Here is a 57237-nt window from a genome sequence, read left to right on the forward strand (position 1 = left end):
CCGAGACGGCGGCTGCATCATCCCCGGCTGCACCTGCCCACCGCAATGGACCGAAGTCCACCATGTGACACCGTGGCAAAACGGCGGCCCGACCAACGTGAGCAACGGGGTGCTGCTGTGTTGGTATCACCACCACAACATCGACACCTCCGGATGGCACATCCGCATGGTCCTGGGCATGCCCGAAGTCAAAGCCCCACACTGGATCGACCCCACCGCCACCTGGCGAAAACCACCCCAACACCGCGCCCACGACCCCAAAACCCGACGGCCACCCCACACTGAATGACTGGGGCACCCGGGCGGTGAGGACTGACTCTGCAGCCGACCCTGCCGCTGTCGCTGCCGCGACTTTGCCAGAATGGTGTCGGGCACGGTCCATCTGGGCGCCGGAACCTGGATCGAAGGAGTCAACATGTCGCAGGTAACAATGTCTGAGCCGGTCATTGCCGTTGTCGGCGCCGGGGCCGTGGGCGGCCTGCTCGCCGCGCTGCTGGACCGCGCCGGCGTCGAGGTCGTTGCCGTCGCCAGACCGGAGACCGCTCGAGCGATCGCGGCGGAGGGACTCACCATCCACAGCCCGCACTTCGGCGACGGTGTCTCGAGGATCACCGCGGTCACCGAGATACCCGACGGTGCCAACGTCATCCTCGCCACCAAGGCTTTCGCACTCCCCGCCGTGATCGGCTCGCTCGCTCAGGCGCGGCCCGCTGAGGTGGTATCCCTGCTCAACGGCATCGAACACCTGGCGATCCTCCGCGACCACGCACCGGGAGCCCTCGTCGCCGGAGCCTCGGTGGCGGTCGAATCGACGAGGCTCAGCCCCACCGTGATCGAGCATCGCAGCCCGTTCCTTCGGCTCACCGTTCCGGCCAACGCCGCCGACTCCGGCATCACCGCGGCGTGGCGGAAGGCCGGACTCGACGTCACGGTGGCCGGCACCGACCAAGAGGTGCTCTGGGCCAAATTTCGCTTTCTGGCCCCGATGGCCTTGCTCACCTCGTACTGGCGGTTGCCCATCGGCGCCGCCCTCGAACGCGACGCCGCACTGACGACCGCGGTGCTGACCGACGTGGCTCGGGTCGCCAGCCGTGACGGCGTGCCCACGGACGCCGGGCAGCTGGCCACGGCCCTCGCCGCGTTGCCGGCGTCTATGCGCTCGTCGCTGCAGAACGACCTGGAGGCGGGGCAGCGAAGCGAGCTGGATGCCATCGGGGGAGCCCTCGCCCGCCGCGGTCGCAGTCTCGGTGCGGACACCGCCGCCGTGGATGGGCTGTTGGCGGACCTCACTGCGAGATGACTTTCGGAACGGCTACATCGCTGGGATGACTTCCCGGGGACGCCGGGATGATCTGGTGGCCGGAACCCGGACGCGGCGCTGGGGGAGCCCTACGCTGTAACCATGCCGGTTCCAGGGTTTCTCACGCGTGCCGCCCCGCACCGCTGGGCACTTGAACCCGCGCTCGGTCTGGCTGTGGCCCTGGTGTGGGGGATCCCGGCCCTCTGGGCGGGCCAATCGGCGGCACTGCTGGCGGTCTGGATGTTCGCGATCGCGGTGGGCCTGTCCCGCTTCGCCCCTCTGCTGGGGCTGACCATCGGCGCTGTCGCGACACTGGCCGTGGTCACCGCCGGAACCGGCTACTTGAGCGGGCCGGGCGCCGTACCGCTGCTGCTCACCTCCGGCTGCCTGGCGGTCTGGGGCGCCGGACTCCACGGGCGGCGCTGGGTCAGGTTCGTCGGCCTGGCCGCGGGGCTCCTCCTCGGCATGCTCGTCACAGTCTTCCTCCTGCTGCCTCTGTCGATGCAGGGGGCGCAGGACCTGGACGGGACGCTCCGGTTCTTCGGCGACCTCGGATTTCGGCTCACCGGCGGTTTCCTGGCCGCCGTCGCTCTCGTAGGCGGCTGGGCGCTGGCGCTGGTGGTTCGGGGCCGGGCCGATCGCCGTGGCGCCGCAGGGCCGGTCGAGGCAGATGTCCTCACCCTGGAGACCTGGCTGATGCTGCCGCAGGGCGCACCGACGGGCACGGTGACAATGGGCGTCCCGATCCGAGGCCCCCTCAGCGCTCTGCTCGGTGACCGCACCGGCGGCCGGCTCGTCTTCCGCCCGGTCTCACGGCGCACCGTCACCGTCGACGTCGGAATCGCGGTCACCTTCTCCCTCTTCTGCCTCATCATCGATGCCGGCAATGGCATCGTGTCGTTCCTCGTGCTGGTCGGTTTCACGGCCGCCCTGGCCGTGCGCCGGCTGTCACCGGGCCTGGCCCTGACGATCGCCTGGGTTAGCGCCCTCGCCCAGATGCTGGCCGGGCTGCCGGTGCTGACCGGCAACTTCGCGGTGTTGGCCGTTCTGTACGCCACGGCGGCCTACGGCGACAGGATGCTGCGCTGGGTCGGCCTGGTTTCCGTGGGGATCGGCGCCGTGCTCGCCGCCGGCTATATCGCGGTTATCCAACAGGGCGCGCTCTCCATCGGCGAGGCACTCGCGCAAGGCAACGCGGCCGGCCTGGTCTGGTCCTTCGTGGCCACCCTGATCGCGAGCGTCGCGGTGCTCGGTCTCTCCTGGACCCTCGGACTACTCATGCGAACCTGGCAGACCGCCAGGGCGGGCCGGCTCAGCCAGCATCGAGCGGTGGAGGAACAGCGCGTCGCGCAGCGCAGCGTGGTCGTCGAGCAGGAACGCAACCGCATCGCCCGCGACATGCACGACGTTGTCGCCCACTCCCTGGCCGTGGTCATCGCCCAGGCCGACGGGGCCCGGTACGCGCGTGCCGCGAACCCCGAGGCCGTCGACGAGGCGTTGACTACCATCTCGACCACGGCCAGGGACGCGCTGGGCGACGTGCGCATCCTGCTCACCCGTCTGCGCCAGGACGCGGCCGACGGACCGCAACCCGTGCTCGCCGACCTCGACCGCCTGGTGGCGCAGATGCGGAGCACCGGGCTCGACATCGAGTGGACCACCACGGGCACACCCACCACCCTGGGCTCCGGCGCCCAGCTGGCCGTCTACCGCATCGTGCAGGAGGCCCTCACCAACGCCCTCCGGCACGGTGACGCTGGTCGGGCGGTATATTTGAGCCTCGCCTGGACGGACGGATGGGTTGCGGTGACGATAGACAACGCGGTGCGACCGAGCCCGGCCGCTGACGCATCCGGTGTACTCGGCCACGGACTACCCGGCATGCGCGAACGGGCGCTCCTCGCCGGCGGCTCGTTGACCGCGGAGCCCATCGGCGGCCGGTTCATCGTGGCCGCGCGCCTGCCGGCCATCACCACCAGTGCCCTGGTACGGCCCACCGTGCTGACCCCGGCCCCGCCCCGACCAACGGAGAACGCCCATGAGTGACGTCCACCCGGCGGATGCTCCGCGCATCCGGGTCGCCCTCGTCGACGACCAGGCCCTCTTCAGGGCCGGGATCCGCATGCTGGTCTCCTCCCAGGACGATCTGGAGTTCGTCGGAGAGGCCGGCAACGGCGCCGCCGGCGTCACCATGGCCGCCGCTGTCTTCCCCGACGTGATCCTGATGGACATCCGCATGCCCGTGATGGACGGCATCGACGCCACTGCGGCCATCATCGCCGCCGCCACCCTGGCCGGAACGACCCCGCCGCGGATCATTGTGCTCACCACCTTCGAACTCGACGAGAGCGCCAGCCGGGCCATCCGCGGCGGGGCGAGCGGCTTCCTGCTCAAGGACGCCGATCCGGAGTTCCTGCTCGCCGCCATCCGCACCGTGCACGCCGGCAGCGCCGTCATCGCCGCCTCCGCCACCCGCGCGCTCTTTGCCCACTTCGACGCTCCGGCCCCGGAGCAGGAGGTGCCGGTGGCGTACACCACCCTGACCAGCCGGGAACGGGACATCTTCGCCCTCGCCGCCCTCGGCCTGAGCAACGCCGAGATCGCCGCAGGTGAGTTCCTGAGCGAGGCCACCGTCAAGACCCACATCAGCCGCATCCTGGCCAAGCTCTCGCTGCGCGACAGGGTGCAGCTCGTGGTCTTCGCCTTTCAGCACCGCCTCACCCAGTAGCTCTGCTCCGCCCGGTAACCGCCCAGCGGATGACCCGGCACCGCCGGCACTCATCCGTCCGGCCCCGCTGATTACACCCGGGGCCCGATGCGGCCGCTGGCACCGGATTCGTACCGTGGAAACATGGAAAATTCACCGTCAGAACTCGGCCTCGCGGCCAGAGTCACCTCCCTGCGCAAGATCTACGGCTCCGCCACCACGTCGGTGACGGCCCTCGACGACGTGTCCATCGGCATCCGTCGGGGCCAGTTCACCGCCATCATGGGCCCGAGCGGCTCGGGCAAGTCCACCCTGATGCACATCATGGCGGGGTTGGACACGGCGAGCGCCGGCCAGGCCTGGCTCGGTGACACCGAGATCAGCGCCCTGGATGACGCCGCACTGACGGTCCTCCGCCGGCGGCGGATCGGCTTCATCTTCCAGGCCTTCAACCTCGTACCCACGCTGGACGTGCGAGGCAACATCCTGCTGCCCTTCGCGCTGGACGGCCGGAAGCCGAGCACCACCGAGAACAACTGGATCGAGCAGCTCATCGACTCGCTCGGCCTGGCCGACAGGCTCACGCACCGGCCGCACGAGCTCTCCGGCGGACAGCAGCAGCGCGTCGCCATCGCCAGGGCCCTGGCCACCCGGCCTGAACTGGTGTTCGCCGACGAACCCACCGGCAACCTCGACTCACGGAGCGGTCGGGAGGTGCTGGCCCTACTCAAGGCGGCGAGCACCGGCTACGGCCAGAGCATCGCCATGGTCACCCACGACCCCATTGCGGCCAGCTTCGCCGACCGGATCCTCTTCCTCGCCGACGGCCGCCTGGTCGAAGACCGGGAACGGTCCTCGGCCGAAGACATCTCCCGCATCATGCTCGGCATGGAGCAGCGCGCATGAGCGGCCGCGGTGCAAGCCTGCTCGTAGCCGGCCTCGCCTCGGCCTTCGGCGTGGTGCTGCTGCAGGTCACCAGCGTGCTCGCCACGGTGATCAGTGGTGACGACGTTTCCGACATCGGGGCGGTGCGCTCGGCACTGTCAATCGTGGCGGTCCTGTTCATCACCATCGCCGTGTACGTCAGTTCGATCGTCACCACGAACACCGTCGCGACGATCATCGCCGGCCGCACCCGCACCATCGCCCTGATGCGCCTGATCGGCTCCAGCGCCCGTGATCAGCGCCGCGCGGTGGCCAAGGAAGGCCTTCTCGTCGGTGCCGTCGGCGCCGTCCTCGGCGCGGTCGTGGGAACGGTGCTTCTCAGCATCGGACTGTGGATAGCCGTGGCCGCCGGCACGCTGCCTGACCTGCGGTACAGCCTGATCGAGCCGCTCCTGGCGCTTCCCGTCCTCGTTGTGGTGCTCTCCACCTGGTGCGCGGCCTGGGTGGGCTCGCGCCGGGTGCTCTCGGTCAGTCCGATGCAGGCCGTCGGCGCCGCCCAGGAACGCTCGCTCGAGGAAACGGTCCGACGTCCGGCCCGCAACATCGTCGCCGTGCTGCTGATCGTGGCCGGGGTCCTGTTCCTCGCCGGCGGTGTCGTCGTGGGCCAGATCAGTGAGTACGGTGTCCTGCTGGGCCTGGTAGGCGGGCTGCTGTCCTTCAGCGGGCTCGTGCTGGGCTCGCACCTGATCATGCCGCCCGTCCTGGGCCTCGTGGGTCGTCTGCTGGGTTCGAACGCACCGTCCAGGCTCGCGGCCGCCAACGCGCAGCAGCATCCGGAGCGGAGCTCCAGGGCCACCATCGGCCTGGTCATCGGCGTGACGCTGATCACCATGTTCGCCGTCGCCGGGGCCACCTTCGAGAAGATGATGGCGCTGGCCATGGAGGACCCGTCGGTGCGCAGAGCGATCAGTGAGATGGTCGGCATCAGCCTGGCGGTGATCTCGGTGCTGGTGGGCTTCAGTGCCCTCATCGCGGCGGTGGGCATGGTGAACAACCTGGCCCTGAGCGTGCTCCAGCGGTCCAGGGAGATCGGGTTGCTGCGGGCGCTCGGCTTCACCGGCGGACAGGTGCGCAGGATGATCCTGACCGAGAGCCTGCAGATGACCGTGGCTGCGGTCGCCCTCGGGCTGGCCCTCGGCGTCGTCTACGGCTGGGCTGCCGCGCAGTCGCTGTTCGGCACGGTGGCCAACATCGGGTTCGTCACACCGGCGGTGCCCTGGTTGCTCGTGGTGCTCAGCGTGACCGGGACCGCCGTCCTGGCCGTCGCTGCGACCATCGTGCCCGCCCGGCGCGCGGTGTCCGTCGCCCCGGTGACCGCCCTGGCCGCCGGCTGAGCGGATGCTGAGGAACTCTTCGGCAATCGGTGTTACCCTCTTTGTGTGCTGTTCGGTCTGCTCCTCCTTAGCTGCCGCGACGAGTCCTAATCTGAGGCCTCACTCGTCGCGGAGTTTGTCGTCGGCTGACCACCACTCGCGAGGAGAGATTAGACCATGAAGAACAATCAGGCCGCATCGACTATGCCGGTACACAAGTACCGCCCGTATCAGGACCAGTTCAGCGTCGACCTGCCGGACCGCACCTGGCCGGCCAACCGCATCACCGTCGCACCGCGCTGGTGCGCCGTCGACCTGCGAGACGGCAACCAGGCTCTCATCGACCCGATGAGCCCCGAACGCAAGCGCATCATGTTCGACCTTCTGGTGCGGATGGGCTACAAGGAGATCGAGGTCGGCTTCCCGTCGGCCAGCCAGACCGACTTCGACTTCGTCCGCAGTCTCATCGACGACGGCGCGATCCCCGACGACGTGACCATCCAGGTGCTCACCCAGGCTCGTGAGCACCTGATCCGTCGCACCTACGAGTCCATCGTCGGCGCCAAACAGGCCATCGTGCACCTGTACAACTCCACCAGTGTTCTGCAGCGCGATGTCGTGTTCCGGGAGGACAAGCAGGGCATCATCGACCTGGCCCTGTTCGGCGCCCGGACCTGCCGGGCCCTCGAGGCCACGGTTCCCGGCACCGCCGTGTACTACGAGTACTCGCCGGAGAGCTTCACAGGCACCGAGCTGGAGTTCGCCGTGGACATCTCCAACCAGGTGATCGAGATCTTCGAGCCCACCCCGGAGCGCAAGGTCATCATCAACCTGCCGGCCACCGTCGAGATGGCCACGCCCAACGTCTACGCCGACTCCATCGAGTGGATGAGCCGGCACCTGGCCCACCGCGAGAACGTCATCCTGTCGCTGCACCCGCACAACGACCGCGGCACCGCGATCGCGGCTGCGGAGCTGGGTTACCTGGCCGGCGCCGACCGTATCGAGGGCTGCCTGTTCGGCAACGGCGAACGCACCGGCAACGTCGACCTCGTCGCCCTGGGCATCAACCTGTTCACCCAGGGCATCGACCCGCAGATCGACTTCGGCAACATCGACGAGGTCAAGCGCACCGCGGAGTACTGCAACCAGCTGCCCGTTCCCGAACGCAGCCCCTGGGCGGGCGACCTGGTCTTCACCGCCTTCAGCGGCTCCCACCAGGACGCCATCAAGAAGGGCTTCGAGGCCATGGCCGCCGAAGCGGCCGAGACCGGGGCCAGCGTCGACGACCTGGTCTGGGCCGTACCGTACCTGCCGATCGACCCCAAGGACCTCGGCCGCAGCTACGAAGCGGTCATCAGGGTCAACTCGCAGTCCGGCAAGGGCGGCGTCGCCTACCTGCTCAAGACGGACCACCACCTGGACCTGCCGCGGAAGCTGCAGATCGAGTTCTCCGGCGTCGTGCAGGCCAAGACCGACACCGACGGCGGCGAGGTCACCAGTGATCAGATCTGGGACATCTTCAACGACGAGTACCTGCCCGCCAACCACACCAACCCGGATGCGAAGTGGGGCCGGTTCGAGTTGTTCTCCACCCGCACCTCCAGCGACCTGGCCGGCGCGGTAGACCTCACCGTCGACCTGCGCGATTCGGACGCCGTCGCCCCGGCCACGGCGACAGGCAACGGCCCGATCGCCGCGTTCCTGGGCATCATGGCGGACCGTGGCGTCACGATCACCCTGTACGACTACGTTGAGCACGCCATGGCCGCCGGCGGGGACGCCTCGGCCGCGGCGTACGTCGAGCTCGACGTGAACGGCAAGCGGTTCTGGGGCGTCGGCATCGACCCCGACATCTCGACGGCATCACTGAAGGCCGTCGTGTCGGCGGTCAACCGCGGCATCCGGGCCGAAGCGGGCGATCGGGAATTGGCGACCGTCTGACCTGCACGTGAATGGCCCCGGCTGCGACTCTCGTCGCGGCCGGGGCCATCCTGCGTATTGCGCCGTCCTGTGTACGGCTCAGACCCGCATGGCCCGTCGGGCCTGGCTGGGTGTGAGCGGCTGAGGAACCGGCACTGGTTCGCCGTCCGGCTTGCCCAGCACCGCCGTGCAGTCATCGATCGCCTGGGCCAACAGTGCGTAGAGACGCTCATCGGTGTCGGGAATGCACGCCTCGGCGATGCCCTGCACCGTGATGCGGATGATCGACTCCGCGGTGCGGTCGGTGAACCGGGTACGAGACCACGACCCGACCGAACCCATGAACTCGCGCGCCCAGCGTTCGGTTTGCGGCGCCTTGTCGAATGCCGCACGTACCTGCTCTGACACATCGATCGGGGTTCCCTCCGACGACCGCGCCAGGTGACGCTGACAGTTGAGGATGCCCACGGCCAGGGCCCGCTGGTGATCGGCGCTGACCACCGGCAGACCGGCCGTCGCGGCCCGCAGGGCCACGACAAGACGGACCCGCTGGTCGTCGCCGCGCAGTCCGATCACGGACGGGATCAGCATCATCAGGCGGGATCTGGCGTCATCGGAGGTGCAGTCGTTGACCATGCGTGCCAGCGAGGCCAAGACCGGATGTGTGCACGCTGGATGGTCGCTCCACGCCTCACCGGACAGGTGCGACGCGAATTCCATGAAGCACGCTCCGCTGCGTGGGGACTTGTGTTTGCCCCGGGAAAGGACAGGCAACAGCTCGGGCGCAGTGCCCTCGTATCGTTTCATGGAGTACCTCCCTGCGACGTGGTTGTGCCTCAATACTGACCCCAGATTGGGGGAAAGGCGAGGCCAAAACCGGTCCGGATGACAAATGCTCAGAAAACGCTCCGGAACGCGTCAGCGGTCAGCCGTGACGGTGGGCTCGGGGTGCGCCTGGGTGCGGCGCCGTGGCCAGAACCGCAACGGCTGGATCGAACCCCGCCGGCGCCAGTGCGGCCAGCTGCCGATGGCCCGTTGCTGCGGCAGGGTCCAGCCGAATCGGGCTGCGAGGACCCGGATGACCGTGGTCGTGACCACGCAGATCATTGCCGCCGCGGTGATCGGCACCTCGAGCACCACAAGAGTGACCAGGAGCCCGCAGCCCATCAGAGCGGCGACGGCGTACAGCGAGCCGACGTGCATCACGGCGATGGGCACGTTCAGCATCATGTCTCGCAGCACGGACCCGCCCACAGCGGAGACCACCCCGACGAACAGGGCGGGAATCTCCGGCAGGCCGGCGGCGAGCGCCTTGGTGGTGCCGATCACGCCGAACAGGCCGATGGTCACGGCGTCCAGGGTGATGATCAGCGGGCCGAGCCGGTTGAACAGGCTCTGCAACAGCATGCCCAGCAGCGCGAACACCGCCGCGACGGGCAGGTACCAGTTGCTCAGCAGCGCGGCCGGCACCCCGCCGAGCAGGATGTCGCGCAGCAGGCCGCCGCCCAGGCCCACCGTGATGCCGATGATCGAGATGCCCAGCAGATCCATCCGGCGGTCGGTGAACCGGCCCGCGAACATCGCCCCCTGGATCGCGCCGATGGCGACGGCGACGAGGTCGATCCAGAGCGGAATGGCGAAGAGGGGAGTGGGCACCGTCAATATCTACCACGGCCCGCATGACCTCCGGCGCGGGCGTCGGCATCCGTCCGCCGGAGTGGGAGAATTGACCGTGCCCGTTTACCGTGATGAAGCCGTCGTGCTGCGTACCCACAAGCTGGGCGAAGCCGACCGCATCATCACCCTGCTCACCCGCCAGCACGGCAAGGTGCGTGCTGTCGCCAAGGGCGTGCGCCGTACGGCGTCGAAATTCGGTGCCAGGCTCGAGCCGTTCATGGTCGTCGACGTGCAGCTCTATATCGGTCGCAGCCTCGACATTGTCAACCAGGCCGAATCGATCGGCTCGTATGGGGCCGTCATCACCGCCGATTACGGCAGCTACACCGCCGCGAGCGCCATGGTCGAAACCGCGGATAAGCTCACCGAATCCGAGGGATCGCTGCAGCAATACCTGCTTCTGGTGGGGGCGCTGCGGTCTTTGTCCAGGCACGAGCACGGCTCCGGCGCCACCCTCAACTCCTACCTGCTCCGGTCACTGTCCATGGCCGGCTGGGCGCCCAGCTTCCACGACTGCGCCCGCTGCGGCGCGCCGGGCCCGCATTCGGCTTTCGTGGCGCAGGTCGGCGGCATCGTCTGCGACAACTGCGCCGCCCCGGGTTCGCCCCGCCTCGACCCCGACACCATCGCCCTGCTCAGCGCCCTGCTCACCGGAGACTGGGCCTTCACAGCCGATGCCTCTGACACCACCCACGCCCAGGCCACCGGGGTCGTCGCCGCATACACGCAGTGGCACCTCGGCCGCGGCCTCCGATCACTGGAGCACGTGCGCCCATGACGCCGAATCCCTTCCGTTCCTCCTCGAGCACCCCCTTCACCCACAAGGACGCGGTGCCGTTCAAGCCCGTCGACTGGACCGGGCTCTACCCGCCGGCGCTGCCCGCCAAGGCCGTGCCGGAACACGTGGCCGTGGTGATGGACGGCAACGGCCGCTGGGCCAACGCCAGGGGCCTGTCCAGGGTCGAGGGCCACAAGGCCGGTGAAGCATCACTGCTCGACGTGGTCGCCGGAGCCATCCAGATCGGCGTCAAGCACCTCAGCGTGTACGCGTTCTCCACCGAGAACTGGAAGCGCTCACCCGACGAGGTGCGCTTTCTGATGGGCTTCAACCGGGATGTCCTGCACCGCCGTCGCGACCAGCTCAACGACTGGGGCGTGCGGGTGCGCTGGGCCGGCCGGAAGCCCAAGCTGTGGGCCTCGGTGATCAACGAGCTGCAGTTCGCCGAGAAGCTCACCGCCGGCAACGACGTGTTGACCCTGACCATGTGCGTCAACTACGGCGGCCGCACCGAGATCGCGGATGCCGTGCGGGCCCTGGCCGAGGACGTCGCCGCGGGCCGGCTGAAGCCGTCCGGCATCACCGAGAAGTCCATCCAGCGGCACCTGTACACCGCCGACCTGCCCGACGTCGACCTGTTCGTACGCAGTTCCGGTGAGCAGCGCACCAGCAACTTCCTGCTCTGGCAGAGCGCCTACGCCGAGATGGTGTTCCTGGACACCCTCTGGCCCGACTTCACCCGCGTCGACCTCTGGCACGCCATCGAGCTGTACGCCGCCCGCAACCGCCGCTACGGCGGCGCCGTGGACACGCCCACCGCCTGACCGTTCCGGGTACGCGGGAATAACTGGAGGGTCCGCTCGAGTTAGCCTCCACGTGAGCGAAACCATCAAAGTAGACATCTGGTCCGACGTGCAGTGCCCCTGGTGCTACATCGGCAAACGCAAGTTCGAGGCCGGCGTGGCCGCATTCGGCGACGACGTCGAGGTGGAGTACCACTCCTTCGAACTCGCCCCGGACACCCCCGTCGATTTCGCGGGCAGCCCGATCGATTACCTCAGCGAACGCAAGGGCATCCCGGTGCCGCAGGTGCTCGAGATGCTGGAGCGGGTCACCGGCATCGCCGAGAGTGTCGGCCTGCACTACGACTACGACTCGGTGCACCAGACCAACACCATCAAGGCGCACGAGCTGCTGCACTACGCCAAGGCGCACGGTCTGCAGCTGGAGATGAAGGAGAGCCTGCTCAAGGCGTACTTCGTCGACGGCGGCCACGTCGGCCGCATCGAGGATCTCGCCGACCTCGCCGCCACGGTCGGCCTGGACCGCGCCGACGTGGTGCGCTCCCTCACCGAGAACGAGTACCTGGCCGCGGTCAAGGCCGATGTCGCCCAGGCCACCGAGTACGGCATCCAAGGGGTGCCCTTCTTCGTGATCGACGGCAAATACGGCATCTCCGGCGCACAGGACCCTGATACCTTTGCGCAAGCCCTCCGCCAGGTCCGCAGCGAGCGGACCGACACCGACACCCGCGCAACCGAGGAGACCCACGCATGAGCGAGACCACCACCGCGACCGACACTGCGACCACCCCGGTGCTGCGTCCGATCATCCAGCTGCTCGACCAGCCCGACGCCGGCGGATGCTGCGGCGGCGGGTCCTGCGGCATTTAGCCGTCCGACGTTTCAGCCCGGCCGGCCGACGGTTTTCCACCGTCGAACGAACGTGGCGTCCATGCCCGGCCAGGTCTGGGAGAATTGGATGAGATGAACACTCCCACTTCCACGATCAGCCCGGTGTCCCCGCTACGAATCGGCGACATCGAACTCGATGTGCCCGTGGTGCTGGCACCCATGGCCGGCATCACCAACACGGCGTTCCGCCGGCTCTGCCGCGAATACGGCGCCGGACTCTACGTGAGCGAAATGATCACCTCACGGGCGCTCGTCGAACGCACCCCGGAATCCATGCGGCTGATCACGCACCACGAGAGCGAGAAGACCCGCTCCATCCAGCTCTACGGTGTCGACCCGAAGACGGTCTCAGAGGCCGTCACCATGCTCGTCGCCGAGGACCGCGCCGACCACATCGACCTGAATTTCGGCTGCCCGGTGCCCAAGGTCACCCGCAAGGGCGGGGGAGCGGCGCTGCCGTGGAAGATCACCCTTTTCCGGGAGATCGTCGAGGCCGCCGTGACGGCCGCGGGGACGATCCCGCTGACCGTCAAAATGCGCAAGGGCATCGACTCCGACCACCTCACCTACCTCGAGGCCGGTCGCGTCGCCGAGGGCGCCGGCGTCGCCGCGATCGCGCTGCACGCCCGCACCGCCGCGGATTACTACTCCGGCCACGCCGACTGGGCCGCCATCAAGACCCTCAAGGACACCATCACCAGCGTGCCCGTGCTCGGCAACGGTGACATCTGGTCCGCCGCCGACGCTCTGCGCATGATCGAGGAGACCGGGTGCGACGGCGTCGTCGTCGGCCGTGGCTGCCTGGGACGTCCGTGGCTGTTCGGCGACCTCGCGGCGGCCTTCCGCGGTGAAGTACTCAAGGCCGAACCCTCCCTCGGCCAGGTCGCGGATGCGTTCCGCCGGCACGCCGAGCTGCTCACCGAGTTCTTCGACAGCGAAGAACGGGCCTGCCGCGATGTGCGCAAGCACGTGGCCTGGTACTTCAAGGGCTACCCCGTCGGCGGTGACCTGCGCGCCAGCCTGGCCTCCGTCGTGTCGCTCGAGCAGCTGGACGAGCTCCTGGCGACCATGGACCCCGACCAGCCGTATCCCGGCATCGGGGCCGAGGGCCAGCGCGGCCGGGCCGGCAGCCCCAAGAAGACCTCCCTGCCCGAACGCTGGCTCGAGTCTCGCGACATCGTCGGCGCAGAGCGCAGCAATCTCACGGAGGGCGAGGGGGACACCAGCGGTGGTTAATCAGACCGGATACAGCGTTCACGACGAGGCCAGGTTCCGACCTGAAGAGCATGATTCCAGCCGCAGCGACTTCGCCCGCGACAGGGCCAGGCTGCTACATTCCAGCGCCCTGCGCCGCCTGGCCGCGAAGACCCAGGTGCTCAGCCCTGCCGCCGGTCTGGACTTCGCCCGCAACCGCCTCACCCACTCGCTCGAGGTCGCGCAGATCGGCCGGGAGCTCGCCCTGCGCCTGGCCCTGGACCCCGACATCGTCGATACGGCGTGCCTGGCGCACGACATCGGGCATCCGCCGTTCGGTCACAACGGCGAGAAGGCCCTCAACACCTGGGCCGCCGACATCGGCGGCTTCGAGGGCAACGCGCAAACCCTGCGCCTGCTCAGCCGGCTCGAACCCAAGGTTTTCGGAGACAACGGCGCGAGCTTCGGACTCAACCTCACCCGCGCCAGCCTCGACGCCAGTTGCAAGTACCCGTGGGCAGCCGACTCCTCGGTCGCCGACCCGAGCGGACGCGCCAAATTCGGTTTTTACGAGGACGACCGCGCGGCCTTCGAATGGCTGCGCGACGGCGCACCGGAACGCCAGCTCTGCGTCGAGGCGGAGGTGATGGACCTCTCCGACGACATCGCCTACTCGGTGCACGACTTCGAGGACGCCGTGGTCAGCGGCTACCTCGACGTGGAACTGCTCAGCAGCCGCAGCGATCACGCCGCCCTGGTCACCTCGATGTACGAGTGGACCGGCGGGCAGTTCAGCCACGACGAACTCATCGCCGCCTTCGACAGGCTCGACGCCCTCGACGTATGGCTGCACGGTTGGAACGCAGGCCGCCGGGACCAGGGCCGTCTGAAGAACCTGACCAGCCAGCTCATCGGCCGGTTCAGCGGCGCGGCCGTCTCGGCCACCAGAGCGGCCTACCCCGACCGACATCTCATCAGGTTCGCCGCCCACGTCGTGATCCCGCGGGAGGTCCAGGCCGAGATCGGCGTGCTCAAGGGCATCGTCGCCGCGTTCGTCATGTCCACCCACGTGCGCCAGCCGATCTACATCGAGCAACGCGAAACACTCACCTACCTGGCGGACACGCTGTTGGCGACGGGCGACGAGCACCTGGACCCCGGCTTCCGGGAGGACTGGGTGGCTGCCGCGGACGACGCGGCCCGCAAACGCGTGATCGTCGACCAGGTGGCCAGCCTGACCGATCAGAGCGCGATCGCCCTGCAGCGCCGGTTGCACCTGACCCGTGAACCCGCCGGGATCACGCTTCGGACCGGTGCCGCATGGCAGGACTGATCCGGCAGGGCGACGTCGAAGAGGTCAAGTCCCGCACCAACATCGCCGACATCATCAGCGACTATGTCAGCCTCAAATCTGCCGGGGTCGGTTCGATGAAGGGCCTGTGCCCGTTCCACGACGAGCGCAGCCCCAGTTTCCACGTGCGTCCGCAGGTCGGGTTCTACCACTGCTTCGGCTGCGGAGAGAGCGGCGACGTCTACTCCTTCCTGCAGAAGATGGACCATGTCAGCTTCAGCGAGGCTGTGGAACGGTTGGCCGGCCGGGCCGGCATCGAACTGCACTACGAGGGTGGCGGCGCCGAGGCCCCTGACCACACCAACCGGGCGCGGCTGTACGCGGCCAACCAGGCCGCCGCCGAGTTCTTCATCGACAAGCTCGGCAGCCCGGGGGCCCAGGTGGGCCGCACCTTCCTCGGCGACCGTGGCTTTGATGCTCAGGCCGCCGAACGGTTCGGCGTCGGCTTCGCGCCGAAAAGCTGGGACGAGCTGACCAAACATCTGCGCGGCCGTGGTTTCAGCACCGAGGAACTCACCCTCTCCGGCCTGGTGTCAGCCGGGGACCGGGGGATCTACGACAGGTTCCGCGGCCGCCTGGTCTGGCCGATCCGTGACATCACCGGGCAGACCATCGGCTTCGGCGCCCGCAAGCTGCTCGAGGACGACAAAGGCCCCAAATACCTCAACACACCCGAAACCCCGATTTACCACAAGGCCCAGGTGCTGTACGGCCTGGACCTGGCCAAGCGTGACATCTCCCGCAACCACCAGGTGGTGGTCGTCGAGGGCTACACCGACGTCATGGCCTGCCACCTGGCCGGCGTGACCACGGCCGTGGCCACCTGCGGAACCTCGTTCGGTGTGGACCACATCAAGGTGCTGCGCCGGGTACTCGGCGACGACAGCGGTGTCGGGGAGGTCGTCTTCACTTTCGACCCTGATGCCGCGGGGCAGAAAGCCGCCGTGCGGGCCTTCGCCGAGGAGCAACGGTTCAGCGCCCAGACCTTCGTGGCCGTCGCCCCGGAAGGGCTCGACCCGTGCGACCTGCGGCTGCACCGCGGAGACGACGCCGTGCGTCGACTGGTCGACTCCAAAAAGCCGATGTTCGAGTTCATGATCCGCCAGCTTCTGGCCCAGTACAACCTCGACACCGTCGAAGGCCGGGTCTCCGCCCTGCGCGCGGCCGCCCCGGTGGTCAGCGACATCCGGGACCCGTCATTGCGACCGGGCTACACCCACGAACTCTCCCGCATGCTGGGAATGGACCTCGGTGAGGTGTCCCGCGCCGTCAGCTCGGCCCAGGCGCGGTCCCGCACCGCGCCCCTCGAGGCACCTCGCCGGGCGGGAGAACCGGCACCGGCCCCGCGCGAGCGCCTCTTCGCCCTCGCCGACCTGCCCCAGGACCCGGTCACCCGGATCGAGCGCGACGCGCTGATGGCGATGCTGCAGCATCCGACTCTCGTCGGGCTCGACCTCGTGCAGCGGGCGGTGTCGACCGGCATGACCAACAGCACCCTCGCGGTCGTCCGGGACGCCGTGGCCGCCGCCCTGCCGCACGCCGCGGCTCCGGACTGGCTGGAACGGGTCGTCGCAGAGACCCCGGCTCCGCTGGCGAACCTGGTCACCGAACTGGCGATGGCCCCACTGCCTGAGCGCACCGAGCGCGAGGTCACCCGCTATGTGCGAGACATCACCATCGTGCTGATCGAGAAGGACCTGCTGCGGCAGAAGGCCGAACTGCTCGGCCGCCTGCAACGGGCCGATGCGACCAACCGTGAGGTCTATGTCGCGATTCAGCGCGAGCTCGTGCGGGTCGAAGCCGAACGGCGCAACCTCCGGGTCGAGTAGCCGGCTTATATTGCGGGTCTATTAAGATGCATTGCAGAATGGCCGTCTGACGCGCAGAGTGTGCTAATTCTTGGTTTACAGCAACGCATATCTGCGTCTGAGCGCAGATATTCGGTTTCACCAAGACACCCACACCTTGAGGAAGAGGCATTCGACTATGGCTTTTGAACCCACCAGGCGCGGCCGCGCCGTCGGCGTCACCGCCGGTCTCGCCGCCGCAGCACTCGTGCTCGCCGGCTGTGCAGGCTCCACCGCCGAGGAGGCGGGCGCCGCTCCGCTGACCATCGGCACCACCGACAAGGTCACCACCCTTGACCCGGCCGGCTCGTACGACAACGGCTCGTTCGCCGTGCAGAACCAGGTCTTCCCGTTCCTCATGAACACGCCGTACGGCAGCCCCGACGTCGAACCCGACATCGCGGTCTCCGCCGAGTTCACCGCGCCGACGCAGTACACGGTCACCCTCAAGCCCGACCTGGTCTGGGCCAACGGCAACAAGCTGACCTCGTCTGACGTCAAGTTCACCTTCGACCGTCAGTTGGCGATCGCCGCCGACAACGGCCCCTCCTCGCTGCTGTACAACCTGGAAAGCGTCGACACCCCGGACGACACCACCGTCGTGTTCAACCTGCTCGCCCCCGACGACCAGATCTTCCCCCAGATCCTGTCCAGCCCGGCCGGCCCGATCGTGGACGAAGAGTCATTCTCGGCCACCGAGCTCACCAGCGACGACGACATCGTCAAGGCCAATGCGTTCGCCGGACAGTACGTCATCACCAGCTACGACTTCAACAACCTCATCGGCTACAAGGCCAACCCCGACTATGAGGGTCTCCTGGGTGCGGCGAAGACCGACGTCGTGAACGTCAAGTACTTCGCCGACTCGTCCAACCTCAAGCTCGAGGTCCAGGAGGGCGGCATCGATGTGGCGTTCCGCAGCCTGTCCGCGACAGACATCGAAGACCTTCGCGGCAACGACAACGTCGAGGTCGTCGACGGACCCGGCGGCGAGATCCGCTACATCACCTTCAACTTCGACACCCAGCCGTTCGGCGCCACCACAGCCGACGCCGACGCGGCCAAGTCCCTCGCCGTTCGCCAGGCGGTTGCCGACCTCGTCGACCGTGAAGAGATCGCCGACCAGGTGTACAAGGGCACGTACACCCCGTTGTACTCCTACGTCCCGGCCGGCCTGACCGGTGCGACCGAGTCCCTCAAGGGCCTCTACGGCGACGGCAACGGCGCTCCGGATGCCGACAAGGCCAAGGCGACCCTCACGGCCGCCGGCGTCACCGAGCCCGTCGAGCTCAACCTGCAGTACAGCAACGACCACTACGGCCCCTCGTCCGGTGACGAATACGCGCTGATCAAGGACCAGCTGGAGTCCAGCGGCCTGTTCACGGTGAACCTGCAGACCACCGAGTGGGTGCAGTACTCCAAGGACCGTTCCAGCGACGTGTACCCCGCGTACCAGCTCGGTTGGTTCCCGGACTACTCCGACGCTGACAACTACCTGACGCCGTTCTTCCTCACGGAGAACTTCCTGAAGAACCACTACGTCGACCAGGAGGTCAACGACCTGATCTTGCAGCAGGCCGTGACGGTCGACCCCGCCGCGCGCACCGCGCTCCTCGAACAGATCCAGGACAAGGTCGCGGCCCAGCTGTCGACGGTGCCGCTGCTCCAGGGTGCGCAGGTCGCCGTGACCGGGACGACGGTGACGGGAGCCAGCGACACGCTCGACGCGTCGTTCAAATTCCGTTACGCAGCCCTGGCCAAGGGCTAGGCTCGCAGGTTTCACCTGGCTAGACGACGGGGGCGTTCAGGCGACTACGCGCCGAACGCCCCCGTCTTTCGTTTGCATAAGTGAGGTAGGAATGACGACTGTAGCGACAACGCCAGCGGCCCCGGCGGCCGGGCGACAGCCCACCACGACGGCACCGAAGAAAAAGGGTTCCGGCGGCGGCATCATCCGCTACATCGTGATCCGCTTCCTGCTGATCTTCCCGACCATCTTCATCCTGGTCTCCATGGTGTTCTGGCTGATGCGCACCACGGGTGACCCGATCACCGCGGCACTCGGTGGCCGGCTGAGCGCCGACCAGCTCGCCGAGCGGGTCGCCGCGGCCGGCTACGACAGGCCCATCCTGGTGCAGTACGTCGAATACCTCGGCCAGATTTTCACGGGCAACTTCGGCACCACGATCAGCACCAACCGGCCGGTCTCGGAGGTGCTCCTCACCTACGGCGCCGCCACCGCCGAGCTGGCGTTCTACGCCCTGCTGGTGGCCTTCATCGTCGGGATCCCGCTGGGCATGGTCGCCGCGTACTGGCGGGACAAGTCGCCGGATGCGTCCTTGCGAATCTTCGCAATCCTCTGCTACGCCACCCCGGTGTTCTTCTCCGGCCTGCTCTTCAAGCTCATTTTCGCCGTCTGGCTGAAGGTCCTGCCTGTCGCCGGCCGGGCCTCGACGAGCTCGGAGCTGCAGATGCAGCTGCTGCCGGGCAAAACCGGTCTGTACACCATCGACGCCATCCAGACCGGCAACCCGGCGATCCTGGTCGACGTCCTGACCCACGCGGTGCTGCCCGCCCTGGCCCTCGGTCTGCTGACCGCCGGGGTCTTCCTGCGCCTGGTCCGCACCAACGTGATCGGCACCCTGGGCACCGATTACGTGGACGCCGCCCGGTCCCGCGGGGTCAGCGAATTCAGGCTCGTGCGGAAGCACGCGTACCGGCCAGCACTGATTCCGATCATCACGGTGATCGGCCTCCAGATCGCCCTGCTCCTCGGCGGCGCCGTGCTGACCGAGACCACCTTCGAGTGGAAGGGGCTGGGTTTCATGCTTTCCGAATTCCTCCAGGCCAGAGACTTCGTCGCCGTCCAGGGCATCGTCGCCCTGCTCGCCGTCATCGTCGCCCTGTCCAACTTCATCGTGGACATCATCGCCGCGCTGATCGACCCGAGAGTGCGGTACTGATCATGACCCGGATCGATTCCCCGCCGCGCCGGCCCAGCCGCCTGGCCCGCCTGCCCATCATCCACCAGCTCCACCAGAGCGTCGGCCTGCAACGCGGGATGCTCGTGGCCGGCCTGGTCATCACGGCACTGTTCGTGCTCACCGCCATCCTGGCGCCGCTGGTCGCGCCGTACGGCTACAGCCAGCTGCGCGGTCCGGACGGGGTCTTCGGCGCCCAGCAGCCGCCAGGTGGCGCACACCTGTTCGGCACCACCGTCGGCGGTTACGACGTGTTGTCCAGGGTGCTCTGGGGTGCCCAGACGGCCCTGTTCGTGATTGTGGTCGCCGTCCTGCTGTCGATCTTCGCCGGCGTGTTCCTGGGCCTGGTGTCCGGGTACTTCGGCGGCTGGCTCGACCGCGTGCTCGTCGTCGTCTGTGACGCCGTGTACGCCTTCCCATCGCTGCTGCTGGCCATCGTGATGTCCATCGTCATCTCCGGCGGCAAATCCGACCTCGTCGGCGGGGTCATGGCGGCAGCCATCTCGATCACCGTGGTGTTCATCCCGCAGTACTTCAGGGTGATCCGGGCCGAGACCGTGCGGATCAAATCCGAGGCCTACGTCGAATCCGCCCGGGTGCTGGGTTCCGGCAACATCCGGATCATGGTGCGGCACGTGTTGCGCAACGCCACGCGAACGCTGCCACTGATCTTCACTCTCAACTCCTCCGAGGCGATCCTCACCCTCGCCGGACTCGGCTTCCTCGGTTTCGGCATCGAACCGACCGCCGCATCCGAATGGGGCTACGACCTCAACAAGGCGATCTCCGACGTGTCCAGCGGCATCTGGTGGACCTCGTTGTTCCCCGGGCTCGCGATCGTGTTGGTGGTGATGGGCATCACCCTGGTCGGCGAGAGTCTCAACGACCTGGCCGACCCACGACTGCGCGGCCGCCGCGCGGTCGGCGCCAACGCCGGCCTGGTCGCCGAGACCTCCGTGGTCCCCGGCGGTACCCTGACCGCCGGCCCCGGCGGTCTCGGCGGGCTCGAAAGCGGCCCCCTCCACACCAACGACGGCGAGGCCACCTCATGAGCGATATCCGCACCGACCAGCAGACCATCCTCAGGATCGACGACCTCGGCGTGTCCTTCTCCACCGATGCCGGCGCCGTTCGCGCCGTCGACGGGGTCACTCTCAGCGTGCGCCGCGGCGAGGTCCTCGCCATCGTCGGCGAGAGCGGCAGCGGCAAGACCGTCACCGCCAAGACCATCCTCGGGCTGCTGCCGGAGACCGCGGTCTCCGAGGGCGCCGTGATCCTCACCAGCAGGGATGGGGCGAGTGAGAACAACGTCATCGCGCTCAGCCGCCAGCGCCTGCGCCAGGTGCGCGGCACCGACGTCTCCATGGTGTTCCAGGAGCCGTCCACGGCGCTGAACCCGGTATACACCGTCGGCTGGCAGATCATGGAGGGCATCAGGGCGCACGGCACCGTCAGCCGCGCCGACGCCAGGAAGAAGGCCATCGAGATCCTCGGCAGGGTCGGCATCCCCGACCCCGAGGTGCGGGTCAACTACTACCCGCATCAGTTCTCCGGCGGTCAGAAGCAGCGGGTGGTGATCGCCATGGCCCTGGTCCTCGAACCGGGCCTGATCGTCGCCGACGAACCCACGACCGCGCTCGACGTGACCGTGCAGGCCGAGATTCTCGACCTGCTCCGACGCTGCCGCGACGAGTTCGGGACCGCGATCGTGCTGATCACCCACAACATGGGTGTCGTGGCCGACCTCGCCGACAGGGTCGCGGTGATGTACCAGGGCAAGGTCGTCGAGGAAGCCGACGCTCAGACCCTCTTCAGCTCACCCCAGGATCCGTACACGCAGAAGCTACTCGCAGCGGTGCCGTATGTGGGCCAGGGGGTCGTGCGGGCGGCGGAGCGGGCCGAGGCCCGTTCCCCGGAGTGGGCCGCACAAACCCCCGTCGTCGTCGCGGACAACCTGCGCATCCAATACCCCGGCAGGCTCGGCCGGCCGGGCTTTGTGGCCGTGGACGGAGTGAGCTTCTCGATCCGCCCGGGCGAGGTGCTCGGCCTGGTGGGGGAGAGCGGGTCGGGTAAGACCACCATCGGCCGGGCCATCGCCGGCCTCACCAGGGTCACCGACGGGTCCCTCACCGTTCTCGGACACGAGATGAACGGATTCAAGGAGCGCCGGTTCAAGCACCTTCGCAGCGATATCGGCTTCGTGTTCCAGGACCCGGCCTCCAGCTTCAACCCGCTGCTCACCATTGCGGACTGCGTCGCCGAACCCCTCGTGGTACACGGCAGGGCCGCCAACCCCCGGGCCGCGCGAGCACGGGTCGACGAACTGCTCGAGGCCGTCCAGCTGCCGCGTGCCTTCGGTGACCGCTTCCCGCACGAGCTCAGCGGGGGTCAGCGCCAGCGGGCCAGCCTGGCCAGGGCCCTGGCGCTGGAACCTGCCCTGCTGATCGCGGACGAACCGACCTCAGCGCTGGACGTGTCTGTGCAGGCCAGGGTGCTGGAACTCTTCGCGGAGCTGCAGCGCGAATTCGGCTTCGCGGCCCTTTTCATCAGCCACGACCTCGCCGTTGTGGACATCCTCGCCGACCGGATCGCCGTGCTCTACCACGGTCGCCTGGTCGAGGAGGGCACCGGCGCCCAGGTGCTCGGATCGCCCCGGGACCCGTACACCCAGCGGCTTCTCGCGTCGCTGCCGGTGCCCGATCCGGCCGCCCAGGCGAAGCGGCGGGACGAACTCCGGAGGCTGCGTGCGGCAGGATAGAAGTCATGAGACGCGTCGAAGCAGATCCGTATCCGATCGTTGCCAGTGACCTGACCGTCGAATACCCGGGCCACGGCGCCAGCCCCGCGTTCGTGGCGCTGCGCGGACTGACCCTGACCCTCGGCCGGGGGGAAGTCCTCGGACTGCTGGGCGAGAGCGGGTCGGGCAAGAGCACGATCGCCCGGGTGCTCTCCGGGGCGGACTCCGGGACCGGCCACGGTGACGTGCGCGCGCAGATCACCGGCGGGCAGGCGACGGTGCTCGGCTACCCGCTGCGGCGCATCGGCCGACGCAAACTCGCCAGGCTCACCTTCGGCGTGGGGATGCTCGCCCAGAATGCCGCGAGCACCCTCCCCGCCAGCCTCACCGTGGCGGACATCGTCGCCGAACCCGTCCTCGAACGCGATCGGCGCTACGACAGAGCGGCGTTGGAGACCCTTGTCGCGACGATGATCGACGCCGTGCGCCTGCCGCTCTCGGTGCTGGGCAAGTACCCCTATGAGCTCAGCAGCGGCCAACGCCAGCGTGTTGCACTGGCCAGGGCCCTGGTCTTCGGGCCGACGCTGCTCATCGCCGATGAACCCACCGCGGGCGTGGATGCCCTGGTGCGCGACGATGTCATCGACCTGATCGGCGAGCTGCAACGAGAACGTGCCTTTTCGGCCGTGCTGATCAGCAACGACCTGAGCGTGCTCCGTCGGGTCGCCGACCGGATCGGGGTCATGCACCAGGGCGTCCTGGTCGGGCTGGGCACCATCGACGAGGTCTTCGACAACCCGTGGCATCCCTACGTCGTCGAACTCGCGGCGGCGCTGACGCTGGACGGCGCAGCTCTGGATTCCACCGTGCTGGATTCCACAGCTTCGGATTCCACCGTGCTGGATTCCCCGGCGCACGATGTCGGGGCCGACACCGACCGGAGCCCGGAGGCATGACCGGGCAGCACCGCGCGGTCCTCTCCGACGAACCCGAGCGCGACCCGGGCGGATGGCGGCCGACGGCCGGTCCGGTAGCCATCCTGCCCGAGGACAACGCTCTCTTCGCCGGCGCCGTCGCGTCGGCCGGGGGAGTCGTCGCCCCGCTGTCACCGGACACCCGGGGACTCATCTGGCTGTCATACGCCCGCGCCGCGGAACTCGAGGAGGTGCTGGCGGAAAACCCCCAGATCGGCTGGGTGCAGCTGCCCTGGGCCGGTGTCGACGCTTTCGCCGACATTCTCTCCCGGCATCAGCGGCACGACCTGCTCGTGACCAGTGCCAAGGGCGCCTACGCCCAACCGGTGGCCGAACACGCGTTGGCCTTGATCCTGGCGTCGCTGAGGGTGCTCCCCGTGCGGGCCAGGGCGCGGTCCTGGAATTCGGTGCCCGCCGGAGCATCGCTCTACGGCCGGTCGGTGCTGATCATCGGGGCCGGCGGCATCGCCCGTGAACTGATCCGGCTGCTCGAACCGTTCGGCACCCGCATCGTGGTGGCGCGTCGCAGCTCGGAGCCCGTGCCGGGAGCCGCCCGCACCGTGCCGGTGGGGCAGCTGAACACGGAGCTGCCCCTGGCCGACATCGTGGTGGTCGCTGCCGCGTTGACCGGCGGCACCCGGCACCTGCTCGGCGGGGCCGAACTCGCCCTGATGGCGTCGACCGCCCACCTGGTGAACATCGCCAGAGGCCCCCTGGTCGACACCGACGCGCTCGTGGCCGCTCTGGCCGCCGGCACGTTCGCGGGCGCGGCCATCGACGTCACCGACCCGGAACCGCTGCCGGACGGGCATCCGCTCTGGAGTGAGCCCCGGTGCCTCATCACGCCGCACATGGCCGACACGCCCGAGATGACCGCGCCGCTTCTGGCCGAGAGAATTCGGCTCAATGTGGCCGCTTTGCTGGGAAACGGGCCGTTTGTCGGGGTTGTCGACCCCGCTGCGGGGTACTGAGCGTCCACTCGGATTTGGTGCACGGCGAACTTTTGGTAAAGTAACTACGCCGTTCAAGCGAGGGAAACTTTCGCTGAGCATGCATTCCTCGATAGCTCAATTGGCAGAGCAGCGCACTGTTAATGCGCAGGTTCTTGGTTCGAGTCCAAGTCGGGGAGCGAAAAGGCCACTAGGGGCTCCACCCCCGGTGGCCTTTTTTGTGCGTGCCGCTAGTCTGATCCCGAAAAGATGCGAAAGGTGGCGGTTGTGTTCCCCTGGCAGACCCTCAGCGCTGTACTGGCCGTGCTCACCGTGGCCGTGGTCATTCTCTGGTTGCTTGCCGTGGCGCAGCAACGCCGCAGCCGCTTCGCCAGATCGGCGGCCGAACGCGTGCGCATCGACCTCGAGCTGTCCCTCGCCGAGCAGCACGGGCGTCTCGCGATCATCCGCGAGCTGCAGGACATCGCCGTGCTGTCTCTCGCACGCCTCATCACCCGGGCCGAGGGGGCCCGGTACACGGCCGAGAGCGACCCATCCACGGCCGTGCGCGCGGCGACGGCCCTGGTCGAGGACGGCAGGGTCGCTCTCGCCGACCTGCGCCGGGTCCTGACCATCGCCAGAGAGGGCGAGGCCATCGCGACCAGCGCACCGGGCCTGCAATCGGCCCGCAGCCTCTTCGGCGTGATGCGCGACGCCGGCCTGGCCGTCGCCTTCACCGAGTCTGGTGACAGGTTCCCGCTCAAACCCGGGGCGGAGCTCGCCATCTACCGCATCCTGCAGAGCGCCCTCGCGAACGCGCTCAAGCACGGCGGGCCCGGCACCGAGGCCAGAGTGTCGTTCACCTGGACCCAGGACGGCCTGCAGCTCCTCATCGACGACGACGGCATCCGCGCGGCGGCCAAGCGGGAAAGCGCCTCGCCCTCGGATTTCGCCGCCAAGACCGCCTACACGATCGACGACGACCTCAAGGCCCTGAGCGAGAGCATCTCGGGCGCCGGGATCACCCAGATGCGCGAACGAGCCCAGCTCTTCGGCGGGATCTTCAACGCAGGAACCGTGCCTGGGGTCGGCTTCTCGGTCTCAGCCGTCTTCCCGTCGCTGCGGTTCCACAACGGTGTGCACGGCGTCAACCTGACCCGCTGACCCGCACACAGCGTCTCAGCAGCTCAGCTTTCGAGGTCGTCCACACCGGGCAGCCAGGTCACGCCGGGCACACCCCAGCCGCGCTTCCGGCTGACCTTGGCGGCGATCTTGGCGTAAAAGTGTTCGAGCCGGTCCACGTAGAGGGTGCCGTCGAGGTGGTCGAACTCGTGCTGGAAAATCCGTGCCAGCCAGCCGTCGGCCCGGATCTCGAAGGGCTTCTGGTCAAGGTCCACGGCGCGCAACACGGCCGAGCCGGCCCGCTGCAGCGGAAACCGCTCGCCGGGAAACGACAGGCACCCCTCGACGTCTTCGTCCTCATCGGCCTCACCGGCGGGGACCGGCGTGATCCAGAGCTCCGGATTGATCGCGACACCCCTGGTCTCGACCTCGTCGTCGTCGAGGTAGCTGAACGTGAACAGCCGCAGCCCGACCCCCACCTGGGGTCCGGCGAGACCGACACCGGGAGCGGCATCCATCGTCTCGAACATGTCCTGCACCAGCGTGCGCAACTCGTCGTCGAACTCGACGACGGGAGCGGCGGGGGAGTGCAGGACGGGGTCACCTGAAATTACTATCGGTCGAACGGCCATTCACCAAGGATATCGGCATGGATCTCGATAGTCTCGTTGAGTGACTCCCGACCTGACAGACCTGGCTGGAGAGATCGCGATTGATCCACGCCAGGCAATCGGCATCCCGCTCGCGTTGATCGGCGCTGTCTTCCTCTCCCTTGGCGCACAATTCCAGCACCGCGGTGTGACCAAGGTGGAAGCTCACACGAGGGAAATCACCGGCGGACTGAACACCCGGCAGCTGGTGCTCTTGCTCTCCCGGCCCTCCTGGGTGTTCGGCACCGTGATGCTCGGTCTGGCCATCGCCTTCCAGCTCACCAGCCTCGCCTTCGCGCCCCTCATCGTCGTGCAGCCCCTCGGGGCGGTGGCTCTGGTGATCACGGCGATCCTGAACGCCAGGGTCAGCCACGTCAAGCTGAACCGAGCCTCGGTCATCGCGATCGCGATGTGTGTCGGCGGGGTCGGGCTCTTTGTCACCGTCGCCGCTTTCACGGCGGTCGACAAGCCCGTGACGGATGCGAACCTGATCACCATCCTGGTGGTCCTCGCTGTGGTCCTGGCCGCCTTCGCCGTCGCGTTCGTGCTGCTGCGCAGCCGGTTCAAGGCGATTTTTTACATCATCGGCGCCGGCGTGCTGTACGGATTCGTGGCCACCCTCGCCAAGGTGATCATCAACCGCATCCAGAACGGCAACGTCGAGTGGCTCACCGTCGTCTGCGTCGTCGGCCTGCTCCTCGCTGCTGCGTCGGGCGCCTACTTCGTGCAGAACGCATACTCATCGGGTCCGCCCGACCTCGTCATCGCGGGTCTGACCGTGATCGACCCGATGATCGCCGTCGGCATCGGCGTCATCGTGCTCGGCGAAGCCTCTCAGGCGCCGACCTGGGCCGCCGTTCTTTTCGCGGTCGCTGGCGCCGTGGCGATGTGGGGCGTCTTCAGGCTCGCGAAGTATCACCCGCAAACCCAGAGCTGACCGGTGCTTTTTCGTGAACGCGCCGCGTCTGGGGGGCTGCCATGGGTCAAGCGGTTTAGAATAGGGTGCTAACACACCTCGACGGCGAGAATCGTTGAGACCCAGACTTCGCGCCGGACGCTGATCCCCGGCCCACCTACGTAGGGACTATCCCACTTGAGCGCTTCATCTGATTTACCGGGCAGCTCGTCCGACCCGGCCATGCCGGGCACCACCCGACCCATCCGGGTTCTCATCGCCGCAGACACCTTCGCGCCGGATGTGAACGGTGCGGCCCGGTTCGCGGAACGGCTCGCCGCCGGCCTGGTCGGACGCGGCCACGTGGTGCAGATCATGGCTCCGGCTCCGACGCGCAAGCACGGCACCTGGACCGAGGTGCACGAGGGCGAATCGATGACCGTGCACCGTCTGCACAGCTGGCGGTGGCGCCCGCACGACTGGCTCCGCTTCGCGCTGCCGTGGATCGTGCGCAAGCAGAGCCGTGCCATCCTCGACTCCTTCCAGCCCGACGTCGTGCACTTCCAGTCCCACATCGTGGTGGGTCGCGGTGTGTCGATCGAGGCACAGAAGCGCGGGATCCGCATCATCGGCACCAACCACTTCATGCCGGAGAACATGCTGCAGTTCTCCCTCGTTCCCAAGGGTTTCCAGGACCAGCTCGTCAAGGCACTCTGGAAGGACGCTGAACATACCTTCAAGCGCGCAGAGGCCGTCACCACGCCGACCCGCCGGGCGGCGGAGTTCCTGGAGAAGTACACGGGGCTCGCGGGGGTGCAGGCCATCTCCTGCGGAATCGACGCCGACAACTATTCCCCCAGCTTCGCTCCGCGCACCGAGAACCGGATTCTCTTCGTCGGCCGGGTCACCGGTGAGAAGCAGATCGACGTCCTGGTGCAGGCCGTCGCCCTGTTGGATCCGAACCTGTGTGCCCAGGTTGAAATCGTCGGCGGTGGCGACCAGCGCCGCAACCTGGAACACCTCGTGGAATCGCTCGGACTGAGCGCACAGTTCACGTTCACGGGTTATGTCACCGACGAGGAACTGCGCGAGGCCTACACGCGTGCCACAGTGTTTGCGATGCCGTCCATTGCGGAACTGCAGAGCATTGCGACCATGGAAGCGATGGCGTCGGGTCTCCCGATCGTGGCGGCGAACGCAATGGCGCTGCCGCACCTGGTTCACGACGGGCAGAACGGCTACCTGTTCGAGCCGGGCAGCGCCCAGGACCTTGCGGACAAGCTGACCCGCGTGTTCACGACGTCGCCCGACGAACTGGACGCCCTCAAGAACGAGTCGCTGAAGCTGATCGAGGCACACGACATCAAGCGCACCCTGACGACATTCGAACGCCTCTACCGCGGCGTATCCACGGCGGACACGAACTCCAGCGTCCAGCCGGATCCGGCCGCGGCCCACCCTCCGGTCCTGGACGTCACGCCTCGGCGCGACTGAAGGGCGGCGCCTGGCCGATACTATGGTCAGGCACGGGGTGGTAGCTCAGCTGGTTAGAGCACGCGGCTCATAACCGCACGGTCACGGGTTCAAGTCCCGTCCACCCTACGAGAAAGCACGGTTTGTGTACATCCTGGTGACCGGATCGAGTTCGGAACGGCTCCGGGTCAGGGAGCTCGACGCCGCCGGCGTTCCCGCGGGCGCCGACACAACGCTCACGACCGACGAGTTCCGTGCGATGGTGCGGGAACGCGATCAAGACGCGGTGCGCTGGGTCTGGGAGGACACCGCGCGGAGCTATCCCGTCCTGCTGCGGGGGAGTGTCACTGTCCAGCGCTGCCATGATCTACGGCTGTGTCACGCCATCCTGCGCAACTCGGCGATGACCGGCGGAAGCGCGCTGGCGAACGCCCCGGCAAGCCGGTGGGATGCGCCTGCTGCGACCGTCCCCGTCGAATCCCCGGGGACGACCCTGTTCGAGATGGATCTGGGTCTGGCCGACGACGCCGGACTGGAGCCGGCCGACGACGACGTCCTGGCGGAGTTCCAGGCCCAGCTTCAGGCGGTCCACGCCTCGGCCGACCCCGGCCGGTTGCGTCTGCTCCTGGCGGCAGAATCCGTTGGCGCCCTCATCGCGGCCGAAATGCAGTTCGCCGGACTGCCGTGGCGGAGCGCGATCCATGACAGCCTGCTCACCGCAGAACTGGGCCCGCGGGCAGCCTCGGGCATCCGGCCGGCACGGTTGGAAGAACTCGCTGGGCGTATCCGCACCGAACTCGGCGACCTGGGGGTCAACCCGGATTCCCCGCCAGACCTGCTCCGGGCGCTCAACCGGGCTGGGCTGGCCGTGGCGACCACGCGGGCATGGGAGTTGGAGAAGCTCGAACACCCCGTCATCGAGCCCCTCCTGCGCTACAAGAAGCTGTCCAGACTGCTCGCCGCCAACGGATGGTTCTGGATGGAGAGTTGGATCATCAACGACCGCTTCCACCCTGAGTACCTGCCGGGCGGGGTGGTGACCGGGCGATGGGCGACCCGCGGCGGCGGTGCCCTGCAGCTGCCCAAGCAGATTCGCGGCGCGGTCGTGGCCGACCCCGGCTGGAGCTTCGTGGTGGCGGACGCAGCCCAATTGGAGCCTCGCATCCTGGCCGCATTGTCCACCGACACCGCCATGGCCGCCGCCGGACGGGGCACTGACCTCTATGCCGGAATCGTGGCGAGCGGAGTGGTGGACACCCGCGCTCACGCCAAGGTCGCCATGCTCGGCGCCATGTACGGCGCCACATCCGGGGAAAGCGGGCGCCTGCTGCCTCGACTGGCGCGCGCATATCCGCGGGCGATCGCCCTGACCGAGGCGGCGGCGAGGACGGGGGAGCGCGGCGACGTGGTCAGCACCCGGCTGGGCCGGTCCTCGCCGCGGCCAGGGGGCGGCTGGCAGGACGACCAGGCCCGCGGGTCAGAGGCCGGGGCGACCCCGGCCGACGAACGCCGGGCCAGGAGCCAGGCCAGGGACTGGGGCCGGTTCACCCGCAATTTCATCGTGCAGGGAAGCGCCGCGGAGTGGGCCCTGTGCTGGATGGCCGAGATCAGGAAAGGGCTTCGGGCCCTGCCGGTCCCGGCACAGCCGCCCACCGCGTTCGCGCGCGGTCAGGTGCCGGCCCGGACGCCCCCCAGCCCGTTCGCGGACATCCCTCATCTGGTCTTCTTCCTGCACGATGAGGTCATCGTGCACACCCCTGCGGCACTGGCCGGCGAGGTGTCGCGAATCGTCACCGAGGCGGCCTCGACGGCGGGCCGACTGCTGTTCGGCGATTTTCCGGTGGACTTCCCGTTGACCTGCGTTGTAGTGGACAGTTACGCGGACGCAAAATAGGTCACGACGATGTGCCGGGCCGACGGCCCCGTTTGGGTCGCTGCAGGCTCAGTTGGCGGTGCAGTCCAGGTTCCTCCTCCGCTGGAGGGCGATCGGCGACAGCGGCCACGGTATCGAGCCAGGCAAGCGCGGCCCGGGCCTGGACGAGCTGGGCCTCGGTGGCCAACCGTTCCTGACCGGACTCCCAGGGACGCCCGCTCGCGTCTCCGCCGCGGTTCAGCCTCAGCTGCCAGGCGGATCGGTAGCCGGCCAGCAGCGGCGCAAGATCGACGTGCGGCAGGGATGAGGCGATCAGCACCCTGTCCAGCATGTCGGTCCAGTCGGCTCCGGAGTCGCTGTCGGTCTCCCGCAGCCAGGCCAGAGCCTCGGCGTGGCCGCCCCCGGTCAGCCTGTACAGCGGAAGACCGTCCTCGGTGCTGCCCGCCGCCTCGACGGAGCCCTGGCGGACCAGACGCTCCAGGGTGCTGTAGATCTGTCCGACGTTCACCGTGCGCCGGCCGGCGGTGCGGGTCGCCAACTCGCCGTGCAGCTGGAAGCCGTATGCCGGGCCCATGGTGAGGATGGCGAGAAGCGAATTGCGTACCGACACGATGTCTCCAGCCTGCGGCTGCGACGGTCGCGGTCGACCTCTAAAGCCATACCGAATATACATTAGAGAATGACCGGCTGTTGGGATTTCCCGGCCGGGTGGGGCATAATTCAGCTAGCCGCCGAATTGTGTTCCGCGGGTCCTGGTTGAGAGTCGTTTGAGATCGTTGGGGAAGACGCACCTCGAACACCATCCAGGGAACGGAGAACACTATGACGGCACCCCACACTCGTCAGTCACCGGCTGCACGGGGAGTTTTGTATGTGCACTCGTCGCCGCGCGCCCTGTGCCCCCACGTGGAGTGGGCCGCCGGCAGCGCGCTAGATGAGGCGGTCAGTTTCGACTGGAGCGAACAGCCTGCCCTCCCGGGCGCCCAGCGTGCGGAGTTCTTCTGGGAGGGCGCTGCGGGCGGCGGCGCGGCCATTGCGTCCGCCCTGCTCGGCTGGGATCAGTTGCGCTTCGAGGTGACCGAGGACCCGGGGCCCGGCCGCGATGGTGGCCGCTGGCTGCACACGCCGGCTCTGGGCATCCACTTCGCCCAGACTGACACGGCCGGGAACGTCGTCCTGCCGGAGGACCGTCTGCGTGCGGCCATCCACGCGGCGGGTACCGACTCCGTGCACCTGCACCGTGAGCTGCGGCGCGCCTTGGGCCAGGCCTGGGATGACGAACTGGAGCCGTACCGGCACGCCAGCGACTTCTCCAGCGTGGTCTGGCTGCACAATGTCGGCTGAGTGCGGGCGAGGCCGGGGCCCCGCCCGCGACGGCTAGACCGAGCGGAACGCGACGACGGCGTTGTGGCCGCCGAAACCGAACGAGTTGCTGATGGCCAGGAGATCGCCGGTGCCCAGGGCGCGCGGCGAGGTGACCACGTCGAGCGGGATGGCGGGGTCCTGCTGGGTCAGGTTGATGGTCGGCGGAAGGATCCGTTCGGCCAGGGCCTTCACCGTGAACAGCGCCTCGATCGCGCCGGCTCCGCCGAGCAGGTGCCCGGTGGACGCCTTGGTTGCCGAGACCGGGATGCCGTCGAGGAGGTCCCCGAACACGCGGCGGAGCGCGTTGTACTCAGCGATGTCGCCCACCGGGGTGCTCGTGGCGTGGGCATTGATGTGCATCACGTCGGACAGGTCGGCCCCGGCGTTGTGGATCGTCGCGATCATGGCCCGCGCGGCGGCCGATCCCTCGGGATCCGGCGCGGTGATGTGGTACGCGTCGCTCGTGATGGAGCCGCCGAGCAGTTCGGCGTAGATGTGTGCACCACGGGCGAGGGCGTGCTCTTCGGTTTCGATCACGAGGGCCGCAGCGCCTTCGCCGAGCACGAAGCCGTCGCGGCTGACGTCATACGGGCGGGACGCGGTGGCGGGGGAGTCGTTCCGCTTGGAGAGCGCCTGCATCGCCGCGAAGGATGCGATCGGCAGCGGGTGGATGGCCGCCTCCGAGCCACCGGCGATGACGACGTCGGCCAGTCCGGCCTGCAGACGGTTGTACGCGTTGACGAGAGATTCGGTGCTGGACGCACAGGCCGACACGACCGTCGTGATGCCGGCGCGGGCGTGCAGGTCCATGCCGATCGCTGCTCCGGGACCGTTGGGCATCAGCATGGGCACGGTCATCGGCAGGACCCGACGGGGTCCACGCTCGCGCAGGGTGTCCCAGGCGTCGAGCAGGGTCCACACTCCACCGATGCCCGTGGCCCAGTCGACGGCGAGACGTTCGGGGTCGACCTCAGGCATCCCCGCATCGGCCCAGGCCTCGCGGCCGGCGATCAGGGCGAACTGGCTGGACGGGTCGAGGCGTTTGGTTTCCTGGCGGGCCAGAACGTCGACGGGGCGCACCCTGGCCTGGGCGGCGAAGGTGATGGGGAGCGCGGTGCGCTCAACCCACTCGTAGTCCAGAGTGGATGCGCCGGACTCGCCGGCGAGGAGGGCGTTCCAGGTGTCGGTGGCGTTCCCGCCGAGGGGCGAGGTGGCACCGAGGCCGGTGACAACGATTTTTTTGGTCATAACAACGACTCTCCGTCAGAACGTGCTCGAGTGAGAACGTGTGCGAAACGAGGTGGAAACCCCGGTTGGAGCGTCCCTGGAGAACGGACCGGCTGGCAGAGCCAACCGGCCCGTTCGGGCGTGGACCTAGTCCTGGGCCTTGACGATGAACTCGACGGCGTCGCCGACGGTCTTGAGGTTCTTGACCTCTTCGTCGGGGATCTTGACGTCGAACTTTTCCTCAGCGTTGACGACGATGGTCATCATCGAGATGGAATCGATGTCCAGGTCGTCGGTGAACGACTTGTCCAGCTCAACCGTGTCGGTTGCGATGCCCGTCTCGTCGTTGATGAGCTCGGCCAGGCCGGCAAGAACTTCTTCGGTGGACAATGCCATGTTGTTTCTCCTTGGGGGTGTCTCGTTTGACCGAGATTCAGTTTAGTTGGATAGAGGGGAGCTACGGCAGCACAACCACCTGCGCGCCGTAAACCAGGCCGGCTCCGAAGCCGATCTGGAGGGCAAGACCTCCGCTGAGTTCGGGGTGTTCCTCGAGCAAGCGGTGGGTGGCTAGGGGGATCGACGCGGCCGAGGTGTTCCCGGTCGTGGCGATGTCGCGGGCGATGACGACGGACTCCGGCAGCTTGAGCTGCTTGGCGAACTCGTCGACGATGCGCATGTTCGCCTGGTGCGGGATGAAGGCGGCGAGCTGGTCGGCGGTGATGCCGGCGGCGGCCAGGGTCTGCTTGGCGATCTTCGCCATGTCCCAGACGGCCCAGCGGAAGACGGTCTGGCCCTCCTGGCGCAGGGTCGGCCATTCCTTCTCGCCCCGTCGGTATTCCTGCAGGGTGCCGTTCATCCCCACGGCGTCAGCGCGCCCGTCCGAGCCCCACACTGAGGCGGAGATGCCGGGGTAGTCGCTCGGGCCGATGACAACGGCGCCGGCACCGTCACCGAGCAGGAACGAGATGCTCCGGTCGGTGGGGTCGACCATGTCGGAGAGTTTCTCCGCACCGATGACCAGGGCATAGTGGGCGGCGCCGGACCGGATGAGGGCATCCGCCTGGGCGACACCGTAGGCGTAGCCGGCGCAGGCGGCGTTGAGGTCGAAGGCGGCGGCGGGAACCGCACCGACTCGCTCGGCGACGACGGCGGCCATCGATGGCGTCTGGCGGCCGTTGCTGATGGTGGCGATGATGATGGCGTCGATGAGCTCAGGGGCGATGCCGGAGCGTTCGATGGCCTCGAGCGCGGCGGTCGTTGCGAGGTCGACGGCCAGCACATCCTGGCTGGCCCTGGTGCGGGTGATGATTCCGGTGCGCTGCTGAATCCACTCGTCCGATGAGTCGATCGGGCCGACGATGTCGTCGTTGGGAACGATGAGGTCGCCGCGGGCGGCGCCGACGGCGAGGATGCGGGTGTACTGGGCGCCCTGCGACTGCAGGAGTTGTGGCTGGGTCATTCGTCTCTTCCGGTGGCGACTCTGGCTGATTCAGGCCTGGCGGTCGATCAGGTCGTACGCAGCGGGCAGGTCGTCGGGGGTCTTGATGGCCACGCTCGGGATGCCCCGCAGGGCGCGCTTGGCCAGTCCGACGAGTGCGCCGGCCGGTGCGACCTCGATGATTCCGGTCACTCCAGCGTCGGCAAACGACTGCATACACAGGTCCCACCGTACCGGCGACGACACCTGACCGACGAGCAGGTCGACGAAACGCGCCCCGTCGGCCACGGTGCTGCCGTCGTGATTCGTCCACAGTGGCAGGGTCGGGGTCTGCGGGTTCAGGCCTGTCGCCACGTCGGCGAGGTGCGCGACGGCGGGACGCATGTGGCGGGTGTGGAAGGCGCCGGCGACCTGGAGCGGGATGACGCGGCTCTTGGCGGGCGGATCAGCGGCGAGGGCGGCGAGGGCGTCGAGGTCACCGGCGACCACGATCTGGCCGCCGCCGTTGAAATTGGCCGGTTCCAGGCCGAGGTCTGCGAGTCGGGCCAGGAGTTCGGCCTCGTCCCCGCCGAGGACGGCGCTCATGCCGGTGGGCGTGACGGCGGCTGCGGCCTTCATGGCACGCCCGCGCTCCCCGACGAAGGTGAGAGCGTCCGAGGAGCTGAGGACTCCGGCGCCGGCCGCAGCGGTGATCTCCCCGACGGAGTGCCCGGCGATACCGCCGACGGCGTCGCGCCGGCCGTCGGCGAACAGGGCGGTGAGGGCGAGGAGCCCGGCGGCCACGATGAGCGGCTGGGCGATCGCGGTGTCGCGGATCGTGTCGGCATCAGCGACAGTTCCCGCCGTCACGAGGTCGGTCGAGGACTGCTCCGACATGGCGCGGAGCTGTTCGGCATAAGCCGGATCCTGCAGCCAGGGTTCGAGGAATCCGGGCGTTTGCGAGCCCTGACCGGGACAGACGACAACAATCATTTCCTTAGTCTCCCAATTCGGAACGGACGGAGGGTGTGGGCAATCTACCGACTATCCGCGGAACGTTTGTCAGATACCGCAAAGGGGGGTTCAGCGGCGCCGAGTCGAGCCGTCGTGGTCACTGATCGAACCGATGATCAGCGCCGACTGCAGGATGAGCGCTTCTCTGGCCCCCGTCGCGTCATAGCCGATCACGTCAGACACCCGCTTGAGGCGGTAACGCACGGTGTTGGGATGCACGAACAGTTCACGCGCCGTCGCCTCGAGCGAGCGGCCGTTGTCCAGGTAGCACCACAGCGTGGTGAGGAGTTCGGTGGAGTGCGCCTGCAACGGGCGATAGATCCGGTGGATGAGCGTGGCGCGCGCGAGCGGATCACCGGCCAGGGCCCGCTCGGGAAGCAGGTCGTCGGCCTGCACCGGCCTGGGAGCGTTCCGCCAGGAGCGGGCGACGGCGAACCCGGCCAGGGCCGCCTTGGCGCTTTTGGAGGCATCGACGAGGTTGGGCACCTCGTGACCGAGGACGAGGTGGCCGGGGCCGAAGCTGGGCTCGAGCTGCATGGCGATCTCCATGAAACTGAGTGAGGACGGTCCTCCGGCGGCTTCGTCGGCCTCGGGGTTGGCCGGGTGGGCCCGGCCGATGACCAACACCAGCCGGTTGCCCTGCACGCCGATCAGCACGTCGGCGGTCATGTGCCGCGCCGCCCGGCGTAGCTGGTCGACGTCGAGCATCTTCGGTGTGGTGCCCACGAGCACACAGACCTCGCCGTGGCCGTGCCAGCCGAGGGCCGCGATCCTGCTGGGCAGTTCGTCGTCGTACTCGCCGCTGAGGATGGAGTCGACGACCAGGGCCTCGAGCCTGGCGTCCCAGAGCCCCCGGGCCTCCGCGGCGCGGGCGTAGACATCCGCGGCACCGAAGGCGATTTCCCGGGAGTACAGCAGGATCGCCTCGCGGAGGGTCTCCGAGCCGTCCTTGACCCGCTCTTCGACGACCTCGACGGTCACCCTGATCAGCTGCAGGGTCTGCTGCAGGCTCACCGAGCGGAGTAGTTCCCGGGGAGCGGCGCCGAAGACATCCGCCGCGATCCACGGTGTGGACCGTGGGTCGTCGTACCAGGAGATGAAGGAGGTGATGCCGGCCTGGGCCACCAGGCCGACGGCGGACCGCCGCCCTGGTGGCATGTCGCCATACCAGGGCAGCGTGTCCTCGAGTCGTTTCAGAGTCGCCGTAGACAACTCACCCGAAATTGTGCGCAACCAGGTGAGGGTCTGTTCCTTTGTCTTCGGCGCCGGTGACACGGTCCGGGTTAGCTCTCGCCACCGGCCGAGCCGGTGTTGCCGGCCAGGACATCGTGCAGGCGGTACTTGTCGATCGCCTGCTGGATGAGGCTGCGGTCGATTTCGCCGCTGTTGGCGAGCTGCTGCAGCGTGCGGACCACCATGGACGGGCCGTCGATCTTGAAGAACCGGCGAGCCGCGGGGCGGGTGTCGGAGAACCCGAAGTCGTCGGCACCCAGGGTGGCGAAGTCGCCGGGGATGAACTGGCGGATCTGATCCGGCACGGCGTGCATGAAGTCGGACACCGCCACGAACGGACCGGCCGTGTTGGCGAGCTTGTCCGTCACGTACGCGGTGCGCGGCTCCTCGTTCGGGAAGAGGAAGTTGTGCTCCTCCGCCGCGAGGCCGTCCCGGCGCAGTTCCGACCAGGACGTGACCGACCAGACATCGGCGGACACCCCCCAGTCCTCGGCGAGCAGGGTCTGCGCTTCGAGCGCCCACGGCACCGCAACGCCGGAGGCCAGCAGCTGGGCCTTCGGGCCGGCCACGGTGGACTCCGACACGCGGTGGATGCCGCGGATGATCCCTTCGACGTCGACATCGGCCGGCTCGACGGGCTGCACTTGCGGCTCGTTGTACACGGTGATGTAGTACATGACGTTCGGGTCGGTGTGGGTGCCGCCGTACATCCGCTCGAGGCCGGACCGGACGATGTGCCCGATCTCGTACCCGAAGGCGGGGTCGTACGACACGACGGCCGGGTTGGTCGACGCGAGCAACGGCGAGTGGCCGTCGGCGTGCTGCAGGCCTTCACCGGTGAGGGTGGTCCGGCCGGCGGTGGCGCCGATCATGAAGCCGCGGGCCATCTGGTCGCCGGCGGCCCACATGGCGTCGCCGGTGCGCTGGAAGCCGAACATCGAGTAGAACACGTACACCGGGATGAGCGGCTCACCCTGGGTGGCGTACGACGTTCCGACGTTCGTGAAGGCGGCGAGGGCGCCGGCCTCGTTGATGCCGACGTGGATGATCTGGCCCTGCGGGCTTTCCTTGTAGGCCAGCAGCTGCGCGTGGTCCACCGACGTGTAGTGCTGACCGTTGGGGTTGTAGATCTTCGCGTTCGGGAAGAACGCGTCGATGCCGAAGGTGCGAGCCTCGTCGGGGATGATCGGCACGATGCGGTGGCCGAAGTCCTTCGAGCGCAGCAGTTCCTTGAGCAGCCGGACGAACGCCATGGTGGTGGCGATCTCCTGGGTGCCGGAGCCCTTCTTGGTCACGGCGTAGGTCGAGTCGTCCGGCAGGTTCACCTGGGTGTACTTGCTGCGACGCTCGGGCAGGTAGCCGCCGAGCGCGCGGCGGCGCTCGTGCATGTACTGGATCGCCTCGTCGTTCTCACCGGGGGTGTAGTACGGCGGCTGGTACGGGTTGGCCTCGAGCTGCGCATCCGTGATCGGTACGTGCATGCTGTCGCGGAAGGTCTTGAGGTTGTCCAGCGTCATCTTCTTCATCTGGTGGGTCGCGTTGCGCCCCTCGAAGCTCGGGCCCAGGCCGTAGCCCTTGACCGTCTTCGCCAGGATGACCGTCGGCTGGCCCTTGTGCTCCGATGCGGCCTTGAACGCGGCGTAGACCTTACGGTAGTCGTGGCCACCGCGCTTGAGGTTCCAGACCTCGTCGTCGGTGTACCCCTCGACGAGCTTGAGCGCGCGCGGGTCGCGGCCGAAGAAGTTCTCGCGCACGTAGGCGCCACTCTCGGCCTTGTAGGTCTGGTAGTCACCGTCGGTGGTGACGTTCATCAGGTTCAGCAGGGCACCGTCGGTGTCGCGGGAGAGCAGGTCGTCCCACTCGCGGCCCCACACCACCTTGATGACGTTCCAGCCGGCGCCGCGGAAGAAGCTCTCCAGCTCCTGGATGATCTTGCCGTTACCGCGCACCGGACCGTCGAGTCGCTGCAGGTTGCAGTTGACGATGAAGTTGAGGTTGTCGAGACCCTCATTGGCGGCGACCTGGAGCTGTCCGCGGCTTTCGACCTCGTCCATCTCGCCGTCGCCGAGGAAGGCCCAGACCTGCTGGTCGCTGGCGTCCTTGATGCCCCGGTTGGTCAGGTACCGGTTCAACTGCGCCTGGTAGATCGCGTTGATCGGGCCCAGGCCCATCGAGACCGTCGGGAACTGCCAGAACTCCGGCATCAACCGGGGGTGCGGGTACGACGAGATGCCGTCGGGCGCGTGCGACTTCTCCTGACGGAAACCGTCGAGCTGGTTGGCGCTCAGACGGCCCTCCAGGAAGGCGCGGGCGTAGGTGCCGGGGGAGGCGTGGCCCTGGATGAAGATCTGGTCTCCACCGCCCGGGTGATCCTGGCCGCGGAAGAAGTGGTTGAAGCCGGTCTCGTAGAGAGCAGCTGAGGAGGCATACGTCGAGATGTGGCCACCGACCGCGATGCCGGGGCGCTGGGCGCGGTGCACGAGCACGGCGGCGTTCCAACGGATCCAGGCGCGGTAGCGGCGCTCGATGTCTTCATCGCCGGGGAAGTCGGGCTCGTTCGACGAGGCGATGGTGTTGATGTAGTCCGTGGTGGGCACCATCGGAACGTTCAGGTGCAATTCTTTGGACCGCTTGAGCAGGCTGAGCATGATCTCGCGGGCCCGGCCGGGGCCGTTGGCCGCGACCAGCGCGTCGAGGGATTGCGACCATTCGGACGTCTCATCCGGATCGGCGTCCGAGTTGTCCATTGAATACGGGTCTTGGTCGTTGACAGTCACACTCGACCTCTTTCTGTAGGGCAGATCGTGTGGGGGAAGATCATGCCTGGTTAGGCGTGCCGGACAGAACTAGGTCGGGTCACGACCGAAAGGCACCCCGTCAGCCTAGTGATTCTTACTGGGAAGCGCGTACGGCGGCGCCGCAGTATGCCGGGTCAGTGTTGGTGAAGCCTCCTGGGGCGGCTAGGCTTGCCCCCCGTATTCAGCCATCGTCCCCCGATGGCCGGAAAGGACACGCACCATGGCGCTGGAGAATGACACCCAGGCACCCGACTTCGAGCTCGTCAGCCAGTACGGCGAGCGAATCCAGCTCAGCCGGTACCGGGGTGAGAAGTCCGTGGCGCTGGTGTTCTTCCCCCTGGCCTTCTCCGGAATCTGCAGCGGCGAACTCTGCGAGCTGCGCGACAACCTCGCGCTCTTCGCCGACAACAGCGTCGAGCTGATCGGCATCTCCGTGGACTCCCGGCACACCCTGCGGGCCTGGGGAGACCAGGAGGGCTACGGGTTCACCCTGCTCGCCGACTTCTGGCCGCACGGCGCCGTCGCCAAGGAGTACGGGGTCTTCCTCGAAGACAAGGGCTTCGCCAACCGGGCGACCTTCCTGATCGATCCGGACGGCATCATCCGGGCGAGTTTCATCACCGCTCCGGGGGAGGCCCGCTCGCTCGCGGCGTATCGGGCAGCCCTCGACGAGCTGCAGCCGGCCTAGTTTTCCTCCCGGCCGGAATGTCGCTAAGCTCGTGCCATCCTGTTATCCGAAAATCTTCGGTCGGGGCCTTTAGCTCAGTTGGTAGAGCGCCACGTTTACACCGTGGATGTCATCGGTTCGAGCCCGGTAGGGCCCACACACTTCTGATCATCGGTAGCCACGCGTCATTTATGATGGGGTGATGGCGACACAGACACGCGAGGGCCAACTCGTCGAGGCCTTCGTGACTCTCGCCGACACTCTGGTGGTCGGCTACGATCTCGTCGATCTCTTGCACACCCTCGTCACCCAGTGCGTGCCGCTCTTCGACGCCTCGGCCGCGGGCATCATCCTCACCGACGATGAGGAGTTCGAGGTCGTCGCTTCCACCAACGAGCGCAGCCGCCTCATCGAGATCCTCCAGCTGCGCAGCGGTTCCGGTCCGTGCGTGGAAAGTGTCATCACCGGGCACGCCGTCTCCGTTCCCGACATCGAGGCCTCCGGTCCGAAGTGGCCCCGATTCCGTGCCGGCGCCGTCGAGCAAGGCTTCAGGTCGATGTTCTCGGTGCCGATGCGCTTGCGGACGACCACGATCGGGTCGCTGAACCTGTTCTGGGACCGCACCGGTGGGCTGCCGGGTTCCGACGCGCCGACGGTGCAGGCCCTCGCCGACGTGGCCACGATCGGGATCCTCCAGGAACGAGCGTTGCGGGAAAGTGATGTCGCCCGGCAGCAGTTGCAGTACGCGTTGAGCAGCCGAGTCGTGATCGAACAGGCCAAGGGCGTCGTGGCCTACACCCGGAGCGCCACCATGGACGAGGCCTTCGCTCTGATGCGCCAGCACGCGCGGTCGAACGGGCTGCCGCTGGCCGAGGTGGCCGCGCAGATTGTCAGCGGAGACCTCGCGCTTTAGTCCGCACGGACGTAGTATTTGCCTATAGCCCCAGACCCTGGCTGCACGTGTCTTTTTCCGTGACAAGCAGGGAAGCATCATGAAACGCATTTTTCATCCGGGTGGCTCGATAGTCACCGGTACCGCACTGGCTGACGCTGTGATGCTCTATGCCGAAGCGCTGAGCAACCGTCGGGAAACCGATGTCGTCGACATCCCGGTGATAACCGCTGACGGCAGTCACGGTCGGGCGCAGTTCCTGATCGGGTCGTCCAGCCAACTGGTCTGCGTGACCAGCACCGAAAGCGACTGGGAACTGACCGAGATCGCGACGACCCAAGCGCTGCAGGACAAGGTGCGGGTGGGTACGATGGCCGCGTCGCTGGCGTGGGCGGGCGCGCCGCAGGGGTCGCCACAGTTCGACGAATTCGACTACTGACCGCGCCCGGCAGCAGGACCGTGCGGGAAAGCAGCGGGTTCGGATGCCCTCAGGCGCTGGCCGACGATGCGAGCGACGTCGTGTCGCTCGTGGTGGGGAGCCCGCGTGCGATGAGAACGGGGACGTTGATGTTCATCAGGACGTCGTGGGTGACCGAACCGATCAGCGTGTTCTCGCCGTGCCGGGTCGATACTCCCAGGATCAACAGGGCGGCGTCGAAACTGGCGTCGAGGAGGGCCTCGGCCGGGTCCCGGTGCGCGACACGGCGTCGCACCGTGATCCGGGACGCCATGGTGGCGGCCTCGGTGGCGGCGTCCTGCAGCATACGCGCGGCCTGCGGGCTACGGTCCTCAACAGGGTCCGAGCGCGACGACTCGGATCGAGGCGAGCCCGGAGGAGCGTAAACCAGGAGCAGATCCTGGTCGAGTCTGGCCGCCTCCTGCGCGCCCAGCCGCACCGCGGACAGGGCGCCGTCGGTGCCGTCAACGCCGACGACGACGTCGTGGCGGGAATCGAGAGTCGTGTCTGGCACGATGGCCACCGAGCAGCGCGCCGCAGAGGCGATCTGCACGCTCCGCGAGCCGAGCACCCGGCCGCGCAGGAAGCCGGTCTTGTGGGTGCCGACGATCAGAAGGTCCTCGGGGCTGGGCAGTGTGGCGAGCGCCCACGCCGTGCCGCCGTGCACGATCCGCGTTGTCAGGGTCACCCCGGAGTGCAGCGCTGTGACCCGGGCGGACTCCTCGATCAGAAGATCTTTGGCCTGACGCTCCGCATCGGCGGCAGCGTCCCGGCCGACCAGACCCCATTCGTCGTCGACCGTGTTGACGAGTACGACGTCGGCGTTCCGCTCTGCGGCGCGGCGGACCCCCCAGCGCAACGCGGCTCGGCTCGGGCCGGAACCGTCGACACCGATGTAGTAGGTGGCGCTCATTCTGACGCCCCCGATCGCTGCGGCTCGGCGGCGGGCCGGCTGCGCGGCACGACGACGACCGGGCAGGGCATGTTCAGGAGCACGTCGTGACTGACGGAGCCGAGAATCAGTCCAGCCACGGCACCGCGGCCGTGTGTTCCCACGACGAGAAGCGCCGCGTGCCCGGCGGCTTCGACCAGGGCAGGCGCCGCGGCGCCCTGTACCAGGGTCCCGGATGCGTCGACCGCCGGGTGTTGGGCCCTGACCCGTTCGAGGGCACGGGCCAGGATGTCCTCGTGCGCCTCGATCAGGGCGTCGAACGGCACAGCGGCGCCGTAGTCCACACCGAGAGTCGCCGGGATCGACCAGGCATGCACGAGTACGAGCGGTACGGCGCGGCGGGCGGCCTCGGCCGCCGCGACGTCGAGGGGGGCATCCATGGTGCCGTCATCCTCGATGCCGACCACGACCCTGTCGCCGCCGGCGACCCAGCCGGCCGGAACGACCACGACGGCCGAGTGCGCGTGAGCGGCGAGCCGAAGCGGCAACGTGCCGTGCACGGCGCCGGCCAGCGCGCTGGTCTTGTTGGTCCCGATCACGAGCAGGTCGGCCGCGGACGAAGCCCGCACCAACTCGTCGACGGGAACTCCACGGCGCACGACACCTGTCGCCTTGACCGCGGGGACGTTCTGCGCCACAAAACGGGTGGCCTCGGCCAGGGCACGCTCGTAGACGGGCTGAAAATCATCCTCGGGGCCGCCGACCGGCGACCAGCCGAGTTCAACGACGGTGGTCAGCTCCAGACTCAGCGGCACGTCCTCGGCCCTGGCCAACGCCCAGTCCAGGGCGGCCCGGCTCGCCGGCCCCCCGTCAACGGCTACGATCACTCTCTCAACCATGAGCTGATCTCCAGTTCTTCCCGGGGTGCTTCGGGAGATGACACATCTCCAGAATGGGCCGGAGTGCGAATCCGGGGAAGGGCCGAAGGTCCCAGTCAGGTACACTTTGGGCTAGCTCCGACCGAAAGGGGACGCATTCCGTGACCGTTCCTGAGACCAGGCTTTCGTTTCCCGACGGACCGCGGTCCGCTCTTGACCAGGCGCTGTCCGAACTCGTCCTGAACGCCCAGAAGGTGCTCGCCACCCAGGGGCGGCTGCGCAGCCTGCTTCAGGCGAGCCAGGCCGTCGTCGAAGAACTCGACCTTGCGGCCGTGCTCCGCCGCATCGTGGACGTCGCCGTCGACCTCGTCGGAGCCCGGTACGGCGCGCTGGGTGTCATCGCACCCAACGGCAATCTGGAGCAATTCATCCACGTCGGCATCCCGGACGAGCTGGCCACGTCGATCGGCCACTTACCGGCCGGGCACGGTTTACTGGGCGCCCTCATCGACGACCCGCACGCCATCCGCCTGACGCACCTGGGCGAGGATCCCCGATCTTCGGGCTTTCCGGCGCACCACCCGCCGATGGACAGCTTCCTCGGCGTGCCCGTGCGGGTGCGCGGCGAGGTGTACGGCAACCTCTACCTGTCCAATCAGGTGTCCGGCGCGTTCAGCGAAGAAGACGAGGAACTACTGACCGCCCTGGCCGCCACGGCGGGCATCGCGATCGACAACGCCCGTCTCTTCGACGAGACCCGCCGCCGGCAGCGCTGGTCGGCGGCATCGGCCGAGATCAGCGCCGCGCTGCTCTCCGACCGCGCGGATGCCTCCCTCGAACTCCTCGCCGATCGTTTCGCGTCACTGGCCGACGCCGATCTGGTCTGCGTGGTCCTCGCCGCAGGCGAAAGCACGCTCATCGTCGACACCGCCAGGGGAAAACTCGCCAAGCAAGTGAAGGGACTCGTCATCCCGTCCGCCGGAACCACCGTCGGGCGGGCCTTCGAAAGCGGTCAGCCGATCCTCACGGCCGACGGCGGTGCCAGCCTCGACCAGCCGGACGCCCAGCTGGTGCTCGGCCCGACAATGGTGATCCCGCTGCTGGCCTCCGGCCGCACCCACGGTGTCATGACGGTGTCCCGCTCCTCCGGCCGACCCCGTTTCACCACCTCCGACCTCGAGATGGCAGCGGACTTCGCCGGCCAGGCCAGTGTTGCGCTCGAACTCGCCCGCGGTCGGTCCGCCGGCCAGAAACTGGCGCTGCTGGAAGACCGAAGCCGGATCGCCCGCGATCTGCACGACAACGTCATCCAGCGGGTGTTCGCGGCCGGCATCGGGCTGCAGGCCATCAGCGGGTCGGTTGACGACCCTAACGTCCGGGAGCGCATCATCGAGGAGGTCGTGGCGCTCGACGTGGCGATCGTCGAGATCCGCACGGCCATCTTCGCCCTGACCGCCGAGACCAGCCGCGACCGCGGCTCGATCCGTCACCGTGTGATCGACCTGCTCAGTGAGCTCGCGTCGCTCTTCGACCAGACCCCCCGCCTGGTCTTCACCGGCCCGATCGACCTGCTGACCCCGCCGGAGATGTCCGATGACATCGCCGCGGTCATCCGGGAGGGGCTGATGAACGTGATCCGTCATGCCGACGCCACCGAAACCGTCGTCAACCTCAGTGTCGCGGACGACCTGGTGGTGATCGAGGTGGTCGACAACGGCATCGGCGTCGTGGAATCCGACCGGCGCAGCGGACTGGCCAACCTCTCCGCCAGGGCGCAGCAGTGGGGCGGCGACCTCGTCCTCGAGAACCGTGCCAGGGGCGGCAGCCGACTGCGCTGGACCGCCCTCATAGAACCTGAACCTGTACGAAAGGAATCGTGATGATCCGAGTCTTCCTCGTGGATGACCACGAAGTGGTGCGCCGCGGAATCGCGGACATGATCAACGCAGAGCCCGACCTCGAGGTCGTCGGTGAAGCGTCGACGGCTCGGCAGGCGGTCGCCAGGGTCGCGGCAACGGTACCCGACGTGGCGGTCCTCGACGTGCGGCTGCCCGACGGCAGCGGTATCGACGTGTGCCGCACCATCCGCTCGGCCAACCCCGGGGTGCAGTGCCTCATGCTCACCGCATACGACGACGACGAGGCCAGCTACTCGGCTGTCCTCGCCGGCGCATCTGGCTACGTCCTCAAGGACATCCGCGGGCAGCACCTGGTCGAGTCCATCCGTCGGGTCGCCCGCGGCGAGTCCCTCGTGCAGAAGGCCGTGACTCGCAAGGTGGTCACCGAGCTCACCGGCACCGCCGCGGATTCGCCGGCCTCCAATCTCACGACGAGGGAGCGCCAGGTGCTCGAGCTGATCGCGGAAGGACTGACGAACCGGCAGATCGGTGACCAGCTCGACCTGGCCGAGAAGACCGTGAAGAACTATGTGTCGGGCCTGCTCGCCAAGCTCGGCATGGCCAGGCGCACCCAGGCAGCCGTGTACGGCGCCGGGTTGCGCCCGCGGTAGCCAGCCGATGAGCGCCACGAACCGGCACCCGGCGATACCGGGTCCCGGCCAGGAGTCGGTCTGGGACTACCCGCGCCCGCCGCGGGTGGAACCGAGTCTGGAGCATGTTGTGCTCCGGTTCAACGGCACAGTGATCGCCGATACCAGGGACAGCGTGCGCGTGCTGGAGACCAGCCATCCGCCCACCTACTACCTGCCGAGGGACGCGTTCTCGGCCGGTGTGCTCGCCCCGGTCAACGGGCACAGCTTCTGCGAGTACAAAGGGCTGGCGTCCTACCTCAGCATCGTCGTCGGCGACCGACGGGCCGATGCGGTTGCCTGGCACTATCCCCATCCGGAGGCCGGCTTCGAATCGCTGGCCGGCCGGGTGGCCGTCTACCCCGGCCGGCTCGACGAGTGCACGGTGGACGGCGAACTCGTGCGCGCTCAGCCGGGCGACTTCTACGGCGGGTGGATCACCGACCGGATCGTCGGCCCGTTCAAGGGTGCGCCGGGCACACTGGGCTGGTGAGCGTCGGCACGTCGCCGATTGTGGCGGCCGCCGGCTAGTAGGCTGACAGGGTGTCATTCTCGCTCGCTGAAGTCGCCCGGGTCTCCCATGAACTGTGGCCCCTGTCCGGCGCCGAGGAATGGGATGCGCCGGGTCTGATCAGTGGCGACCCCGCGCGTCGGGTCGATTCCATTCTGCTGGCCGTCGATGTCGTCTCCGAGACCGTCGCGGAAGCGATCACCTCCGGGGCCGACCTGTTGCTGGCCCATCACCCGCTGCTGCTGCGCGGGGTCACCAGCGTCGCCGAAGACCGCTACAAGGGTGCCCTGCTCGCTCGGCTGATCCGTGCCGATTGCGGTCTCCTGGCCGCCCACACCAATGCCGACGTCGTCGAAGACGGGGTCTCCGACGTCATCGCCTCCAGTCTGGGCCTGGTCGACACGCGCCCGATCACGGGTGGACTGGTCCCTGGCACGGGCATCGGTCGGGTCGGCCGGCTCCCGGAGCCCACGACGCTCGGTCTTCTCGCCCGCCGCCTGGCGGCGCTGATCCCCCCGACGGCGACGGGTGTGCGTGTGGCCGGTGGCTATGCCGACACGATCCAGACCGTCGCCCTGTGCGGGGGAGCCGGTGACTCGCTGCTGCGCGAACCTGCCGTGCGCTCCGCCGACGTGTTCATCACCTCCGACCTCCGGCATCACCCGGCGTCGGAGTCCAGGGAACAGTCGATCCTGGCGGGGGTTGGCCCCGCCCTCATCGACGTGTCACACTGGGCCAGCGAATGGCTCTGGTTGGACGTCGCCGCCTCGGCGCTGCGGCAGAGGCTGCCCGGCATCCGCATCGAGGTCAGCGACGTGCGGACCGACCCCTGGGACTTCGCCGTCACCCAGTGAGCCTGGCTCACCCCCGTTCATTTCAACTCCATAATCATGAAGGTCAGGACATTGTGAAGGCATCTCCCACCGAGCAGAAGGAGCTTCTGCGGCTCCAGGCCCTCGACATCAAATTGCAGCAGGTCGAACATCAGGCCAAGGCGTTGCCGCAACACGCCGAGCTCGCAGAGCTGGGCCGCGGACTCGATGCGTCCAAGACGGTCCTGACCGGTCGCGTCGGCGAGGTCGAGGACGCCCAGATCGAATTGCGCCGCATCGAGTCGGATGTCGAGGTGGTCGAGAAGCGCATCGCCCGCGATACCGAGCGCGCCCAGCACACCTCCTCGATGAAGGATGTTCACGCACTGGAGAGCGAACTCACCGCCCTGGGCGCGCGCCTGGCCGCGCTCGAGGAGATCGAACTCGCGGTGATGGAACGTCTCGAGGAAAAGGAAGCGGCCGTCGCTGAGACCGAATCCGAACGCGCCGACGTCGCGGGCCGGGTCGCCGGAATTGAAGCCGACCGCGACGCGCTTCTGGTCGATCTGAACCGCCAGCTGGGCGAGTTGGCCCGGGACCGGGTCGCGATCGTCTCCGCCATCGGCGAGGACCTGTCGGGGCTGTACGAGAAGCGGCGCGTGGCCGGGCGGGGCAACGCGGCGTCCCTGCTCCGCGCCCGCACCTGCAGCGGATGCACCATGACCCTGACGGGCAACGACCTCGAAGAGGTGCGGGCAGCGCCCGCCGACGACATCGTCTTCTGCCCGGACTGCGGCGCCATCCTCGTCCGCACCGAGGAATCCGGCATCTAGAGCAGGCCGCCGCCAGGGCCCGGTTCGGCAACAGGGCCGGGGCGCTGTAGGCTCGACGACGGAATGGGTCGACAAGACGGTCGCGTCATCCGGGCTTTTCACAGCTCGTGATGCCGAGGAACGTCCGGGCTCCACAGAGCAGGACGGTGGGTAACACCCACCCGGGGCAACCCGCGAGACAGTGCCACAGAAAGTAGACCGCCATCGGCGCAAGCCGGCGGTAAGGGTGAAACGGTGGTGTAAGAGACCACCAGCGGCCAGGGTGACCTGGCCGGCTAGGTAAACCTCGTCCGGAGCAAGGTCGAACAGGAAACGCCAAGGCGGCTCGCCGAGTTTCCGGGTAGACCGCTAGAGGGCTGCGGCAACGTAGTCCCGAGATAGATGGCCGTCCATGGTGAAAACCGGGACAAAACCCGGCGTAATAGTCGGCCCATTCCCCTCTCGAACCTGTGAGTTGCGCGGGACCGTGCCGCGGGGGTGGTGCATTCCCAGCCGGTGCTCCTACGCTGGGGCCATGAGCACCCCCGGGTCCACCTCCGATGCCGTCACCACGCACCGCCCGGCCACGGCCTCGTCCGGGGTCTGGCTGCGGTTCAGGGCGCTGCTCGGCCGGTCCCGGACCTGGATCCACGCTCACCCGCGCCTGCGGGCGCCGTATCGGCTGCTCGTCGCCCTCGCCGGGCTGACGGTCATGGTCGTCGGTCTCATCCTGGTGCCCCTGCCGGGACCGGGCTGGCTGATCGTCTTCGTGGGCGTCGCCGTGCTCGGCACGGAGTTCCCCGCTGCCCACCGGGTCACCACGGTCGTCCGACGGCTCGCGCACCGGGTGCGACTCTGGTGGCGGGCGCGTCAGCAGCGCCAGAGCACCCGCGCGTACAGCTAAGCGGAGTCGGCGAGGCCGGAGTCCGCTATGCGGAAACTGGCGCGTGCTTGACGGCCAGGGCGGCTGCGCCCAGGATGCCGGCATTGTTGCGGTGGACGGCCGGGATGATCCGGGTGTTCAGGTGCAGCAGGGGAAGGAAGTTCTCGTGGTGTTTCGATACGCCGCCGCCGACGATGAACAGGTCGGGAGTAAACAGGGACTCCAGCGTGGAGTAGTACTTCTGCAGGCGTGACGCCCACTTCTCCCAGCTGAGGTTGTCCCGTTCCTTGGCCGAGAAGGCCGCGCGGGTCTCGTAGTCCACGCCGTCGATGTCCAGATGACCGAACTCGGTGTTGGGCACCAGGGCCCCGTCGTTGATCAGGGCCGTGCCGATGCCGGTGCCCAGCGTGGTGAGCAGCACGACACCGTCGACACCCTTGGCCGCGCCGAACGTCGACTCCGCGTATCCGGCCGCGTCAGCGTCGTTGACGAAGTGGATGGGCACGCCCAGGCCCTTCTCGAAAAGTTTTTCCGCGGCGAGGCCGATCCACTTGTCGGACACATTGGCCGCCGACATCGTGTGACCGTGCTTGACGACGGCGGGGAAACACACGCCGATTGGCATCTCGCCCGTTCCGGCGGACACCGTTGCCAGGAGCTGGCGGGTGGTCTCGATGATGTCCTGGGGCCGGCCGCCCTTGGGGGTGGGCAGCTTGACGCGGTCGGAGAGCAGGGCCCCGGTGGACAGGTCCACCACAGCCCCCTTGATGCCGGTTCCGCCGATATCGATGCCGATGGCAGTGGTTGAACTCATGATGTCAATCTACCGGCTGCGGCAGCGTCAGGATTTCGGCGCCACGTTCGGTGACCACCAGGGTGTGCTCGAACTGCGCGGTGATGCTGCGATCGCGGGTCAGAACCGTCCAGTCATCCGCCCACATGTCCCAGTCACTGGTGCCGAGGGTCAGCATCGGCTCGATGGTGAACACCATGCCTACCTCCATGACGGTGTCGTATTGCGGTGCGGAGTCATAGTGCGGAATGATCAGGCCCGAGTGGAACGCGTCCCCCACCCCGTGACCGGTGAAGTCGCGAACGACCCCGTAGCCGAACCGCTTGGCGTACGACTCGATGGTGCGGCCGATCACGTTCACCTGCCGTCCGGGTGCCACGGCCTTGATCCCGCGCGCCAGGGCCTCCCGGGTGCGGTCGACGAGCAGGGTGACCTCCTCGGTGGCCTCGCCGACGATGAAGGTGACGTTGGAATCACCGTGCACCCCGTTCTTGTACGCGGTGATGTCGATATTGACGATGTCACCGTTTTCGAGCACGGTGTCGTCAGGAATTCCGTGGCAGATGACCTCGTTGACCGAGGAGCACAGCGACTTCGGGTAGCCGCGGTAGCCGAGCGTGGACGGGTAGGCGTCGTTCCGAATCAGGAACTCGTGGCCGACCCTGTCCAGTTCCTCGGTCGTGACCCCGGGGCGTACCGCACGCCCGACCGCCTGGATCGCGTTCGCGGCGATGCGGCCGGACTCCCGGATCAGTGCGATGCGTTCGGGGGAGTAGACATCGGATCCGGTGAACCGGGCCGGCGCGGTGTGCCCGACATACTCGGGCCGAACGATGTGGGAGGGAACGGAGCGGTGGCTGGACACGGCTCCCGGAACGAGGTGACCGATTGAATCCTTAGGCATAGGATCAACCTTATGGCCGAAGATGCTGATCACCAGTTCTGGTACAACATGCGCACTGGCGCCGTCGAGAAGGGCATGCTGTCGCCGTCCGTCGACAGGGTAGGCCCGTTCTCGACATTCGACGAGGCGACGAACGCCCTCGACAAGCTCCGCGCCAACAGCGCCAAATGGGCCGAAGACGACGAGGCCGAGGACCGCTGAGGCGCACCCGCTCCGGCAGTGTTTACTCGTAGCTGTGTTCGGGGCCCGGATAGGCGCCGGAATCGACGTCGTTCTTGAACGAGTGCACCGCATCGGTGAGGACCGAACGCAGGTTCGCGTACTGCCGCACGAACCGGGGCACGCGTCCCCCGGTCATGCCGGCGAAATCTGTCCAGACCATCAGCTGACCGTCGACGCCGGGCCCGGCCCCGACGCCGATGGTGGGGATCTCCAGGCGTTCGGTGACCTCTGCGGCGACGCCTGACGGCACCATCTCCAGAACGACCGCGAAAGCGCCGGCGTCCTGCACGGCGAGAGCATCCGTGATCAGCTGTTCGGCGCCCGCGCCGCGTCCCTGAATCATGTGTCCGCCCAAACCATGTTCGCTCTGTGGGGTGAAGCCGATGTGCCCCATGACCGGGATGCCGGCAGACACGATCCGCGAGATCTGCTTGCGACTGCGCACCCCGCCCTCCAGCTTCACGGCGTGGGCCTGGGCTTCCTTCATGAAACGCACCGCGGTGTGCAGGGCCTCAGACGGACCGGTCTCGTAGCTGCCGAACGGCATGTCGGCAACGACCAGCGCCCGGGTCACGGCCCTGGCCACGGCGCGGGTCAGTGGGATCAACTCGTCGACGGTGACGGGGAGGGTGGTCTCGTAACCGAAGACGTTGTTCCCGGCGGAATCTCCCACCAGTAGGAAGTCGATGCCGGCCTGGTCGAAAATCTGGGCGGTGAGCATGTCATAGCTGGTCAGGCCCGTGATCGGGATACCTTGCTGCTTCGCGTTCTGAAAATGCCTGGTGCGCACGCGCTTGGGCCCTGCGGTGGCACTGACGTATGGATTCTGCACCTCGACGGCGTTGGCGGCGTCTGGCGTGGGGATCTCTGGCATGTGCCCAAGTGTACTCAGCGGTCGATTCTGAGAGTCATTCGCAGCTGCGATCAGCCGGTTTTCGCCCGCGCGCCGTCGGCAGCCGGTAGCCTAGGGGCAACAAGAAAGGGCGTGGATGGACAAGCAGCGCGACTTCGTTCTTCGGACCATCGAGGAACGGGGCATCAAGTTCATTCGACTATGGTTCACCGATGTGGTCGGCACCCTCAAGTCGGTTGCCATCGCGCCGGCCGAGGTGGAGGGTGCGTTCGCCGAGGGACTGGGCTTCGACGGGTCAGCGATCGAGGGCCTGACGCGCTCGTTCGAGGCCGACGTGCTGGCCCACCCGGACCCCACCACGTTCCAGATCCTGCCCTGGCGGGGCGAGGTCGACCCCACCGCCCGGATGTTCTGCGACATCACCACTCCGGATGGACAGCCCGCCGTCGCCGACCCCCGGAACGTGCTCAAGCGCACCCTGGCGAAGGCCGCCGAACGAGGCTTCACGTTCTACACGCACCCGGAGATCGAGTTCTATCTCCTGAAATCGTCCAAGTTCGGCAAGAACGGACCGGTCCCGGTCGATTCTGCCGGGTATTTCGACAACGTTCCCGGCGGCACGGCGCACGACTTCCGGCGCCGGTCGGTGCGGATGCTCGAGGATCTCGGCATCTCGGTGGAGTTCAGTCACCACGAGGCCGGCCCCGGCCAGAACGAGATCGACCTGCGTTACGCGGATGCTCTCACCACCGCCGACAACATCATGACCTTCCGCACCGTCATCAAGGAGGTGGCGATCGAGCAGGGCGTCTACGCGACGTTCATGCCCAAGCCGCTCTCCGACCAGCCCGGCTCCGGAATGCACACCCACCTCTCGCTCTTCGAGGGCGACACCAACGCGTTCTACGAAGCCGGCGCACAATACCAGCTGTCGACGACCGGACGTCAGTTCATTGCCGGTCTGCTGCGGCACGCGCCGGAGATCACGGCGGTGACCAACCAGTTCGTGAACTCGTACAAGCGCCTGTGGGGTGGCGACGAGGCCCCCAGCTTCGTGTGCTGGGGCCACAACAACCGGTCCGCGCTGATTCGCGTTCCGCTCTACAAGCCCAACAAGGGCCAGAGCTCGCGCATCGAGTACCGGGCGATCGACTCGGCAGCTAACCCGTACCTCGCGTACTCGCTGATGCTCGCCGCCGGGCTCAAGGGCATCGAGGAGGGCTACGAGCTTCCGCCGGAGGCCGAGGACAACGTGTGGGGACTCAGCGACACCGAGCGTCGCGCGCTGGGATACCACCAGCTGCCCGCCAGCCTCGACCATGCCATCCAGTACATGGAGGAGTCCGAGCTGGTCGCCGAGACGCTGGGGGAGCACGTGTTCAACTACGTGCTGCTGAACAAGCGTCAGGAATGGCGAGAGTACCGCTCGCAGGTCACCCCATTCGAACTCAATAAGAACCTCGAGATGCTCTAGGGACTCACCTCAGACAGGTACAGGACATGGCGAGAGAACAGTTGACTCTGACGGACCTCGCTCGGGTGGGCTTCGCCGATCTTGGCGAGGCCCGCGCGCGTCTCGACGAGGTCGGTGAACTCGGCGGGCCTGACCCGTCGGATCTGTTCCCGCTGCTCACCCGGGCTGCGAATCCCGATGCGGCCCTTTTCGCCGTGCTGTCGTTGGTGCGCCAGGCCCCGACCGAGTTCGTGGCGCTCCGGCGGCATCCCGGCGCCCTGCAGCGCCTGGTGCTCGTGTCCGGGGCTTCGACCGGGTTGACCGATTTTTTCCTCCGGCATCCGGCAGAACTCGCGGTGTTGCACGAGAAGACCACCGCCGTGGCCGGGCTCCGTGAGCTGACCGACGACCTGCTCGACGCCGTCCAGTCGAAGGACGGCTTCGCCGAACTCATCGACGACGACGGGTGGGTGGCCCTGCGGGTGCGGTACCGCCGCCGGCTCGCCGAACTGGCAGCCTTCGACCTCGAACAGGCCGACCCCGTGGCCGGACTCGACCGGATCGCCAGGACCCTGGCGCACCTGGCCGCGGCGGCGCTGGAAGCCTCCCTAGCGGTCGCCAGGGGGATGTGCAGCGGCACCGTGGCCGCGCACGGCGTCTATCCCGTTGACGAGGTGCGGCTGACCAAGCTCGCCGTGATCGGAATGGGTAAGGCGGGGGCGGGGGAGCTGAACTACGTCAGTGACGTTGACGTCATCTTCGTCGCCGAGGGCAACGACGACGCCGGGCTCAGCGCCGCCAGGGCGGTGGACATCGCCACCCGGCTCGCGGTCCTGATGATGCGTGGGCTCAACCAGCCCAGCATGGAGCCTGAGCTGTGGGAGGTCGATCCCAACCTGCGCCCCGAGGGCAAGTCCGGCGCCCTGGTGCGTTCCCTCGACTCCCACATCGCGTACTACGACCGCTGGGCCAAGAGCTGGGAGTTCCAGGCGCTGCTGAAGGCACACCCCCTTGCCGGCGACCTGGAGCTCGGCTCCCGCTACGTCGCCGCGGTGGCCCCCAAGGTATGGACCAGCGCCAGCCGGGAGAACTTCGTCGACTCCGTGCAGCGGATGCGCGAACGGGTGACCAGTAACATCCCCGCCGACGAGGTCGCCGTGCAACTCAAGCTGGGCCCCGGCGGTCTGCGGGACATTGAATTCACCGTGCAACTGCTTCAGCTCGTGCACGGCCAGACCGATCCCGACATCCGTCAGCCCGGCACCCTGCCGGCCCTGGCCGCCCTGGCCGATGCCGGCTACGTCGGTCGCGCCGAGGCCGCCGAGTTCGCCCAGGACTACCGGATGCTGCGCCTGATGGAACACCGGCTGCAACTGGACCGGCTGCGCCGAACACACCTGCTGCCCCGCGACGAGTCCGGGCTGCGGGTCCTGGCACGGGCGACGGGCCTGGCCACGAGCGCGGCGGCGCTGACAACCCGGTGGGAGGCCACCAAACACCGGGTGCGCGGCCTGCACGAACGGCTGTTCTATCGGCCGTTGCTCTCCGCGGTCGCCGCCCTGCCCGCTGAGGGCCTGAACCTCACCAGCGCGCAGGCCGAGGCCCGGCTGGCGGCGATCGGCTTCCGCAACACCACGGGCGCCCTGGCCCACATCGCCGCGCTGACCAGCGGTGTGTCCCGGCGGGCGACCATTCAGCAACACCTGTTGCCGGTGCTGCTGCAGTGGCTGTCCGATGGCGCCGACCCCGACTACGGGCTGCTGGCCTTCCGGCGGCTGAGCGACAGCCTCGGTTCCACCTACTGGTTCCTGCGGATGCTCCGGGACTCGTCGGGGGCCGCCGAACGTCTCACCCGGGTGCTCTCGGCGTCGCGGTACGTCGGCGAACTCCTGGAGACCATTCCCGAGGCCGTCGCCTGGCTGGAACACGACAATGACCTGCGCCCCCGCCCGCTCAGCGTGTTGCAGGACGAGGCGCGTGCCGTGCTGGCCAGGCACGGCAGTCCCGACGCCGCCGCGTCCGTGCTCCGCACCAGCCGGCGACGCGAGATGCTTCGCCTGGCGCTGTCGGCCATCCTCGGTCGCATCAGCATTGACGAGCTCGCCGCGGGCCTGACGGATATCTCCACCGTCATCATCCAGGGAATCCTCGGCGCCATCCGTGGTGCCGGTCTCACCGGGGACGACGGTCCGTTCGCTCCGGACGGCATCGAGTTCGCTGTGATCGCCATGGGCCGGTTCGGGGGAGCCGAACTCGGTTTCGGTTCCGACGCTGACGTCATGTACGTCTTCAGGCCCGCTGCCCTCGAGGGCGGTGCGGCCCACGACCGGGCCACCTTCATCGTCCGGGAGCTGAACCGACTCACCGAGGACAACCGGCTGCCGTTCGACCTGGATATCGGCCTGCGCCCCGAGGGCAAGAACGGTGCGGTGGTGCGGTCCATCGATTCCTACCAGGCCTACTACCGCCGTTGGTCGCTCACCTGGGAGGCCCAGGCGCTGTTGCGCGCCCGCGGTGTCGCGGGCGAACCCGCGCTCCTGGAGTCCTTCCACGCCGTGATGGACACTGTGCGGTACCCGGAACAGATCAGTGACCAGGACGTCCGTGAGATCAAGCGCATTAAGGCCCGCGTCGAGAACGAACGTCTCCCGCAGGGAGCCGACCCGAACCGGCACCTCAAGCTGGGCCGCGGCTCGCTGAGCGATGTGGAGTGGTTCGTCCAGTTGCTGCAGCTCCAGCACGCCGCGAGCGTCCCCGCCCTGCGCACGACGTCAACCCTCGAAGCACTCGAGGAGGCCACCCGCGCCGGTTTGGTCACCGAACCGGATGCCGCCGTCCTCCGCGCCGCGTGGCTGTTCGCGTCACGGTGCCGCTCGGCGATCACCCTGTGGACGAACAAGACCGCGGATGTGCTGCCCACTGACAGGATGCAGCTCGACGGCGTCGCCCGCATGATGGAGTACCCGCCGGGTTCGGCGAATCAGCTCGAGGAAGACTACCTCGCGGTGACCCGGCGCGCCCGTGCGGTCTTCGAACGCCGGTTCTATGGACCGGTCGAACGGCCGGGGCCGTTCTCCGGCTGACCTCGACACCGTCGACGACGAAGGGGCCGCAACCTGACGGTTGCGGCCCCTTCGTCGTGCGTTGGGGAGATTAGACCCCGTAGTACAGTTCGAACTCGAACGGGTGCGGGCGCTGCGCGAGGGGCTTGATTTCCTTCTCGCGCTTGTAGTCGATCCAGGTCTCGATCAGCTCGGGGGTGAAGACGTTGCCGGCGAGCAGGAAGTCATGGTCGGCCTCCAGCGCCTGCAGGGCCTCTTCCAGCGATGCGGGAACCTGCGGGATGTTCTTCGCTTCTTCCGGCGGCAGCTCGTAGAGGTCCTTGTCGACGGGCTCGTGCGGCTCGATGCGGTTCTTGATCCCGTCGAGGCCGGCCATCAGCTGGGCGGCGAAGGCGAGGTACGGGTTGCCGGAGGCATCGGGGGCGCGGAACTCGAGGCGCTTGGCCTTGGGGTTGGTGCCGGTGATCGGGATACGGATCGAGGCCGAGCGGTTACCGGCCGAGTAGACCAGGTTGACCGGAGCTTCGAAGCCCGGAACCAGGCGGTGGTACGAGTTGACCGTCGGGTTGGTGAAGGCGAGCACAGCCGGAGCGTGCTTGAGCAGGCCACCGATGTACCAGCGTGCAACGTCGGACAGGCCGCCGTAGCCGGCCTCGTCGTAGAACAGCGGCTTGCCGTCGGCCCAGAGGGACTGGTGGGTGTGCATGCCGGAGCCGTTGTCGCCGAACAGCGGCTTGGGCATGAACGTGGCGGTCTTGCCCCACTCGTGCGCGGTGTTCTTGACGATGTACTTGAACTTCAGCAGGTCGTCGGCCGCGTGCACCATGGTGTCGAATTTGTAGTTGATCTCGCCCTGGCCGCCGGTGCCCACCTCGTGGTGGCTGCGCTCGAGGATGAGGCCGGCGTCCATCAGCTTGAGGCAGATGTCGTCGCGCATGTCGGCGTGCTGGTCGACCGGGCTGACCGGGAAGTAGCCGCCCTTGAACGGGGTCTTGTTGGCGAGGTTGCCGCCCTCTTCCTTGCGGCCGGAGTTCCAGGCACCCTCGCTGGAGTCGACGGAGTAGAAGCTGGTGTGCTGGTTGACCTCGTAGCGCACGTCGTCGAAGATGTAGAACTCGGCCTCTGAGCCGAAGTACGCGGTGTCGCCGATGCCGGTGGAGGCGAGGTACTTCTCGGCCTTCTTGGCCACCTGGCGGGGGTCC

52 protein-coding genes, 3 tRNA genes and 1 other RNA gene (1 of these 56 only partly in view) are annotated in these 57237 nt (G+C 67.8%); 40 read left to right on the top strand and 16 right to left on the bottom strand.

Annotated elements, in window-relative coordinates; all coding sequences use genetic code 11:
* From C3B61_RS04755 to leuA, 7 genes are all read left to right on the top strand, one after another.
* Positions 1-289: HNH endonuclease signature motif containing protein (locus C3B61_RS04755; RefSeq protein ID WP_133160234.1), on the top strand; the 289-nt coding region annotated here is incomplete at its 5' end.
* A gap of 126 nt (positions 290-415) precedes the next feature.
* On the top strand, positions 416-1300 hold the full coding sequence (locus C3B61_RS04760; RefSeq protein ID WP_103460014.1) for a ketopantoate reductase family protein: 885 nt from the start codon (positions 416-418) through the stop codon (positions 1298-1300).
* Positions 1301-1402: 102 nt separating this feature from the next.
* Positions 1403-3346: a sensor histidine kinase gene (locus C3B61_RS04765; protein WP_244285836.1), complete on the top strand. Its 1944-nt coding sequence runs from the start codon at positions 1403-1405 to the stop codon at positions 3344-3346.
* Positions 3339-4028: a response regulator gene (locus tag C3B61_RS04770; protein WP_103459741.1), complete on the top strand. Its 690-nt coding sequence runs from the start codon at positions 3339-3341 to the stop codon at positions 4026-4028. The genes C3B61_RS04765 and C3B61_RS04770 overlap by 8 nt, the downstream gene beginning before the upstream one ends.
* A 123-nt stretch (positions 4029-4151) precedes the next feature.
* Positions 4152-4913 (top strand): ABC transporter ATP-binding protein, encoded by a 762-nt coding sequence (locus C3B61_RS04775; protein ID WP_103459742.1) that lies wholly within the window; start codon positions 4152-4154, stop codon positions 4911-4913.
* Complete coding sequence (locus C3B61_RS04780; protein WP_103459743.1) at positions 4910-6286, top strand: ABC transporter permease; 1377 nt, start codon at positions 4910-4912, stop codon at positions 6284-6286. Before C3B61_RS04775 ends, C3B61_RS04780 begins: the two co-directional genes overlap by 4 nt.
* 156 nt (positions 6287-6442) lie before the next feature.
* Positions 6443-8209: a 2-isopropylmalate synthase gene (gene leuA / locus C3B61_RS04785; protein ID WP_103431755.1), complete on the top strand. Its 1767-nt coding sequence runs from the start codon at positions 6443-6445 to the stop codon at positions 8207-8209.
* A gap of 78 nt (positions 8210-8287) precedes the next feature.
* Here leuA and C3B61_RS04790 read toward each other — a convergent pair whose 3' ends face one another.
* Positions 8288-8908 carry a hypothetical protein gene (locus C3B61_RS04790; protein ID WP_174776225.1) on the bottom strand — a complete coding sequence of 207 codons (621 nt, stop codon included), beginning with the start codon at positions 8906-8908 and terminating at the stop codon, positions 8288-8290.
* Between the two features lie 198 nt (positions 8909-9106).
* Entirely contained in the window at positions 9107-9844 is a 738-nt protein-coding gene (locus C3B61_RS04795; RefSeq protein WP_103459744.1) for a trimeric intracellular cation channel family protein, read from the bottom strand.
* Positions 9845-9920: 76 nt separating this feature from the next.
* Between C3B61_RS04795 and recO the strand changes: the two genes are divergently transcribed.
* From recO to C3B61_RS04865, 14 genes are all read left to right on the top strand, one after another.
* Complete coding sequence (gene recO / locus C3B61_RS04800; RefSeq protein WP_088457987.1) at positions 9921-10643, top strand: DNA repair protein RecO; 723 nt, start codon at positions 9921-9923, stop codon at positions 10641-10643.
* Positions 10640-11467, top strand: coding sequence for an isoprenyl transferase (locus tag C3B61_RS04805; RefSeq protein WP_088456118.1), 828 nt, complete (start codon positions 10640-10642; stop codon positions 11465-11467). The genes recO and C3B61_RS04805 overlap by 4 nt, the downstream gene beginning before the upstream one ends.
* Before the next feature lie 52 nt (positions 11468-11519).
* Positions 11520-12200, top strand: coding sequence for a DsbA family oxidoreductase (locus tag C3B61_RS04810; protein ID WP_103459745.1), 681 nt, complete (start codon positions 11520-11522; stop codon positions 12198-12200).
* Positions 12201-12409: 209 nt separating this feature from the next.
* Positions 12410-13573, top strand: coding sequence for a tRNA dihydrouridine synthase DusB (dusB, locus tag C3B61_RS20020; protein WP_088456120.1), 1164 nt, complete (start codon positions 12410-12412; stop codon positions 13571-13573).
* The gene (locus tag C3B61_RS04820; protein WP_244285837.1) at positions 13566-14864 is read left to right on the top strand and encodes a deoxyguanosinetriphosphate triphosphohydrolase; all 1299 of its coding nucleotides are present in this window, start codon (positions 13566-13568) and stop codon (positions 14862-14864) included. The genes dusB and C3B61_RS04820 overlap by 8 nt, the downstream gene beginning before the upstream one ends.
* Positions 14852-16711 (top strand): DNA primase, encoded by a 1860-nt coding sequence (gene dnaG, locus C3B61_RS04825; protein ID WP_088456122.1) that lies wholly within the window; start codon positions 14852-14854, stop codon positions 16709-16711. The genes C3B61_RS04820 and dnaG overlap by 13 nt, the downstream gene beginning before the upstream one ends.
* Before the next feature lie 157 nt (positions 16712-16868).
* Positions 16869-18497 (top strand): ABC transporter substrate-binding protein, encoded by a 1629-nt coding sequence (locus tag C3B61_RS04830; RefSeq protein ID WP_088456123.1) that lies wholly within the window; start codon positions 16869-16871, stop codon positions 18495-18497.
* Positions 18498-18588: 91 nt separating this feature from the next.
* Entirely contained in the window at positions 18589-19692 is a 1104-nt protein-coding gene (locus C3B61_RS04835; RefSeq protein WP_088456124.1) for an ABC transporter permease, read from the top strand.
* 2 nt (positions 19693-19694) lie between these two features.
* On the top strand, positions 19695-20762 hold the full coding sequence (locus tag C3B61_RS04840) for an ABC transporter permease (protein ID WP_088456125.1): 1068 nt from the start codon (positions 19695-19697) through the stop codon (positions 20760-20762).
* Positions 20759-22468, top strand: a complete 1710-nt coding sequence (locus C3B61_RS04845) for a dipeptide ABC transporter ATP-binding protein (protein WP_103459747.1) — start codon at positions 20759-20761, stop codon at positions 22466-22468. Before C3B61_RS04840 ends, C3B61_RS04845 begins: the two co-directional genes overlap by 4 nt.
* Positions 22469-22473: 5 nt before the next feature.
* Positions 22474-23403, top strand: a complete 930-nt coding sequence (locus C3B61_RS04850; RefSeq protein ID WP_103459748.1) for an ATP-binding cassette domain-containing protein — start codon at positions 22474-22476, stop codon at positions 23401-23403.
* A complete protein-coding gene (locus C3B61_RS04855; RefSeq protein WP_103459749.1) occupies positions 23400-24392 on the top strand; it encodes a D-isomer specific 2-hydroxyacid dehydrogenase family protein in 993 nt (330 codons plus the stop codon). Before C3B61_RS04850 ends, C3B61_RS04855 begins: the two co-directional genes overlap by 4 nt.
* Before the next feature lie 85 nt (positions 24393-24477).
* Positions 24478-24550, top strand: a tRNA-Asn gene (locus C3B61_RS04860).
* Positions 24551-24638: 88 nt separating this feature from the next.
* A complete protein-coding gene (locus C3B61_RS04865; RefSeq protein ID WP_241983651.1) occupies positions 24639-25514 on the top strand; it encodes a sensor histidine kinase in 876 nt (291 codons plus the stop codon).
* Between the two features lie 23 nt (positions 25515-25537).
* Here C3B61_RS04865 and def read toward each other — a convergent pair whose 3' ends face one another.
* Positions 25538-26104, bottom strand: coding sequence for a peptide deformylase (def, locus tag C3B61_RS04870; protein ID WP_103459751.1), 567 nt, complete (start codon positions 26102-26104; stop codon positions 25538-25540).
* Positions 26105-26144: 40 nt separating this feature from the next.
* Here def and C3B61_RS04875 point away from each other — a divergent pair, with 40 nt between their 5' ends.
* The 4 genes from C3B61_RS04875 to C3B61_RS04890 all read left to right on the top strand — a co-directional run bounded on the left by C3B61_RS04875 (position 26145) and on the right by C3B61_RS04890 (position 30384).
* Complete coding sequence (locus C3B61_RS04875; protein ID WP_088456131.1) at positions 26145-27059, top strand: DMT family transporter; 915 nt, start codon at positions 26145-26147, stop codon at positions 27057-27059.
* A 201-nt stretch (positions 27060-27260) separates the two neighbouring features.
* Positions 27261-28511, top strand: a complete 1251-nt coding sequence (locus tag C3B61_RS04880; RefSeq protein ID WP_088456132.1) for a glycosyltransferase — start codon at positions 27261-27263, stop codon at positions 28509-28511.
* A 34-nt stretch (positions 28512-28545) separates the two neighbouring features.
* Positions 28546-28619 (top strand) — tRNA-Ile (locus tag C3B61_RS04885).
* A gap of 16 nt (positions 28620-28635) precedes the next feature.
* A complete protein-coding gene (locus C3B61_RS04890) occupies positions 28636-30384 on the top strand; it encodes a bifunctional 3'-5' exonuclease/DNA polymerase (protein WP_103459752.1) in 1749 nt (582 codons plus the stop codon).
* Between the two features lies 1 nt (position 30385).
* Here C3B61_RS04890 and C3B61_RS04895 read toward each other — a convergent pair whose 3' ends face one another.
* Positions 30386-30973, bottom strand: a complete 588-nt coding sequence (locus C3B61_RS04895; protein WP_244285839.1) for a PadR family transcriptional regulator — start codon at positions 30971-30973, stop codon at positions 30386-30388.
* Positions 30974-31185: 212 nt separating this feature from the next.
* On the opposite strand from C3B61_RS04895, the gene C3B61_RS04900 reads away from it, so the two are divergent.
* Positions 31186-31707, top strand: a complete 522-nt coding sequence (locus C3B61_RS04900; protein WP_103459754.1) for a DUF3145 domain-containing protein — start codon at positions 31186-31188, stop codon at positions 31705-31707.
* Positions 31708-31740: 33 nt separating this feature from the next.
* On the opposite strand, the gene C3B61_RS04905 is transcribed toward C3B61_RS04900, so the two are convergent.
* From C3B61_RS04905 to aceE, 6 genes are all read right to left on the bottom strand, one after another.
* Complete coding sequence (locus C3B61_RS04905; RefSeq protein WP_103459755.1) at positions 31741-32976, bottom strand: beta-ketoacyl-[acyl-carrier-protein] synthase family protein; 1236 nt, start codon at positions 32974-32976, stop codon at positions 31741-31743.
* 126 nt (positions 32977-33102) lie between these two features.
* A complete protein-coding gene (locus C3B61_RS04910) occupies positions 33103-33351 on the bottom strand; it encodes an acyl carrier protein (RefSeq protein ID WP_022883990.1) in 249 nt (82 codons plus the stop codon).
* 61 nt (positions 33352-33412) lie between these two features.
* Positions 33413-34414 carry a beta-ketoacyl-ACP synthase III gene (locus C3B61_RS04915; protein WP_103459756.1) on the bottom strand — a complete coding sequence of 334 codons (1002 nt, stop codon included), beginning with the start codon at positions 34412-34414 and terminating at the stop codon, positions 33413-33415.
* A 30-nt stretch (positions 34415-34444) separates the two neighbouring features.
* Positions 34445-35365: an ACP S-malonyltransferase gene (locus C3B61_RS04920; protein WP_103459757.1), complete on the bottom strand. Its 921-nt coding sequence runs from the start codon at positions 35363-35365 to the stop codon at positions 34445-34447.
* A gap of 90 nt (positions 35366-35455) precedes the next feature.
* Positions 35456-36598 (bottom strand): PucR family transcriptional regulator, encoded by a 1143-nt coding sequence (locus C3B61_RS04925; RefSeq protein ID WP_370289680.1) that lies wholly within the window; start codon positions 36596-36598, stop codon positions 35456-35458.
* A 71-nt stretch (positions 36599-36669) separates the two neighbouring features.
* Positions 36670-39396: a pyruvate dehydrogenase (acetyl-transferring), homodimeric type gene (aceE, locus tag C3B61_RS04930; protein WP_103459758.1), complete on the bottom strand. Its 2727-nt coding sequence runs from the start codon at positions 39394-39396 to the stop codon at positions 36670-36672.
* Positions 39397-39637: 241 nt separating this feature from the next.
* Between aceE and C3B61_RS04935 the strand changes: the two genes are divergently transcribed.
* From C3B61_RS04935 to C3B61_RS04950, 4 genes are all read left to right on the top strand, one after another.
* Positions 39638-40105 carry a peroxiredoxin gene (locus C3B61_RS04935; RefSeq protein ID WP_088456141.1) on the top strand — a complete coding sequence of 156 codons (468 nt, stop codon included), beginning with the start codon at positions 39638-39640 and terminating at the stop codon, positions 40103-40105.
* A gap of 63 nt (positions 40106-40168) precedes the next feature.
* Positions 40169-40241, top strand: a tRNA-Val gene (locus tag C3B61_RS04940).
* A gap of 45 nt (positions 40242-40286) precedes the next feature.
* Positions 40287-40997, top strand: coding sequence for a GAF and ANTAR domain-containing protein (locus C3B61_RS04945; protein ID WP_088456142.1), 711 nt, complete (start codon positions 40287-40289; stop codon positions 40995-40997).
* Positions 40998-41076: 79 nt separating this feature from the next.
* A complete protein-coding gene (locus C3B61_RS04950) occupies positions 41077-41415 on the top strand; it encodes a hypothetical protein (RefSeq protein WP_133159863.1) in 339 nt (112 codons plus the stop codon).
* A gap of 49 nt (positions 41416-41464) precedes the next feature.
* Here the strand turns inward: C3B61_RS04950 and C3B61_RS04955 are convergent, their stop codons facing one another.
* Together C3B61_RS04955 and C3B61_RS04960 are read right to left on the bottom strand one after the other, a co-directional pair.
* A complete protein-coding gene (locus C3B61_RS04955; protein WP_103459759.1) occupies positions 41465-42346 on the bottom strand; it encodes a universal stress protein in 882 nt (293 codons plus the stop codon).
* Positions 42343-43224, bottom strand: a complete 882-nt coding sequence (locus C3B61_RS04960; protein WP_103459760.1) for a universal stress protein — start codon at positions 43222-43224, stop codon at positions 42343-42345. The genes C3B61_RS04955 and C3B61_RS04960 overlap by 4 nt, the downstream gene beginning before the upstream one ends.
* Before the next feature lie 140 nt (positions 43225-43364).
* Here C3B61_RS04960 and C3B61_RS04965 point away from each other — a divergent pair, with 140 nt between their 5' ends.
* The 7 genes from C3B61_RS04965 (at position 43365) to C3B61_RS04995 (ending at position 48769) form a co-directional block, all read left to right on the top strand.
* Positions 43365-45083 (top strand): sensor histidine kinase, encoded by a 1719-nt coding sequence (locus tag C3B61_RS04965; RefSeq protein ID WP_240632454.1) that lies wholly within the window; start codon positions 43365-43367, stop codon positions 45081-45083.
* A complete protein-coding gene (locus C3B61_RS04970; RefSeq protein WP_088456147.1) occupies positions 45083-45712 on the top strand; it encodes a response regulator in 630 nt (209 codons plus the stop codon). The genes C3B61_RS04965 and C3B61_RS04970 overlap by 1 nt, the downstream gene beginning before the upstream one ends.
* Before the next feature lie 7 nt (positions 45713-45719).
* Entirely contained in the window at positions 45720-46223 is a 504-nt protein-coding gene (locus C3B61_RS04975) for a DUF427 domain-containing protein (RefSeq protein ID WP_088456148.1), read from the top strand.
* Between the two features lie 50 nt (positions 46224-46273).
* Positions 46274-47095 (top strand): Nif3-like dinuclear metal center hexameric protein, encoded by an 822-nt coding sequence (locus C3B61_RS04980; protein ID WP_088456149.1) that lies wholly within the window; start codon positions 46274-46276, stop codon positions 47093-47095.
* 53 nt (positions 47096-47148) lie between these two features.
* The gene (locus tag C3B61_RS04985; RefSeq protein WP_103459761.1) at positions 47149-47886 is read left to right on the top strand and encodes a zinc ribbon domain-containing protein; all 738 of its coding nucleotides are present in this window, start codon (positions 47149-47151) and stop codon (positions 47884-47886) included.
* Positions 47887-47950: 64 nt separating this feature from the next.
* Positions 47951-48323: RNase P RNA component class A (gene rnpB / locus C3B61_RS04990), an RNA gene on the top strand.
* Positions 48324-48400: 77 nt separating this feature from the next.
* Entirely contained in the window at positions 48401-48769 is a 369-nt protein-coding gene (locus tag C3B61_RS04995) for a TIGR02611 family protein (RefSeq protein ID WP_088456151.1), read from the top strand.
* A 25-nt stretch (positions 48770-48794) separates the two neighbouring features.
* Here C3B61_RS04995 and ppgK read toward each other — a convergent pair whose 3' ends face one another.
* Entirely contained in the window at positions 48795-49562 is a 768-nt protein-coding gene (ppgK, locus tag C3B61_RS05000; protein ID WP_103459762.1) for a polyphosphate--glucose phosphotransferase, read from the bottom strand.
* A 4-nt stretch (positions 49563-49566) separates the two neighbouring features.
* Complete coding sequence (gene map, locus C3B61_RS05005) at positions 49567-50445, bottom strand: type I methionyl aminopeptidase (protein WP_088456153.1); 879 nt, start codon at positions 50443-50445, stop codon at positions 49567-49569.
* A gap of 12 nt (positions 50446-50457) precedes the next feature.
* Here map and C3B61_RS05010 point away from each other — a divergent pair, with 12 nt between their 5' ends.
* The gene (locus C3B61_RS05010; RefSeq protein ID WP_088456154.1) at positions 50458-50646 is read left to right on the top strand and encodes an SPOR domain-containing protein; all 189 of its coding nucleotides are present in this window, start codon (positions 50458-50460) and stop codon (positions 50644-50646) included.
* Positions 50647-50668: 22 nt separating this feature from the next.
* Here the strand turns inward: C3B61_RS05010 and panB are convergent, their stop codons facing one another.
* Positions 50669-51541, bottom strand: coding sequence for a 3-methyl-2-oxobutanoate hydroxymethyltransferase (gene panB / locus C3B61_RS05015; RefSeq protein WP_103459763.1), 873 nt, complete (start codon positions 51539-51541; stop codon positions 50669-50671).
* Between the two features lie 115 nt (positions 51542-51656).
* Here panB and glnA (C3B61_RS05020) point away from each other — a divergent pair, with 115 nt between their 5' ends.
* Both glnA (C3B61_RS05020) and C3B61_RS05025 read left to right on the top strand, forming a co-directional pair.
* Positions 51657-52994: a type I glutamate--ammonia ligase gene (glnA, locus tag C3B61_RS05020; protein WP_066595282.1), complete on the top strand. Its 1338-nt coding sequence runs from the start codon at positions 51657-51659 to the stop codon at positions 52992-52994.
* A 26-nt stretch (positions 52995-53020) separates the two neighbouring features.
* Entirely contained in the window at positions 53021-56056 is a 3036-nt protein-coding gene (locus C3B61_RS05025; protein ID WP_103459764.1) for a bifunctional [glutamine synthetase] adenylyltransferase/[glutamine synthetase]-adenylyl-L-tyrosine phosphorylase, read from the top strand.
* Between the two features lie 70 nt (positions 56057-56126).
* Here C3B61_RS05025 and glnA (C3B61_RS05030) read toward each other — a convergent pair whose 3' ends face one another.
* Positions 56127-57237 carry the 3' portion of a type I glutamate--ammonia ligase gene (gene glnA, locus C3B61_RS05030; protein ID WP_088456157.1) on the bottom strand. Its footprint extends 314 nt past the window's final position, so only the last 1111 of its 1425 coding nucleotides appear in the window; its start codon lies beyond the right edge, outside the window; the stop codon is at positions 56127-56129.

This window comes from Cryobacterium zongtaii, assembly GCF_002909375.1.
In the GTDB taxonomy this organism is placed as follows: Bacteria; Actinomycetota; Actinomycetes; order Actinomycetales; family Microbacteriaceae; genus Cryobacterium; species Cryobacterium zongtaii.

What these genes read in the sequence shown, in the direction of transcription:
- glnA (WP_066595282.1), top strand. Translation starts at nt 51,657, where the DNA reads ATGGACAAGCAGCGCGACTTCGTTCTTCGGACCATCGAGGAACGGGGC.
- C3B61_RS04760 (WP_103460014.1), top strand. Translation starts at nt 416, where the DNA reads ATGTCGCAGGTAACAATGTCTGAGCCGGTCATTGCCGTTGTCGGCGCC.
- C3B61_RS04970 (WP_088456147.1), top strand. Translation starts at nt 45,083, where the DNA reads ATGATCCGAGTCTTCCTCGTGGATGACCACGAAGTGGTGCGCCGCGGA.
- ppgK (WP_103459762.1), bottom strand. Translation starts at nt 49,562, where the DNA reads ATGAGTTCAACCACTGCCATCGGCATCGATATCGGCGGAACCGGCATC.
- C3B61_RS04775 (WP_103459742.1), top strand. Translation starts at nt 4,152, where the DNA reads ATGGAAAATTCACCGTCAGAACTCGGCCTCGCGGCCAGAGTCACCTCC.
- panB (WP_103459763.1), bottom strand. Translation starts at nt 51,541, where the DNA reads ATGCCAGAGATCCCCACGCCAGACGCCGCCAACGCCGTCGAGGTGCAG.
- leuA (WP_103431755.1), top strand. Translation starts at nt 6,443, where the DNA reads ATGAAGAACAATCAGGCCGCATCGACTATGCCGGTACACAAGTACCGC.
- C3B61_RS04945 (WP_088456142.1), top strand. Translation starts at nt 40,287, where the DNA reads ATGGCGACACAGACACGCGAGGGCCAACTCGTCGAGGCCTTCGTGACT.
- C3B61_RS04910 (WP_022883990.1), bottom strand. Translation starts at nt 33,351, where the DNA reads ATGGCATTGTCCACCGAAGAAGTTCTTGCCGGCCTGGCCGAGCTCATC.
- C3B61_RS04995 (WP_088456151.1), top strand. Translation starts at nt 48,401, where the DNA reads ATGAGCACCCCCGGGTCCACCTCCGATGCCGTCACCACGCACCGCCCG.
- C3B61_RS04880 (WP_088456132.1), top strand. Translation starts at nt 27,261, where the DNA reads ATGCCGGGCACCACCCGACCCATCCGGGTTCTCATCGCCGCAGACACC.
- C3B61_RS04835 (WP_088456124.1), top strand. Translation starts at nt 18,589, where the DNA reads ATGACGACTGTAGCGACAACGCCAGCGGCCCCGGCGGCCGGGCGACAG.
- C3B61_RS05025 (WP_103459764.1), top strand. Translation starts at nt 53,021, where the DNA reads ATGGCGAGAGAACAGTTGACTCTGACGGACCTCGCTCGGGTGGGCTTC.
- map (WP_088456153.1), bottom strand. Translation starts at nt 50,445, where the DNA reads ATGCCTAAGGATTCAATCGGTCACCTCGTTCCGGGAGCCGTGTCCAGC.
- C3B61_RS04950 (WP_133159863.1), top strand. Translation starts at nt 41,077, where the DNA reads ATGAAACGCATTTTTCATCCGGGTGGCTCGATAGTCACCGGTACCGCA.
- dusB (WP_088456120.1), top strand. Translation starts at nt 12,410, where the DNA reads ATGAACACTCCCACTTCCACGATCAGCCCGGTGTCCCCGCTACGAATC.
- C3B61_RS04935 (WP_088456141.1), top strand. Translation starts at nt 39,638, where the DNA reads ATGGCGCTGGAGAATGACACCCAGGCACCCGACTTCGAGCTCGTCAGC.
- dnaG (WP_088456122.1), top strand. Translation starts at nt 14,852, where the DNA reads ATGGCAGGACTGATCCGGCAGGGCGACGTCGAAGAGGTCAAGTCCCGC.
- C3B61_RS04845 (WP_103459747.1), top strand. Translation starts at nt 20,759, where the DNA reads ATGAGCGATATCCGCACCGACCAGCAGACCATCCTCAGGATCGACGAC.
- C3B61_RS04770 (WP_103459741.1), top strand. Translation starts at nt 3,339, where the DNA reads ATGAGTGACGTCCACCCGGCGGATGCTCCGCGCATCCGGGTCGCCCTC.
- C3B61_RS04900 (WP_103459754.1), top strand. Translation starts at nt 31,186, where the DNA reads ATGACGGCACCCCACACTCGTCAGTCACCGGCTGCACGGGGAGTTTTG.
- C3B61_RS04975 (WP_088456148.1), top strand. Translation starts at nt 45,720, where the DNA reads ATGAGCGCCACGAACCGGCACCCGGCGATACCGGGTCCCGGCCAGGAG.
- C3B61_RS04790 (WP_174776225.1), bottom strand. Translation starts at nt 8,908, where the DNA reads ATGGAATTCGCGTCGCACCTGTCCGGTGAGGCGTGGAGCGACCATCCA.
- C3B61_RS04955 (WP_103459759.1), bottom strand. Translation starts at nt 42,346, where the DNA reads ATGAGCGCCACCTACTACATCGGTGTCGACGGTTCCGGCCCGAGCCGA.
- C3B61_RS04780 (WP_103459743.1), top strand. Translation starts at nt 4,910, where the DNA reads ATGAGCGGCCGCGGTGCAAGCCTGCTCGTAGCCGGCCTCGCCTCGGCC.
- C3B61_RS05010 (WP_088456154.1), top strand. Translation starts at nt 50,458, where the DNA reads ATGGCCGAAGATGCTGATCACCAGTTCTGGTACAACATGCGCACTGGC.
- C3B61_RS04920 (WP_103459757.1), bottom strand. Translation starts at nt 35,365, where the DNA reads ATGATTGTTGTCGTCTGTCCCGGTCAGGGCTCGCAAACGCCCGGATTC.
- C3B61_RS04855 (WP_103459749.1), top strand. Translation starts at nt 23,400, where the DNA reads ATGACCGGGCAGCACCGCGCGGTCCTCTCCGACGAACCCGAGCGCGAC.
- C3B61_RS04765 (WP_244285836.1), top strand. Translation starts at nt 1,403, where the DNA reads ATGCCGGTTCCAGGGTTTCTCACGCGTGCCGCCCCGCACCGCTGGGCA.
- C3B61_RS04850 (WP_103459748.1), top strand. Translation starts at nt 22,474, where the DNA reads ATGAGACGCGTCGAAGCAGATCCGTATCCGATCGTTGCCAGTGACCTG.
- def (WP_103459751.1), bottom strand. Translation starts at nt 26,104, where the DNA reads ATGGCCGTTCGACCGATAGTAATTTCAGGTGACCCCGTCCTGCACTCC.
- C3B61_RS04830 (WP_088456123.1), top strand. Translation starts at nt 16,869, where the DNA reads ATGGCTTTTGAACCCACCAGGCGCGGCCGCGCCGTCGGCGTCACCGCC.
- C3B61_RS04840 (WP_088456125.1), top strand. Translation starts at nt 19,695, where the DNA reads ATGACCCGGATCGATTCCCCGCCGCGCCGGCCCAGCCGCCTGGCCCGC.
- C3B61_RS04905 (WP_103459755.1), bottom strand. Translation starts at nt 32,976, where the DNA reads ATGACCAAAAAAATCGTTGTCACCGGCCTCGGTGCCACCTCGCCCCTC.
- C3B61_RS04960 (WP_103459760.1), bottom strand. Translation starts at nt 43,224, where the DNA reads ATGGTTGAGAGAGTGATCGTAGCCGTTGACGGGGGGCCGGCGAGCCGG.
- C3B61_RS04915 (WP_103459756.1), bottom strand. Translation starts at nt 34,414, where the DNA reads ATGACCCAGCCACAACTCCTGCAGTCGCAGGGCGCCCAGTACACCCGC.
- C3B61_RS04805 (WP_088456118.1), top strand. Translation starts at nt 10,640, where the DNA reads ATGACGCCGAATCCCTTCCGTTCCTCCTCGAGCACCCCCTTCACCCAC.